Here is a 57,671-nt window from a genome sequence, read left to right on the forward strand (position 1 = left end):
GAGTTGATGAGGCCGTATGCCTCGTCGATGAACAGCACCCCGCCGAGCGCCCGGTCGACCAGCTCGTTCGTCTTGATCGCGGTGGCGCCGAGGAACTCCCCCACCAGGTCGGCCCGCTGGGCCTCCACCACGTACGGGGTCTCCAGCAGGCCGAAGGCGTAGAAGATCTTCGCGACGGTCCGGGCGACGCTGGTCTTGCCGGTGCCCGGCGGACCGGCGAACACGAAGTGGCGCATCGGCGGCTCGGTCGCGTATCCGGCCTCCCTGCGCAGCCGGGCCGCCTCGATCGAGGCGGCGACGGAGCGCACCTGCTCCTTCACCGGGGCCAGGCCGATCATGGCGTCCAGCTCGCCGAGCGCCTGCTCCACCGAGATCGGCGGCGGCGCGGTACGGCCGGCGGACGCGGCGGCCGGCGGGCCCCCCTCCCGGCCGCGGAGCCGTTCGGCCCGCTCGGCCCGTCCCGGCCGCGCGCGCCCTCGGCGGCGTCCAGCGCGGCCTTGGCCCGGCGCGCCTGGACGAAGCGGTACACCAGCACCGCGGCGGCCGCGCCGTAGGCGGTCCATACGGCGGCGCCCGGCACGGCCGTCCCCGCGGCGACGGCCACCACCCCGGCCGCGGCCAGGGCCATGAGCGTGGTCAGCCACGGGGGGACCCAGCGGACGACGTGCGCCAGGCCGGCCACGGGCAGGGCCAGCAGCATCATCGCGACCGGGGCCGCGGAGGCGCCGAAGACGGCCTGGAAGATCGGCAGCGTCAGCATCCAGGCGGCCACGACCGCCACGGTGGCGGCGGCGCGGGGGTAGCGCAGGGCCAGCGACACGAAGCCGAGCAGGGCGATCGTCGCGGGCAGCGCGAAGAGGAGTGACCAGCCCATGCCGAGCGCCAGCCCGGCCGCGGCGACCAGGACCGCGACGTGGATCAGCCGCCGCAGCGGAGGGCGGAGGCGGAAGTATCGCATCCGCACCTGCTCGAACGCGTCACGTGCCGCCGCGCGCCCCGCCGGCCGGGCCATGTCGGGTTCCCGCATCACGCCTCCCCGGTTTGCCACCCGGTTATACCGCACCGGACAGGCGTTCGCGCGCGCCTGAGCGTCGCGCCACGCCGCCGCTCGGTCACGACCGGGCGAAGCGGTGGGACCGGATGAACCCCACGATCCGGGCGGCGGCCTCCTGCCCGCCACGCGACACGGCAAACCGGCAGGGGAATGTCACCGCCCGGCAAGCCCGCGCGGACCCGCCCGGCGCTCTCGTACCGAGCCCGTACCGAGCCCGCGCTGAGCCCGTATCGAGCCTGTGCCGAGCCCGCGCTGAGCCCGTACGGCGCGGCCCCGGCGCCCGGGGTCCGGCGTTCAGCCGGCGCGGGCGCGGCCCTGGTGGCGTCCGGGGAACTCGCCGACCGTGACGTGCTCGGGGGTGACGCGCAGTACGCCGGCCTCGGGGTCGCCCACCGCGATGCCGCGCACCTCGACCCAGAACCCGCGTTCCGCGGGGTCGGCGGCGAACACCGCCACCCGGGGATCCCGCTCGGCCACCTCCCACGCGTCGTCGGCGGCGATCAGGCGCAGCTCGCCGCCCGGCCCGATCGCGCCGACCGCGCCGACCGCGAGCGCGCGCGGCCCGCCGGGAGCGGCGCAGGAGAGCACCACCTCCCGGGCGTGGGTGAAGGCCCGGCGCACGTCGCCGCTGAGGCCGACCGGGGGCCCGGCGTCACCCGGCAGGCGGTCGCCGCGACCGTCGTGCATGATCAGGGACGCCCGCCAGGGACCCGGCGACCCCTGCCACCACGCCTGCGCCGACCGGGCGGCGAACACCGCCGCGAACGCCGCCAGCGCCCCCGCGCCGCACCACCAGGCCAGGTCGTCCGCCCGGCCACGCCCGTACACGGCCAGGAGCGCCGACCCGCCGAGCGCCGCGGACGCGGCGGCCAGCGTGACCGCCGCCGCCACCAGCCACCGGTCGCCGCCGTGCGCCCGGCCGGAAAGGCGCCGACCGCGCGGGCCGCGCGAATCGTGCAGACCGCGCGGACCGTGCGGACTTCCCGGGCTTCTCTGACTTCGCTGACTTCGCTGACTTCGCTGACTTCGCGGGCTTCGCGGGCTTCGCGATCGCCGGGTCCCGCCGTACGCCCAGGCCGGCGCGAGCAGGACCACCGGCGCGACCGCCGCCCAGCGCGGCTCCCCGGTGATCCGGGCGGCCACCGCGACGGCGGCGAGCACCGACCACGCGCGGCCCGCCACCAGCCACAGGGTCACGTCGGCGGCACGCCGGGCCGTACGATCCCCGCCGGCGGCGGCGAACTGGGCCAGGGCGGTGACCGGCCGTCCCCGCCACGCCTCGGCCAGGACGCGCAGCACGAACACGGCGACGCCGTTGAGCAGGACCGTCCCGGCCAGGACGGCCCACGTGCCGTCGAGGTCCCCCGCCGCGGACCGGGAGACGGCTCGCGGCAGGGTGGCGACCGCCGCGACGTAGGCGGCGAGCGCGACCGGGGTCACCGACACGGACGCCGCGAGCCACACGTCCCGGGCGAGCATGCCGGGGACGTAGGGCCAGAGCCTGACGCGGCGGGCCTGCCGGAGAGTGATCGCCACGACGGCCGCGAGCACGGCCCCGCCGCCGATCTCCGCCCAGGTGGTCAGGCCGGTCCCGAAGGCCGTGACGGCCGCCGCGACGAGCGCCGCGGCCAGCAGCAGGCGGGTCTGCCTGGCCCACGACTCCAGGGCCCGTCTCGCCCGCCCGGTCTCGCGCGGATCCACCGGCCACGCCGGGTCGTGGTGGTCCCGGGGACTCTCCCAGCGCAGCAGCGCGAGTCCCAGGCCGACCCTCGCCCCGGCGTGCCCGTCCAGCAGACGCAGCGCCTCCCGATAGGCGCCCTCGGCGGCGCGGTGCTCGCCGCGCAGCAGCGCGAGGTCGCCGGCGAGGACGTGGGGGTCGGGCTCCTGCGGCGCGTAGCGCACGGCCCGCGCCGCCTGCGCCCGCGACTCCCGCCAGCGGCCGGGCACGTGCCGCAGGGCCGCGCCCAGCCGCAACCGCGCCGCCCAGGACCCCGGGGCCAGCCGTACGGCCTCCTCCGCGGCAGCGACGGCCTCGGCGGAGCGGCCGAGCCGTTCGAACGCGAGGCTGGCCAGGCGGTAGCCCCACCCGGCCGCGTGCTCGGCGCCCGGGTCGTGGTCCACCGCCCGGCGGGCGGCCTCCAGCGCGTCCTCGGGCCGGTCCTCGGCCAGCCGGCGCGCGGCCAGGACGCACCACTCGCGCGGGTCGCCGGGGTCCGTCGACAGGGGGGTTCCGTTCTCCACGGATCTCGTTCTCACCGGCCGCGGCCCCCGGGAGTCCGGGGGGCGTCACGTGTCTCGCCGGGCTCGCCGCAGGTCCCGCGCTCATCGGCCACGATGGCCATGATCTGCGCGGAGACGGCGTTTGCCTAGACGGCGGCCACATGCCTGTATCTCTCTAGAGAGGTCGCGCGCGCCGGCCCGCCCCGCGCCGGCCGGCGGCGCCGCCGTGAGCATGCCGTCGTGGACCGATACCCCGATGCCGACTCAATCAGTGCCCGACTTCGCCTAAGCTGCGTCGCATGTTCGTCCAGGCCGGCAAGACCCCCCGCCGCCGATGAGCGCCATGAGGGTCGCGGTGGCGCCCTCGCGGCGCGAGGGGGATCGGCGGGGCGAGACGAGCCGCTGGTCGGTCCTCGCCCTCCTCTGTTTCAGTCTGCTGCTGATCGCGGTGGACGCCACCGTCCTGCACATCGCGGTCCCGGCGCTGACCGCCGCGCTGGAGCCCAGCTCGGTGGAACTGCTGTGGATCATCGACGCCTACTCGCTGGTGGTCGCGCCGCTGCTGCTGACCTTCGGCACGCTCGGCGACCGCCACGGGCGCAAGCGCCTGGTGCTCGCCGGTTACCTGGTCTTCGGCGTCGCCTCGGCCGCGGCCGCCTTCGCGCCGACCCCGCTCGCCCTCATCTCCGCGCGGGTGCTCCTGGGCGTCGGCGGCGCCATGATCATGCCTGCCACGCTGTCCATCATCCGGCAGGTCTTCACCGACCGCAGGGAGCGCGCGCTCGCGCTGGGCGTGTGGAGCGCGGTCGCGGCGGCCGGGGCCGCGGTGGGGCCGGTCATCGGCGGCCTGCTCGTCGAGCACTTCTGGTGGGGCGCCGTCTTCCTGATCAACGTGCCGATCCTGCTGGTGCTGCTGCCCGCCGCCGCCAGGCTGCTGCCCGAGTGCCGCCCGCGCGACCCGAAGCCGTGGGACGCGCCCAGCGCGCTGCTGTCGGTGCTGGGCATCCTCGCGCTGGCCTTCGGGCTGAAGGAGGCGGGCTCCGGCCACCCGGCCGGGATCGCGGCGTTCGTCTGCGGGGCCGGGCTGCTGGTCTGGTTCGTGCGCCGGCAGCGGAGGCTGCCCTTCCCCCTGCTCGACCTCGAACTGTTCCGGCGGCGGGCCTTCTCCGTCGGCGTGACCGCGGTGCTGCTGACCGTCTTCGCCCTGGTGGGCCTGGAGCTGATGCTCGCCCAGTACCTCCAGCTCGTGCTCGGCGACAGCCCGCTCGGAGCCGCGGTCCGCATGCTGCCGCTGATGGTCGCCGCCATCTCCGGCGGGCTGGCCGGCGCGCGGCTGCTGCGCTGGTTCGGGCTGCGCGCCACGATGAGCGGCGGGCTCGCGCTGACCACCCTGTCGCTGATACCCCCGCTCACCTGGGGTACCGAGGGCCACCCGCTGGTCCTCGCGCTCTGCTTCGTCGGGATCGGCTTCGGCATCCAGGTCACCCTGCTGGCCGCCTCCGACACGATCATGTCGTCCGCCCCCGAGGAGCGCGCCGGCGGGGCCGCGGCGATCGAGGAGACGGCCTACGAACTGGGCGCCGGCCTGGGCGTGGCGATCCTCGGCACGGTCACCACCCTCGTCTACGCGCCCTCGCTGGCCCAGATCTCGGGCGTCTCGCCCGCCCTGATGGACGAGGCCCGCCAGTCGCTCGCCGCCGCCGCGCACGTGGCGCGGGAGGTCGGCGGCGACACCGGTACGGCGCTGCTGGACGCCGCCCGCGTCGCCTTCGTCTCCGGCCTGCACACCACGATCCTGGTGAGCCTGCTCCTGCTGGCCGGCACCGCCGCGGCCGTGGCGCTGCTGGTGCCGCGCGACCGGCGGGACGACGCGGACTGAACCGGCCCGGGGCCGGGACCGGGGCCGGGACCGGGGCCGGGACCGGGGCCGGGACCGGGGCCGGGACCGGGGCCGGGACCGGGGCCGGGACCGGGACCGGGACCGGGACCGGGACCGCCGGACCGGTCAAGGCGCTCGAGCCGGGCCCCGGGGGACGGGAGGCGCTTTCCCGGCCGCGCGCCGGGCGTTTGAGAAACCCGCTCGCGGTCAGCTATGGGCAGGAACGCGGAATCTCCCCAGAATGAGGAACCGTGCGACAAACCCTCCGCGATCTCGCCGCCCTGGCCGCCAGGCTGGGAGTGGGCGGGATCTTCTTCGCGAACGGCTGGCACAAGCTGGAGGCGGGCCTGACCGCCACCAATGACCAGTTCACGTCCCTGGGAGCGCCCGCGCCCGGGATCTGGGCCGCCGCGACGATGCTGATCGAGCTCGTCGGCGGGGTGCTCCTGGTGGCCGGGCTGGCGGTGCCCGCCTGCGGGCTGGTGCTGTTCGCCGAGGCCGCCGCGGTGTTCGCCGTGACCACCGGCGAGCACGGCCTGCCGCTGACCGGCGGGGACGTCAGCCTGGTGGTCGCGCTCGGCGCCGCCTCCGTCCTCCTCGCGGTCGTCGGCGCGGGCCGCCTGTCGGTCGACCACCTGCTGGTGATGAGGCGGCGGGAGGCCGAGGCCGCCCAGGACTTCGCCGCCGAGGCGGAGGCCGACGACGTCATCGCGGCGCTGCGCGAGCCGGAGTCCGCCCGGGACACCGGGGCCTCCGGAACCGCCGGGGCCGCCGGCCCCGCGGGTTCCGCGGGTTCCGCGGGTTCCGCGGGTTCCGCAGGGGCTGGAGGCGCCGGCCGGGTGGCGCCCGGCGGGGACACCGCGGAGTTCCCCGCCCGGCCGCGGGCGCACCCGTACGGCGGTCCGCGGGACACCGGGGAGGCGGGAGGGATCGCCGACGGGGACGCCCCCGGACCGCGGAGCGCCCCGGGCGACACCGCGGATCCGCGTGACGTCCCGGACGGCGGGCCCGCGGGCCCGGCCGGGAGCCACGACGACGTCCTGGTGGCCCGGCGGGACGAGCCCCGGAGAGACTGAGCCGCCCTTCCGCCGCGACCGCGGGAAGGGCGCGGCGATCGACGCCCCGCGGGACACCTGGGCGGCGTGGGAGGACGCGGCGGACGAGGCGTTCCGGACGGGGGTTCCGGACAGGTGCTCGGACGGGATGATTCGGGCGGCATGGGAGGATGCGGCGGATGGCGTCGCGCGGAGACCTCGGGCGGCGTTCGCCGTACCCGGGGGTTCGCCGCACGGCGGCGCCCGCCGTACCAGGACGCGAGGAGAGCCGATGATCCGCCGCTGGAACCCCGACGTCGTGGCCGCCCCGACCGGCCGCTACAGCCACCTGGCCACGGTGCCCGAGGGCCACGAGCTGGTGATGATCTCCGGGCAGCTCGGCGTGCTGCCGGACGGCACCCTCGTGGGCCCGGACGCGGAGTCCCAGGCGCGGCAGGTCTACGCCAACATCGAGCTGCTGCTCGAATCGATCGGCGCGACGCCGGCGCACCTGGTGAAGGTGTTCACGATGGTCGCGGGGACCGAGCACCTGCCGGGCTGCCGGGCGGCGATGGGCGAGGCGTTCGGCAGGTGGTTCCCGGACGGCGACTGGCCCGCCCAGTCGCTGGCGGTGGTCGCGGCCCTGGCCGCCCCCGAGCTGGCCGTCGAGGTGGAGGCCGTGGCCGCCGTCCCGCGCGCCGCCGGACGCGGCTAGCGGAGACCCGCGCCGGGCCGGGGACGGGGGTCGCCGGGACGCTCGCGGGTGAGGGCCTCGGCCCGGTCCTGTGCGGCGAGGACGTCGTCGCCGTGCTCGAACGCCCACTCCCCGAACGCCCCGATCAGCGGCACCAGGCTGCGCCCCAGGTCGGTCAGGCCGTACTCGACCCGCGGGGGCGCCTCCGGGTAGGCCCGCCGTTCGACGAGGCCGTTGTGCTCCAGCCTGCGGAGCGTCTCGGTGAGCACCTTCGGGCTGATCCCGCCGATCTCCTCGCGCAGCTCCCCCGGCCTGCGCGGGCCGGAGCGCAGTGCCCACAGCACGACGGCGTTCCAGGTGTTGCCGATCAGGTCGAAGGCGAGCCGTGCGCGGCAGTCGGCGAGGAACACGTCCACGTCCCCGATTATGGCGTCCCGTCGCACACCGAACGGTGCCTTACGGCTTCCCTATGGTCGTTCCCACCGGCCCGCGGCGCGGAGCCGGACCGGACGGCACGCGGACCGGATCACGCCCGGTCTCCGGGCCCCGGCCATGACGACAGGGGAGGACGAATGCGCATCGGCATCCTGGGGGCGGGCAACATGGCCGACGCCCTCGGCACGCACTGGGCCCGCGCGGGTCACGAGCTCATGGTGAGCGGCCGGGACGCGGCGAAGGCCGCGGCCCTGGCGGAGCGTCTCGGACCGGCTGCCCGCGCGGGCACCTGGGCCGAGGCCGCCGGGTTCGGGGAGACGGTGCTGCTGGCCGTACGCGCGGAGGCGGTGCCCGACGTCCTCGCGGCGGCCGGCGCGGCGGACGGGGCGCTGCGCGGGCGCGTGCTGATCGACTGCACCAACTCCGTGGTTCCCGGGGAGTTCTTCCTCACCACGGAAGGCGGCCCCTCGATGGCGCGGCGCGTCGCGGAGATCGCCGTCGGCGCCCGTGTCGTCAAGGCGTTCAACCTGTGCCACGAGGACGTCTGGCGGATGACGCCGCCCGTCTTCGACGGCGAACGGCTGGCCGTCCCGCTGTGCGGGGACGACCCGGGAGCGCTCGCGACAGTGCGTTCCCTGGTCGAGGACCTGGGCTGCGCGGCCGTCGAGGGCGGCGGGCTGGACCGCGCCGGGCTGCTGGAGGCGACGATGGCGTTCATGGTCGGCCTGTGGTTCCGCGGCGCGGACGCCCGGGCGGTCCTGCCGCCGGCGCGGTACGCGTTCGGCGACCCCGCCGCGACCGCCCGCTGATCAGGACCGGTGCGGGACGAGGCAGGGCGGCGCGGGCGGAACCGTTCGGAACGCGCCGAAACGTTCCGTTCCTACGGTCGGACCATGAACAGCGCGACCCATGACGAGCCGCTCGTCCGCCCGCACCACCCCCACGTGGTGATCACTCCGAACATCCTGTACTTCGGCACCCCCGTGGTCCTGCTCTCCACCGAGAACGAGGACGGGACGTTCAACCTCACGCCGATGTCCTCGGCGTGGGCACTGGGCTCGACGGTGGTGCTGGGCCTGGGCGCCGATGGACAGGGCGCGTGCAACCTCGCCGTCCGCCCCGACGTCGTGATCAGCCTCCCCTCACCGGAGCAGTGGCGGGCCGTGGAACGTCTGGCGCCGCTGACCGGGCGCGACCCGATCCCCGCCCGGAAGCGAGACGCGTTCCGGTTCGAGCCGGACAAGTTCGGCGCCGCGGGGCTGTGCCCCGAACCCTCCGAGCTGGTCCGCCCGCCGCGCGTGGCCGGCTGCCCGCTCCAGCTGGAGGCCCGGGCGACGAGCGTACGGCCGGACACCGCCGGGCGGTTCCTCATCATCGAGACCGAGGTGCTCCGGGTGCACGCCGCCCCGCACATCGTGATCCCCGGGACCCAGCACGTCGATCCCACCGCCTGGAGCCCGTTGATCTACAACTTCCGGCACTACCACGGCCTCGGGCCCGAACTGGGCCACAGCTTCCGCTCCGAGACGCCGCGCCCACGCCCGGGGGAGCCGGCTCCGGGCGCCGGGGAGGACTCCCGTCCGCGCCCGGCGCCGTAGCCGACCGGCGGTCTACCGGCCGCGCTGCTGGGCCGGGACCCCGACCCGGTCCACGATCGCCTCCGCGCCCTCCTGCCGGGCGCAGTTCGCGCAGCAGTACCAGCGCCCGTCGGCCTCCACCCCGTGCCCGACGATCCGCACGCCGCAGTGCTCGCAGACCGGAGCCATGCTGCTGATCGCGCACTCGAAGCTGTCGAAGACGTGCACGGCCCCCTGGGCGTGCACCTCGAAGCACATGTCGTAGTCGTTGTCGCAGACCTCACACCGAGCCATGTCTCCCCCCGAAAACCGGCGTCATCGCCGTGGGTCTACCCGCCCGGGGGCGGCCTCAGACGAAGCCGGTCGAACATTGACCCGCCCCCGCGGGGCTCCGTCCCGTGCCCGGGCGGGATCGGGGTCAGGCGGAGGCCGGCATTCCGGGGGCGGCCGCGGGCCGCGTGCGGAAGACGATGACCGGGCCGGCGGGCTCGGGATGGCAGACGGAGCAGCCCGGGTCGCTGCAGGCCACGGGGCACGTGCCCCGGCCGCACCAGTGCTCGGAAACGGTCTCGCAGGCCGCGGCGTGGACGGGAGTGGGCTCGATGACGTTCACTTCACCCCCGCCCCTTTCACGTCTCCGTCATGGTAAGTCAACACACGCCGCGTAAGAGGGCGCAATCACCATCTTCCCCGGGCCTTCCGGCCCTCCCGGGGGCTCCGGCGGCGGCGCCGCCCGGTGGATGTCACACACTCGGAGGGTGTCCCGTCCTCCATGTGTGAAGACCGATGAAGATCTCGCCGCCGAGTTCGCCGCCATCCGGCCCCGCCTGGTGGGCGTGGCCTACGGCCTGCTCGGCAGCATCGACGAGGCCGAGGACGTGGTTCAGGACGCCTGGTTCCGGCTGGGCCGCGTCGGTCGCGCGGAGATCCGGGACGTCACGGGCTGGCTGGTGGTCACGGTCTCCCGGCTCGCGCTGGACGTGCTGCGCTCGGCGCGGGTGCGCCGGGAGGAGTACGTCGGGCCGTGGCTGCCCGAGCCGGTGGTGGACGGGGGCGACCCTGCCGACCGGGTGACGCTGGACGAGTCGATGAGCATGGCGATGCTCGTCGTGCTGGAGTCGCTCAGCCCGGCCGAGCGCACCGCGTTCGTGCTGCACGACGTGTTCGGGCTGCCGTTCGACGAGGTGGGCCGGGCCGTGGGCCGCTCACCGGCCGCCTGCCGCCAGCTCGCCGCCCGGGCCCGCCGGCACGTCGCGGCGCGGGCGCCCCGGTTCGAGGTGGACGCCGCCGAGCACCGCAGGGTGGTCGAGGCGTTCGCCCGGGCCGGCGCCGGAGACGACATCGGCGCGCTGATGGAGCTGCTCGACCCCGACGTGGTGCTGCGCAGCGACGGGGGCGGCCTGGTCACCGCGGCCAGGCGGCCCGTCCGCGGCGCCGACCGGGTGGCCCGTTTCCTGCTCGGGGTCACCAGGCGGTACGGGTCCTCCCACGGGTTCGCGCCGGTCATGGTCAACGGCTGGCCGGGGCTGCTGCGGTCCCGGCGGGACGCGACGCCCGCCGTCTACGCGCTGAACACGGCCGGCGGCCGGATCACCGAGATCTACATCGTGATGAACCCGGAGAAACTAAGGAGCATTCCATGAAGGAACGGATGAACGTCGCCGAGCTGGCCCCCGAGGGTTACGAGGCCATGCGGGGCCTGGAGAAGTACCTCCACCGCAGCGGCCTGTCGAAGACCACGCTGGAGCTGGTGAAGCTGCGGGCCAGCCAGATCAACGGCTGCGGCTTCTGCGTGGACATGCACAGCCACGAGGCCAAGAAGGCCGGCGAGAGCGACGAGCGGCTGTTCTCGGTGGTCGCCTGGCGGGAGGCGCCGTACTACACCGACGCCGAGCGGGCGGCGCTGGCCCTGACCGAGGAGGCCACCCGGCTCAGCGACCGACCGGAGGCGGTGCCGGACCACGTGTGGGAGGAGGCGGCCCGGCACTTCGAGCCGCCGCTCCTGGCCTCGCTCGTGGTGGCGATCGCGACGATCAACGCCTGGAACCGGATCTGCGTCACCACACGTAAGATCGCGGGTTCTCTCCGCCACCAAACCGGTTGATCCGGAGGGGATGACGGGGCTAGGTTGGCTCGCACGGGCTTTCCGTGCGAGCCAGCCTTTTACGCGGGCCCGCGAAGGGGAATGCCGGGTGATATCGGACACACCGGGCGCGAGGAAAAAGGAGGCGGACCATGCGTCGCAGCAAGACCATCAGGCCGCGCGACCGGCGCCGCCGCACCATCGGCACCGAACCGGACCTGCGGACCCCGTCGGGCCGGATGCTCCCTTATTGAACGTCCCTTTACAGTGGTTTTACGCGATTCTCTGTAGACAACTCGCGTAACGGAATCATCACGCCGGGGGGCTCAATGAGGAGACTTGCGGTCGTGCCACCTCAGGTCGCACGGCTCAAGATCAGAGATATCCGTTCCGCGAAGCACCGCAGGACCGCCGGGGACGGCAAGGTCGTGGACCTTCGCGCCTACGCCGGACGGAACGTCGTGCTCTTCCCGCGCACGAGCGGCCCCACACCGGCGGCCTGACCGCCCGGGAGAAGGCAGGGGTGCTCCCCCGCCGGGACTCCAGTGAAAGACCCGCCTGGTGCGGGTCTTTCTGTTCTCCCGGGGCCGCTCTTCCCGGAATCGTCGCGGATCTCCCCGGCGACCCGCCGCAGTCCACAGAACGGAATACTATGTTCCGTAACTATAGTGGAGACATGGAGACGACACCGGCCCCGATGAGCGGACGCAAGGCCCAGGCTGCCCGGAACGACCAGGTGATCCTCGAAGCGGCGCGGGCGGTCTTCGTCGCCGACCCCGACGCTCCGATCTCGGCGGTGGCCGAGCGGGCGGGGGTGGGCATCAGCGCGCTCTACCGCCGCTACGCCGGCAAGGAGGACCTTCTGCGTAAGCTCTGCTCCGACGGCCTGCGGACCTACATCGCCGAGGCCGAGGCGGCCCTGTCCGGCCAGGACGACCCGTGGGAGGCGCTCGCCGGTTTCATGCGGCGCGTCGTGGACGCCGACGTCCACTCCCTGACGATCAACCTCGCCGGGACCTTCACCCCGACCGAGGATCTCGGGCGCGAGGCCGCCCGCGCCGGCGGGCTCGCCGAGCAGGTCTTCGACCGCGCCGTCCGGGCGGGTGCCGTACGGCCGGGCCTGAACACCTCCGACATGTCGCTGATCTTCGACCAGCTCGCCGCCCTCCACCTCGGCGACGAGGAGCGCACCGCGCAGATACGGCGCCGCCACCTCGCCCTGATGCTGGACGCCCTGCGCCTGACCTCGGCTCCTCCCCCGCCCGGCCCGCCGCCGACCGCCGAGGAGGTCACCCGCCGCTGGACGGCCCGCTGACCCGGGCCGCACCGGTCCGGTCGGCGTCGATCAGGTGACGCGGGCGGGTGCCGAGCGACTCCGGCCCGGGACGGGGAAATCCACTCGCCTGATGTAACAGCACTGTTGTATTTTCGGGATCCTTCGCCCAGCCGCGCCGTCACACCGTACGGCGCATCACCGAAGGGAATCCGACATGACCCGGCCCCCCGCTCCGATCGAGCCCTACGACCACGGCATGCTCGACGTCGGCGACGGCAACCTCGTCCACTGGGAGGTGTACGGCAACCCCGAGGGGAAGCCCGCCCTCGTCGTGCACGGCGGCCCCGGGGCGGGGTCCTCGGCCCGCCACCCCCGCTCCTTCGACCCCGAGCGTTACCGGGTCGTCCTGTTCGACCAGCGCGGCTGCGGGCGCAGCACCCCGCACGCGAGCGACCCCGCCGCCGACATGAGCGTCAACACCACCGAGCACCTGCTGGCCGACATGGAACGGCTGCGCGAGCACCTGGGCATCGACCGCTGGCTGCTGTTCGGCGGCTCGTGGGGATCCACGCTCATCCTCGCCTACGCCGAGCGCCACCCCGAGCGGGTGTCGGAGATCGTCATCCCCGCCGTCACCATGACCCGGCCTTCGGAGACCGACTGGCTGTACCGGGGCGTCGGCCGGTTCTTCCCCGAGGCGTGGGACCGGTTCCGGGCCGGCGTCCCCGAGGCCGACCGCGACGGCGACCTGCTCGCCGCCTACGCCCGGCTCATGGAGCACCCCGACGCCGAGGTGCGGGCCAGGGCGGCGACCGACTGGCTTGCCTGGGAGGACGCGGTGATCTCCATGGAGCCGAACGGCAAGAAGGGCGCCTACAGCGACCGGCCGTCCGACGAGATGCTGGCGTTCGTCCGGATCTGCGCCCACTACTTCTCCCACGACGCCTGGCTGGAGGATGGTGTGCTGCTGCGGGAGGCGCACCGGCTGGCCGGCATCCCGGGCGTGCTGATCCACGGCCGCCACGACCTGGGCAGCCCGGTCTCCACCGCCTGGGAGCTCGCCCAGGCCTGGCCGGACGCGAAGCTGGTCATCGTCGAGGACTCCGGCCACACCGGCAGCGACACCATGCGCGACGAGATCCGCGCCGCGCTCGACCGCTTCGCCGTACGGTGATCCTCCGGCGCGCGCCGGGGAGCCGGTCATCCCGGTCTCCGGCGCGCGCCGCCCCCGTCGGCCTCCCCGCTCCCGGGTGTTTCCGCGCCCGTCGGCCACCCGTCCCCGCTGGATCGGTCCAGGTCGGCGTGAGCTGCGGGAGCGGTCCGGCCGGTCTCGGCCGACGGGCGAACCGGCCGGAATCCGTCATGAAATAAAGCCGGACATCCCGAACAAATCCTGATCTTCCCGCGTCGAACGACGGGGAAGATCGCTCCCTGGCTCGTCCGGACGACGAGCGTCGCAAGACGATGGGATGAGTAAGTGCTCAAGCCGACAAGCAGGATCATCATCGCCGCAGCCCTCTCCGCGGGCGCGGTCATGGCGAACCCGGCGTACGCCGTGGCGGCCTCCTACACCCCGGAGGGCGTCTGCGGCGCCGGGTTCGGCAGGGTGAACGACGGCAGCCGGGTGGTCAAGACCTCCACCGGCAAGGTCTACGGCCGCGTCTACCTGCTCTACAACCGCTCGACCGGTTTCAACTGCGTGACCACCATCAAGTCGAGCTTCATCGGCAGCGCCACCTACACCATGGCCCGGCTGGAGGTGCAGACCAAGCGCATCAAGCGCGAGCCGATGCGGACCGTGGAAAAGCACGCCGAGGGAAAGTACAAGTACTACGCCGGCCCGGTGAAGCTGTACGCCAAGGGCCACTGCGTGAAGTACTGGGGCATCATCAAGTCCAGCGGCCGCGCCCCCCAGATCCCGACCGGCGGCCAGGCGTCCCAGATCGCGACCGGCGGCCGGGCGTCCTGGGACAACTGCGGCTGACGGCCGCTGAGGAGCTCGCCGCGCCCCGGAAGGCCGCGCTCCCCCGGTCAGGCGAACGGGCGCCGGCCGACCGCCGGCGCCCGTCACGCCGCTCACACGCGGGGGCGGTGCGCCCGGCCGTCCGCCGGGCGCACCGCCCCCGCCTCCGCCTCCGCGAAGAGGCGCCGTGATCAGCTGCAGCCGCTGGTGGAGCCGCAGCCCTCGCAGACGTAGCAGCTGCCGGCCGGGCGCATCTTGGTGCCGCAGGTCAGGCAGAGCGGCGCGTCGGCGGTCCGGCCCTGGTGGGACTCCAGGGAGCCGCCGCGCTCCGGCCCGGTCTCGGCCGCCGGGGCTTCCGCGGCGCCGGCCTCCTCACCGGACCTGGCCTGCTCGATCGGAGCCGAGGTGGCCAGCTCGGCGATGACCTCGGCGGTGTGCAGCGCGGCCGGGTCCTCGCCGCGCTGCTGGGCGGCCCGCTCGGAGGCGGAGAAGATGCCCAGGGCGGCCCGCTCGTCATAGGGCAGGTAGTCCAGCGCCAGGCGGCGGAAGATGTAGTCCATCACCGAGGCGGCCATGCGGATGTCCGGGTCGTCGGTCATGCCCGCCGGGTCGAAGCGCATGTTGACGAACTTGCTGACGTAGGTCTCCAGCGGCACGCCGTACTGCAGGCCGATGGAGATGGCGACCGAGAAGGCGTCCATGACGCCCGCGAGGGTCGAGCCCTGCTTGGACATCTTCAGGAAGACCTCGCCGAGACCGTCGTCGGGGTAGGACGAGGCGGTCATGTAGCCCTTGGCGCCGCCCACGGTGAAGCGGGTGGTGGTGCTGGGGCGCTGGTTCGGCATCCGGCGGCGGGTCGGGCGGCCGACCTCCACGATCTGGACCTGCGGCTGCGCGGCCTGCTCGGCGGGCTGCTCGGCCGTCTTGTCCTCGGGCTTCTTGCCCGCGGCCGACAGCGGCTGGCCGACCTTGCAGTTGTCGCGGTAGACCGCCAGGGCCTTGAGGCCGAGTTTCCAGCCGGCCATGTAGACCTGCTCGATGTCCTCGATCGTGGCCGACTCGGGCAGGTTGACCGTCTTGGAGATGGCGCCGGACAGGAACGGCTGTACGGCGGCCATCATACGGACGTGGCCCATGGGGGCGATCGCCCGCTCGCCCATGGCGCAGTCGAACACCTCGTAGTGCTCGGGGCGCAGGCCCGGGGCGTCCACGACGTGGCCGTTGGCGGCGATGTACTCGACGATCGCCTCGACCTGCTCCTCCTGGTAGCCCAGACGGCGCAGGGCCCGCGGGATCGTCTGGTTGACGATCTGCATGGAACCGCCGCCGACGAGCTTCTTGAACTTCACCAGGGCGAGGTCGGGCTCGATGCCGGTGGTGTCGCAGTCCATCATCAGGCCGATGGTGCCGGTGGGCGCCAGCAGCGACGCCTGGGCGTTGCGGTAGCCGTTCTTCTCGCCGAGCTTCAGGCACTCGGCCCACTGGCGGGTCGCCTCGGCGTGGAGGGCCTTGTCCATGGCCTCCAGCGTGCGCAGGTCGTCGTTGGCCGCGGCGTGCTTGCGCATGACGCGCTTGTGGGCCTCGGTGTTGCGGGCGTAGCCGTCGTACGGTCCCACGACCCCGGCCAGCTCGGCGCTGCGGCGGTAGGAGACGCCGGTCATCAGCGAGGTGATGGCGCCGGCGATGGCCCGGCCGCCCTCGGAGTCGTAGGCGTGGCCGGTGGCCATGAGCAGCGCGCCGAGGTTGGCGTAGCCGATGCCGAGCTGGCGGTAGGCGCGGGTGGTCTCGGCGATCTTCTCGGTCGGGAAGTCGGCGAAGGTGATGGAGACGTCCATCGCGGTGATGACCAGCTCGGTCACCTTCACGAAGGCCGCGACGTCGAAGCTGTCGTCTTCCTTCAGGAACTTCAGCAGGTTGATGCTGGCGAGGTTGCAGGAGGAGTTGTCCAGGTGGAGGTACTCCGAGCACGGGTTGCTGGCGGTGATGCGGCCCGTCTCGGGGCTGGTGTGCCAGTCGTTGATCGTGTCGTCGTACTGGACGCCCGGGTCGGCGCACTCCCAGGCGGCCTTGGCCATCTTGCGGAACAGGTCGCGGGCGTCGACCGTCTCGATGACCTCGCCGGTGAGACGGGCGCGCAGGCCGAACCGGCCGCCGTCCTCCACCGCGCGCATGAACTCGTCGGAGACGCGCACCGAGTTGTTGGCGTTCTGGTACTGGACGGAGACGATGTCCTTGCCGCCCAGGTCCATGTCGAACCCGGCGTCGCGCAGCGCGCGGACCTTGTCCTCCTCGCGCGCCTTGGTCTCGATGAACTCCTCGACGTCGGGGTGGTCGACGTCCAGGACGACCATCTTGGCCGCGCGGCGGGTCGCGCCGCCGGACTTGATGGTGCCCGCGGAGGCGTCCGCGCCGCGCATGAAGGAGACCGGGCCGCTGGCCGTACCGCCGCTGGAGAGCAGCTCCTTGGAGGAGCGGATCCGGGAGAGGTTCACGCCGGAGCCCGAACCGCCCTTGAAGATCACACCCTCTTCCTTGTACCAGTCGAGGATCGACTCCATGGTGTCGTCGACGGCGAGGATGAAGCAGGCGCTCACCTGCTGCGGCGAGGCGGTGCCGACGTTGAACCACACCGGCGAGTTGAAGCTGAAGACCTGGTTGACCAGGGCGTGCTTGAGCTCGTGGTCGAAGATCTCGGCGTCCTCGTCGGTGGCGAAGTAGCCGTTCTCCACCGCGGTCCTGGTGTAGACGCCCACCACGCGGTCGACCAGCTGCTTGAGGCTCCACTCGCGCTGCGGGGTGCCCACCGCGCCGCGGAAGTACTTGGTGGTCACGATGTTGGCGGCGTTGACCGACCAGGACTCGGGGAACTCCACGCCCCGCTGCTCGAAGTTGATCGAGCCGTCCCGCCAGTTGGTCATGACGACGTCACGGCGCTCCCAGGACACCTCGTCGTAGGGATGCACCCCGGGGGTGGTGAAGATGCGCTTCATCTTCATCCCCTTGCGCAGCCGCTTGCCCCCGCCCGCGGTCGTACCGCTGACCGTCTCCGTCATGACTTCCCCCTTCCGGGGCCCCGCTTCGCGGAACCCACGAGTCGGACCACATCAACGCGCCGCTCTGGCCCCCGGCGCCCGGGGTTTGAATTCAGTCCTGCTTGGCGGAGCGTTCCGCGCGCAGCTGCTCGATCTCGGCCTCGAAGTCGGCCAGGGTCTCGAAGCCGCGGTAGACGGAGGCGAACCGGAGATACGCCACCTCGTCCAGCTCGCGCAGCGGGCCCAGGATCGCCAGCCCCACCTCGTGCGCCGCGATCTCGGCCGATCCCGTCGCCCGGATGCTCTCCTCCACCCGCTGGCCCAGCTGGGCGAGGGAGTCCTCGCTCACCGGACGCCCCTGGCAGGCCCGCCGCACTCCGGCGATCACCTTGTCCCGGAAGAACGGCTCGGTCACCCCGCTGCGCTTGCTGACCATGAGCAGGACGGTCTCCTGCGTGGTGAACCTGCGGCCGCATTCGGGGCACGTGCGCCTGCGGCGGATGGCACCGCCGTCGTCGGTGGACCGGCTGTCGATGACCCGCGTGTCAGGGTGACGACAGAACGGACAGTGCACGCGGGTCGCCTCCTTGGCCTGCCGTGACCCCGCACCCTGTGTTTCGCCTCGTGCGTCCCGCAAATCCCATGGCAGGGGCGCTCGCGCACATCTTCCAAAGGTCGAAATGCGGTAACGAAAACACAATCTATGGTGAGCTTCGCCGGTGGAGCCACTAGATGTTGTGGTCCAACGGTAGGAGGGTCGGACCATGAACGCAAGTCAGCCGGACCCCGCGCGCCGAAGTCGCTGATCAGCGCGCCGCCTCGGCGTGTCTCCCCCTCCTGCCCCGCCGGTCACGGTGGTAACACCCCCCATTGCCCCTTTTCGTCCTCACGACCCACGACCCACGACGCCGTCGCGCCCTGGCGCCCCGGCGGCCGGCGGGGCGCCGGGGCGCGCCGTCACCCTCCGGGGCGCGTCGCCGCGGCGATCGCGATGATCACGGCGCCGCCCGCCAGGGCGCGGCGTCGCCGGGGGCCGGGGCGCGCGAGGAGTCGGCGCACCCCGGATAGCCGACCCCGAGGGTCGCGTCGACACGGGGAGCGAGCCACAGCGCCCCCAGGGTGACGAGCGTGAGGACCGCCAGCACGACGGCCCTGCCCCGCCTGGTGAGCCGGACCGGCGCACCAGGGTATCGGACGTTCCCCGGCGGCCCGGGCCTGCGGCCGGGCCGCCGCCGGGACCGTCGCGCCGCCATCTCCGCCGCGGTCGTCTTCATATTGACCCCACCCCCTCCGACCTGGTCGAACACACGTCGAGGAAAGATCGGTGAATCGAACACGATGTCGATCGAACTCCCGTACGATGTTGTACACCACGCCGTCGGTCATTTCGAGGAAGACTCGAACAGTTGTTTGAACATGATCTTCGACGGCGGTACGGTCGCTGTGTGCGACACGGGCAATACAGACCGGGAGGCAAGGAGATCGCATGAGCGAGCACGACGAGAACGGTTCGGCCGTCAACGACCTGGCGGTGCGCAGACGTGACTCCCTCGGCCTCACCCCCAGGCAGCGGAAGATCCTGGAGGTCATCCGCGACTCGGTGCAGCAGCGCGGTTATCCGCCGTCCATGCGGGAGATCGGCGAGGCGGTGCAGCTCACCAGCACCTCCAGCGTGTCGCACCAGCTGACGGCGTTGCAGCGCAAGGGCTACCTGCGCCGCGACCCGCACCGTCCCCGCGCGCTCGAGGTGCGCCTCCCCGGCGAGCCGGTGCTGTGGGTGGACCCGGACGCCGCCCAGGAGACCGTCAGCCGCCCCACCGCGGCCTATGTCCCGCTCGTCGGCCGGATCGCCGCCGGCGGCCCGATCCTCGCCGAGGAGAGCGTCGAGGACGTCTTCGCCCTGCCCAAGCAGCTCGTCGGCGAGGGCACGCTCTTCCTGCTCCAGGTGACCGGTGACTCGATGATCGAGGCCGCCATCGCCGACGGCGACTGGGTCGTCGTCCGCCAGCAGCCGGTGGCCGACAACGGCGACGTGGTCGCCGCGATGATCGACGGCGAGGCCACGGTGAAGACCTTCAAGCGCAAGGGCGGCCACGTCTGGCTGGTCCCGCACAACCCGAACTACGACCCGATCCCCGGCGACGAGGCGACCGTCCTGGGCAAGGTCGTCGCGGTGCTGCGCAAGCTCTGACCCTTCCCCGGAAGAGCGGGCCCCGGTCTCCACCGGGGCCCGCTCCTTTTCACGTGCCGGTCGTCTTCACACGCGTCCGGCCGCCCGGGGACCGCTTCACACGCCGGTCGCCTTCGTGCTCGATGCGAGCCCGGGCCGGCCGGGGACCGTCCGGCCCGCAGGCCGCCGGTCCCCGGAATGGAGGCATCCGCCGTACGGACGCCCCGGAGCCTCAGGGGACGATGTTGACCAGCTTCGGCGCGCGGACGATGACCTTGCGCGGGTCGCCGTCCAGGAAGGCTCGGACCTTGTCCGAGGCCAGCGCCAGCGCCTCCAGCTCGGCCTCGGAGATCTCCGGGGAGACCTCCAGCCGGTCGCGGACCTTGCCCGCGACCTGCACCACGCAGGTGACCGACTCCTGGACCAGCAGTGCCGGGTCGACCACCGGCCAGCCCGCCCTGGCCACCGACGCGGAGCGGCCCAGCCGCTCCCAACCCTCCTCGGCGGTGTACGGCGCGACCAGCGACAGCATGACCGCCAGCGCCTCGGCCGCCTCGCGGACCGCCGGGTCGGCGGCGCCGGGACCGGCGTCGATGGCGCGGCGGGCCGCGCTCGTCAGCTCCATCAGGCGGGCCACCGCGACGTTGAAGCGGTGGGACTCGGCCAGCTTGGTCACCTCGTCGACGGTCCGGTGGGTGAACCGGCGCAGCTCCAGGTCACCGGTGGAGACGTCGGCGCCGGGGGCAGAGGCCGCGCCGGCCTCGGCCATGACGCGGAACGCCCGGGCCAGGAACTTCTGCGACGCGGCCGGGGAGACGTCGGCCCAGTCGATGTCGTCCTCCGGCGGACCGGCGAACACCACGGTCAGCCGGACGGCGTCCACGCCGTAGGCGTCGATCTGCTGGCCCAGGTCGACGCCGTTGCCCAGCGACTTCGACATCGCCTTGCCCTGGTTGATGACCTGACCCTGGTTCAGCAGCCGCCGGAAGGGCTCGGTGAAGTCGACCATGCCCATGTCGTGCAGGACCTTGGTGAAGAACCGCGCGTACAGCAGGTGCAGCACCGCGTGCTCGACGCCGCCGACGTACTGGTCGACCGGCCCCCACAGACGCAGCTTCTCCACGTCGAACGGGCCCTCCTCGTAGGAGGGGTCCACGTAGCGCAGGAAGTACCAGGAGGAGTCGACGAAGGTGTCCATCGTGTCGGTGTCCCGCCGCGCGGAGCCGCCGCACTTGGGACAGGCGACCGTGACCCAGTCGTCGGCCGAGGCCAGCGGGGAGACGCCCTTGGGCGCCAGGGCCTCGCCGCGCATGTCGGGCAGGGTGACCGGCAGCTGGTCGTCCGGGACCGGCACCTCGCCGCAGTCCGGGCAGTGGATGATCGGGATCGGGCAGCCCCAGAAGCGCTGGCGTGACAGCAGCCAGTCGCGCAGCCGGAAGTTGACCGCGGCCCGGCCGGTGCCGCGCCCGGCCAGCACCTCGATGATCTTCTTGATCGCCTCGGCCTTGCTCAGCCCGTCCAGCGGGCCGGAGTTGACCAGGGTGCCCTCCCCCGCGGTGGCGACGCCGGTCTCACCCGGGTCGGCCAGGCCGGTGTGCACGACGACCTGGACCGGCAGGTCGAAGGCCCGGGCGAAGTCCAGGTCACGCTGGTCGTGCGCGGGAACGGCCATGATGGCGCCGTGGCCGTAGTCGGACAGCACGTAGTCGGCCGCCCAGACCGGCATGCGCTCGCCGGTGACCGGGTTGATCGCGTGGCGGCCCAGGAAGACGCCGGTCTTCTCCTTCTCGGTGGACAGCCGGTCGATGTCCGACAGCTTGGCCACCTCGGCGCGGTACGCCTCGAACGCCTCCCGCTGCTCCTCGGAGACGATCTCCTCGGCCAGCGGGGCGTCCGGGGCGACCACGAAGAAGGTCGCGCCGTACAGGGTGTCGGGGCGGGTGGTGTAGACGGTGACCGGCTCGTCGCGGCCCTCGATCGCGAAGTCGACGTCGGCGCCCTCGGACCGGCCGATCCAGTTGCGCTGCATGGTCAGCACGCGCTCGGGCCACTCGCCCTCCAGCTGGGTCATGTCGTCCAGCAGCCGGTCGGCGTAGTCGGTGATCTTGAAGTACCACTGGGTCAGCTCACGGCGGACCACCTCGGCGCCGCACCGCTCGCACCGGCCGTCCTTGACCTGCTCGTTGGCCAGCACGGTCTGGTCGGCGGGGCACCAGTTGACCAGGCCGCCCTTGCGGTAGGCCAGGCCGCGCTCGAAGAAGCGGGTGAACAGCCACTGGGTCCAGCGGTAGTACTCGGGGTCGCTGGTGTGCAGGCGGCGAGACCAGTCGAAGGAGATCCCGTAGCGCTTGAAGGAGTTCGCCTGGGTGTCGATGTTGGCGTAGGTCCACTCGGCCGGGTGGGCGTTCCGCTTGATCGCGGCGTTCTCGGCGGGCAGGCCGAAGGAGTCCCAGCCGATGGGGTGCATCACGTTGTGGCCGCGCTGCAGCCAGTAGCGCGCCACCACGTCACCGATGGCGAACGCCTCGGCGTGGCCCATGTGCAGGTCGCCCGAGGGGTAGGGGAACATGTCGAGCACGTAACGCCGCTCGCGGGTGTCGGCCGGGTCGTCGTCGGCGCGGAAGGGCTGCAGTTCCTCCCACCGCCGCTGCCACTTGGCCTGCAGTGCCTGCGGGTCGTAGTGCTGCTCGTCGCTCTGGATGTCGGCTCGCTCGCTCACGTCAATCTTCCCTCGGTATACGTATGCGTAGGTGATCTGACCCATCCGGCCCAATAGAAAAACCCTTCGCGCTCACGCGAAGGGCAGCCGCACCGGCAGGGCGTCTAGCCCCGGGAAGGCCGGTGCGGCCCGGTAAGCAGCAGGGCCGCGGCACGCATACGTCAAGACTATCGCAGTTCGCAAGCCGTGTTCATGGCCCGGAGAACCTTCGTCCACGGCGAAACGCCGGCATCCGGGATCGTGGTCCGGCACAATGGACCGGACCGCTGGATACGGGCGGGCCGAGATCCGATGGCGATGCGTCCGTTACGGCCTCACCTGCCTCGCCCGTTTACTCTTCTCACCGTGGCACACTCAGTCGAGCCGGGGCAGGGCCCGGACCCCTCCGAGGCCGGCCTGCCGTTGCAGGACCCGCCGACCGATCCCACCGGCCTTCAGTTCCGGGGAGGATTCTCCCGTTTCCCTGGGAACCATCCCGCCCCGCATGAGACCATGCCCAATACCCACAATTCGGGCGCCCGCGCAGGAGGTACGGAAGCAATGGCTTCGGAGCAGTCCAGCCAGTCGAGCCTGCCCCCGGCATGGCCGCAGCCGGCCGACCCTCCCAGCTGGGCGGACGACCCCCTCGGCACCGGACCGCGGCTGCCCCGCCCGCAGGACGTCTCCCAGGCCGGCGGCTCCGGGCAGACCTCGCCCGGCAACGGCTGGCAGGCCGCGATGGCGCAGGGCGACGACGTCTTCCGCCAGCAGCCCCCGGCCCGCAGTCCTCCGGCCGGCAGGCCCCGGACGCGCGGCAGCCCGGCGGCCAGGACGGCGGCTCGCAGCCCGGCGGCGACTCCTGGCGGACCGGCGTGCCCGGCAGCGGCTCCTGGCAGCAGGCATTCGGCGCACAACCCCCGGCCGACCCGCAGGCTCCCGGCTCCCCCTCGGGCGGCGAGCCGTGGCGGACCGGCCCCCCGTCCCGGGACGGCTCCGGCGAGAGCGGCGGCTGGGACGCCGCATCCCAGCCCTCCGGCACCGGCTGGCACACCGAGCCGGGCGCGACCGCGGCGATGCCCGCCTACTCCCCCTCGGCGACCAACCCTCCGGGCGCGAACCCCGACCCCTTCGGCCGGCGGGACCCTCTCACCGACGCCGACCCGTTCAACCGCGACCCGCGGTCCAACCCTGATCCTTTCAACGATCCTTTCAACCGCGACCCGCGGTCCAACCCCGACCCGTTCGGCACCCGCGACCCCTTCCGCCCGTCCCCGGACGGCGGCCCGGCGGGAAACGGACCCCAGGCGGCGGGCGCCCCGCCGGAGGCCCCGGCGTACCCCGCGCCCGGCCAGAACGGCCCCGGCCAGGGAATGCCCCCGCAGGGAATGCCGGGTCAGGGAATGCCCGGTCAGGGCGGGCCCGGCCACCCCTTCCCCGGCGGCGGCAACGGCGGACCTCAGCACGACCCCCGGCAGGGCCCAGGCCAGCCGGGCGGCCACCTCAGCCGCGACCCCTCCGACCCCAACCGGCCGTTCGTCACGGCGGGCCAGATCAGCGGCCCGAAGACCCCGCCGCCGGAGCGCCAGCAGGAGCTGTGGGACACCGTCTTCGGTGACAACTACCAGGCCATGGGCGACGATGACGACCTTGAGGACCGCGGCAGGCCGATCTGGATCTACGCGCTCGCCGGCTCCGCCGTGATCGCGCTGGTCGGCGTCGTGCTCTGGGCGTTCCTGGCCGGGCCGCTCGCCTCCGGCAAGGAGGACGAGACCGCCGCCCCGCAGACCAAGCCCTCGTCCGCCGCGAAGGACCCCGCCAAGAGCGGTTCGGTGCCTCGCCTGCCGCGCTTCCCCGGCAAGGCGTCCCCGGTCTCCGGCGCCCTGGTCGACCAGGGCGCCGCGATCAGCGTGCCCAGGCTCGGCGGCCCCTGGCGGCTGGACCAGCGGCCGGCCGTACAGACCTCCTACGGCTTCGACACCCGCCAGTACGTCCCCGCCGGCTCCGACGCGGCGGGCAAGCCGCAGTTCGCCCAGGTGATGTCCGGGCCGCTCTCGGCCCGGATGAAGAGCAAGTACGTCGAGGGCAGGCTCGCCCCGGTGATCAACGCGGTGGCCTCGGCAGCCCGCGGCAAGTTCTTCCCCCAGGGCAACACCGCCCGCAAGACCGCCCAGCAGACGCTGAAGGTCGGCGGGCACCCGGCGCAGCTCGCCGCCTACGAGATCACCGCCGGGGAGACGAAGACCACCGTGGTGGTGGCGGTCGTGAACACCGGGGCCCAGCTGCCCTCGGTCGTCTACATGTCGGTGCCGGACAGCAAGAAGGAACTGCTGCCCGACATCAACACCGTGTTCAAGTCGATCAAGCCCGCGGCCTCGTGACCTGAAGACCCCGGCCCCCGGGGTCTTCAGGGTCAGAACTCGCAGGTCATGTGCTTGATGCCGTTGATGAAGCTGGAGTAGAGGCGCTCGGGCCTGCCGCCCTCGATGTTCGGCACCCGGCGCAGCAGCTCGCGGAACATCACGGTGATCTCGCGGCGGGCCAGGTGGGCGCCGAGGCAGAAGTGCGGGCCCGGCCCGCCGAAGCCCACGTGCGGGTTGGGACTGCGGGTGATGTCGAAGCGGAGCGGGTCGGCGAAGACGCTCTCGTCGCGGTTGGCCGCCCAGTAGTAAAGGACCACCTTCTCCCCCTCGCGGTAGAGGTGGCCGTTCATCTCGTGGTCCCGCGTCACCTTCCGGCGCATGAAGTTCACCGGCGAGGCCAGGCGGACGATCTCCTCCATCGCGCCGGGCAGGCGGCCGTCGAGGTCCGCGAGGAGCAGGGCGCGCTGGTCGGGGTTGCGGGTGAGCAGGCGCAGGCCGTGCGAGATGGCGTTGCGGGTGGTCTCGTTGCCGGCCACGACCAGCAGGATGAAGAACGAACCGAGCTCCTGCGCGGTGAGCTTCTCGCCGTCGATGTTGGCGTTGACCAGCGACGAGGTGAGGTCTCCGGTGGGCTGTTCGACCCGCGAGGCGGCGAGGTCCTGGACGAGCTGCTGCAGTTCCATCCCGGCGGTGAGCAGCTTCTCGGCGACCGATGTCGCGTCGCCGCCGCCGTACTCGGGGTCGAAGCCTCCGAGGATCACGTTCGAGCGGTCGAAGACGAAGCCGTACCGGTCCTCCGGGATGCCCATCATGTCGCAGATGATCTTCAGTGGGAGCTTGGCCGCGACCTCGGTGACGAAGTCGCAGCCCGGACCGGTGGCGATCAGGTCGTCCACGATCCGCTCGGCGGCCGCCTCGACGTCGACCTCGAACTGTTTGATCATCTTGGGGGTGAACGCCCGGGAGACGATCCGGCGGAGCCGGGCGTGCCGCGGGTCGTCCATGTTGATCATGGACCCGAAGTACTCGGTGAACTCCGGCGGCATGTCCGGGATGTTGGTGGCCCCGCCGTCCCCCGAGCAGAAGACCTCGGGCGTACGGCTGGCCTCCAGGATGTCGGCGTGCTTGACCAGCGCGTAGTAGCCGAGACCGCGCGGCGCGAAGGAGACCTCCGGCTCCTGGTAGAACGCCGGATGAGGAAGCTCGCGCAGCAACCGGAAGGCGTGCTCCCGCTCCGCCATGGGCCTGGCCCAGAAATCGTAGTCGGAAAGATCGAAGTCGCTCGCGGAGACGATCGGCTTCCGCTCGGCTGGCGTCACGCTCATAGTGCCCATCATTTTCGCAGGTCTTGATCGGGTCAATGGAGTGTCGTCAGAAGTCGCAGGTGAAGCGCTCGACGCCGTTGACGAGGCCGGCGCGGAGGCGGTTCGGGGGGCGCGGGACGGCCCGCCGTTTCAGCGAAGCGGACCGGCGGCGGCCGGGCGCGCGGCGACGCGAACATCCCTCGCCGCCGACGACCCGGGGAAAGCGATGTCCAACGGACCGGCATCTTCCGGTGAAACCGCCACACCAGCCTCCACTAGAACAGAGTTCGGTTTTTCGATCCTGCCACACGATCTTCCGGTCGGCCAGACCGGGACGGCCGAAACCCCGAGGCAACGGGTCCCGCCCCGGCGTGACGGACGGTGGCCCGCGGGGTTCGTACGGCTTTACAGAAGCCGCCCTCATGACAGCCTTCCGCCCGCCGACGTGGGGCATATGCACGCCGGGTCGATGGCTTGGGGGGTCGCTGGTACGTGCTGCGGTGGGTGTTTCGGGCCGCTCAGGCTGGGGGTTTTCCCACTTGAGGGCGTTTCCCTGTGTTTGAGCGGGTCGGTGGTTGCCGGGTTGGTGGGTGTTTCGGGCCGCTCAGGCTGGGGCTTTTCCCTGTTGGGGGGTGTCTTCCTGTGTTTGGGCGGGTCGGTGGTTGCCGGGTTGGTGGGTGGTGCGCGCTGCGGTGGGTGGGTGTTCCGGCCGGCGTTGTGGTTGCTGTCTGGTGGTTTCCGGCCTTCGGCCTGGCCTCGGGCGCGGTGGTTTCTGGCGTTTTGAAGCCGGCCGGAACACCCACCCACCTCCGCGCCATGACTGACCGATTCGTACGGCCTGCTCGCCGTAGCTTCTTCCTTTCCGCCCGGCCCATGGTTCCCGCCGCCGCTGAAGCGACCCTTGCTCCCGGTCGGGGGCGAGTCGCCGCAGCCTTGCGGCCACACTGACAAGGGAGAGCGCAGGGCCGGGCGCCGTAATCGGTCACGTCGAGCTCAGCCTGCCCCCGCTCCCTGACGTGACCTTGTGTTCCGCCACGGCGCCTCCCCCTGTCCGACTCGCGTGGCAGGCTCGCGATACGTCCGGGAATTCCCGCCGAGTGCCCGGGGCCGGTGAGCGCCGACGTCCCTCGGCCAGTTCGAGGCGGGTGCCGGTGAACGTGGCCCGCAGACGCCGATCGTGCGTGACCACGACCAGCGCGCCCTGGTAGGACGCCAGAGCCTCCTCCAGTTGCTCCACGAGCATCGGTGACAGGTGGTTGGTCGGCTCATCGAGCAGGATCAGGTCCACGGGCTCGCTCACCAGCCGTGCCAGCTCGACCCGGCGCCGCTGCCCGTGAGACAGCTCCCCGAGGCGCAGCCCCAGGTCGGACGGCCGGAACAGGCCCAAGGCGAGCAACGCATCCGCGTGCTCATCCGGGCTTCCGGGACGCCCGTGCGCGTAGGCCTGCAGCACGGTCCGGTTCGCCACGCCGGTCGGCCCGTCCTGCCGGAAGAACCCGACCCGGCCGGCCCGTCGTACCTCGCCCGCATCCGGTCGCAGCTCTCCGGCGAGCACCCGCATCAGAGTGGTCTTGCCCGCTCCGTTCGGGCCGGTGACGAGCAGCCGCTCACCGGCGTGGATGGTGAGGGATTCCAAGCAGAGCCGTCCCGCCACCACCACGCCGTCGAGCGTGGCCACTTCGTCCCCGGCGGCGCCCGCGGTGGCGGGGATGGTGGTGAAGCGCAGCGGCTCGGGCGGCGGCACCGCCGGGTGCTCGGTGAGCCACCGCAACCGCTGCTGGGACTGCCGGATGCGGCCGGCGGCCCCGTGGGTGCGTGAACGCGCCCGCCAGGTACCGGTGCCCATCCCCGCCTTGGCCGCCTTACGCGGGATCGCGGCCAGCCGGCCCGCATTGGCCGCCACCAGCGTGGCATGCCGGTCCAGCTCCGTCTTCCATTCCTCGTGGGCCCGTGCCTGAGCGGCGCGTTCGGCGGTCTTGGCGGCGAGGTATCCGGCATACCCGTCGCCGTAGCGGCGCACCTGCCCGTCGGCCACCTCGAGGATGGCGGTGGTCACCCGATCCAGGAACATCCGGTCGTGCGTGATCGCCACGACCGTGCCCCGGTGGGCGAGCAGGCGCTGTTCGAGCCAGGCCGTGGCCTGATCGTCCAGGTCATTGGTCGGCTCGTCGAGCAACAGCAGTTCGGGAGCGGACGCCAGCGTGGCGGCCAGGGCGAGCCTGGAGCGTTCGCCGCCGGAGAGCGTGCCCAGTGGGCGGCTCCGGTCGAGCCCGGGCAGCCCGAGCCCGTGCAGTGCGACCTCTACGCGGACGTCGGCCTCGTAACCGCCCCGCGCCTCGAACTCGGCCACAAGTTCCGCATAGGCACGCATCGCCGCGGGCTCCTCCTTGCCCGCCACGCCGAGCGAGCGTTCGGCCGCCCGCATCCGGGCTTCGAGCCCACGCAGCTCGGCGAGCGCCAGGTCAACGGCATCGGCGACGGTGGCGTGCGACGGTAGCGCGAGCGACTGCGGCAGGTATCCGACACCGCCGGGTGCGACGACCACGAGCTCGCCGTTGTCCGGCCGTTCGGCATCCGCCATGAGCTTGAGCAGTGTGGACTTGCCCGATCCGTTGTCGCCGATCACTCCGAGCCGCTCGCCGGGCTTGACGGTGAGCGACACCCGGTCCAGAACGACGCGGGTGCCGTAGCGCTTGGTGATCTGATTGAGTGCCAGTTGGGCGGGGGTGCGCAGAGTGCCCCACCTCCTCTTGTCAGCGCGGACGAAACATGACTGCGTACCTGGTCGGCCTTCGCGAGCCTCGTACGGTTCGACTCGGGAACCCGGGGCCGAGGTACTCCGGCCCGGCACTCCTTCACGAGGAGGGAGCCGGCGTTCTCGGCCCGCATATCGACCAGCCGGATTCGACGCTCCGGTGATGAACCGTTCGCCGGTGGTCATCAGCGATCTCCCCACTTTTAAGACGAGACGGTTCGTCTCGATACAGAGGAGTATGGAGGCACATCGCTTCTTAGTCAAGACGAACCGGTCCGTCTCGATTGATGCCACGGTTCCGGACGTGTCCGACACCGGTGAACCGAACCCCGTACAGCGCGGCGAGCGATCCCGGCGGGCCGCGCTGACGCCTCCGCAGGGGATAGCACGCTACGGGCCTCGTCAACAGCGGATCGGCAGGAGCGAGCTTCCGGCCACGAGAATCCTCCCCCGCGAGCACCCCGGTCAGCCGACGCGGCTCGTTACGGGAAGGGAGCGGATGCCCTGCGAGGTGAAGCCGTTACGAGGAGAGGGTCTCCGGCCGCCTACGTGCCGACCGCCCTGAGTCCGCTTCCCTCAGTGGCAGGCCGCAAGGAGAGGAGCCGGGTCCGGGAGGTCAGGACCACCAGGTGGCCTGGGTGATCACGTCGAAGCCCAGGGAGTCGTAGAGCGGCTTGCCGGCGGTGGCCGCGGTCAGGGTGACGGGGAGGCCGGACAGCCGTTCCAGTACGGCGTGCATGAGCGCCCGCCCGACCCCGCGGGACCGGTGCTCGGGCAGGGTGGTCACCCAGTAGACGCCGCCGACCGCGCCGTCGAGGATCACCATGCAGGCGCCGGCGGGCACGCCGTCCCTGGTGATGAGAAAGAACTCGACGTCCCGCCGTTCCAGCATGGTCCGGGGGAAGACCTCGCCCGGATGCCATGGCAGGAAGCCGCTCAGCGGAAATCCGTGGGCCACGACCCGCTCCACGGTCTCCAGCAGATCCGGCGAATCCGCTCGGACGACCTCCATGGCGGATGACGAGGGGGACGTACCGCCGGCACTCCCCGGCGGAGCGGTGTCGCGGATCATGACGGGCAACCGGCGGGGGGTCAGGCCCAGGTCTCCCATGTCGACCGCGCCGAACTGGTCCTCGACGACCACCTTGCCGTCACGTCGGCTTCGGACCAGCTCCGTCAGCGCGGCGAGGTCGCCCTCATCCGGGTCCGGGCCGAGCAGCAGGATCCGCGTCCCGCCGCGTTCACTTCCCCTCACCCCGACGAAGCCGGGCCGCTGAACCAACTCGTTCCCACGGGCCTGCGCGAGCGCCGTCCAGAGGGCGGCGGCGTTCCGGTTGGCCAGGAGGAGGGGGCTCATACGTCCATCGGGAGCGACATCTGTCAGCGCACTGCTCATGCCCGCAACCCTAAGGGCCCACCGAATCCAGGCTCAGATCCAATACCGAACAAGCCGAAGGGAAGGGGCGGGGACCGTGGGCGGCCCGAAAGCGAGCGGCTACGGCGCCCGGCCCTGCGCTCTCCCCTGTCAGTGTGGCCGCAAGGCTACGGCGGCCCGCCCCCGACCGGGAGCAAGGGTCGCTTCAGCGGCGGCGGGAACCATGGGCCGACGGAAAGGAAGAAGCTACGGCGAGCAGGCCGTACGAATCGGTCAGTCATGGCGCGGAGGTGGGTGGGTGTTCCGGCCGGCTTCAAAACGCCAGAAACCACCGCGCCCGAGGCCAGGCCGAAGGCCGGAAACCACTAGACAGCAACCACAACGCCGGCCGGAACACCCACCCACCGCAGCGCGCACCACCCACCAACCCGGCAACCACCGACCCGCCCAAACACAGGGAAACGCCCTCAAGTGGGAAAAGCCCCAGCCCCATCGGTTCCTGTCAGGGCGGACTCAGGCGGTGGCGATCAGGTCGGCGGCCCGTTCGGCGATCATGACGGTGGGGGCATGGGTGTGGCCCCGGTTGATGGTCGGCATGACCGAGGCGTCGGCGACCCGGAGGCCCGCCACGCCGCGGACCCGCAGCGACGGGTCCACCACCGACTCGTCGTCGGCCCCCATCCGGCAGGTGCCCACCGGATGGTAGAGGGTCTCGCCGCGTTCGCGGATCCAGCGAGCGAGTTCCTCGTCTGTCTCGGCGCCCCAGTAGGGGTCCATCGGCGGTCCGGCGTACGGCTTGAGCGCCACGGTGGCGAACAGCGCCTTGGCGGCGCGCAGCCCGGCCACCAGCCGCCTGACGTCGGCCGGAGCCGACAGGTAGGCGGGGTCGATCACCACGTCGCGGCCGTCGAGGCGGATCCGCCCCCGGCTCTCCGGCCGCAGCAGGATCGCGCCGATGGTCAGGCCGTGGCCCTTGGGACGGGTCAGGCCGTGGTCGACGAAGGGGACGGGGGCGAAGACCAGCTCGATGTCCGGGGCGGGCTCGTCGGGTGAGGTCCGGATGAAGGCGACGGCCTCGCCGACGTTGGAGGTGAGCATGCCGCGTCGGGCGAGCAGGAAGCGCAGCAGGTTGCCGGTGGTCTCGGCACCGGTCAGGGTGATCGGCTCGGGGCAGTGCAGGATGATCGCCGACGCCAGGTGGTCATGGAGGTTGCGGCCGACCTGGGGCAGGTCGTGGACCGGCTCGATCCCCTGGGCGGACAGCTCGTCGGCGGCGCCCACGCCGGAGAGCATGAGCAGGTGGGGCGAGCCGATCACCCCGGCCGACAGGATCACCTCCCGGCGGGCCCGCGCCACCGCGCCGTCGCCGTACTCGACGCCGACGGCGCGGCCGTCCTCGATGAGGATGCGGCGGGCGGGGGCGGCGGTCAGGATCGTGAGGTTGGGGCGTTTCGCGGCGGGTCCGAGGTAGGCGTCGGCGGCGCTGCAGCGCCGGCCGCGGTCCTGCGTGACGGGGGTGGGGCAGCAGCCCTCGTTGGAGGGGCCGTTCAGCTCGGGGAGGCGCGCGATCCCCGTCTCCTCGCAGGCGCGCAGGAACGCGGCGGTGGCCGGATTGGGGCTGCGTAACTCGGAGACGACGATCGGGCCGTCGGTGCCGTACACGCCGCCGTGGTTGGAGCCGACGCGGCGTTCGGCCCGCCGGAAGTACGGCAGGACCTCGTCGTAGGTCCAGCCGGGCACGTCCCAGCCGTCGTAGTCGGCGCGGTGGCCGCGCACCCACATCTGCGCGTTCATCGAGGAGGAGCCGCCGAGCATCCGCCCGCGCGGCCAGTACAGCCGCCTGCCGGACATGCCCGGCTGGTCGACGGTGGAGAAGTCCCAGTCGCGGGAGGTCTTGAAGAGCTTGGGGAAGGCGACCGGAACCCGGACCTCGAAGGCGTCGTCCCGGCCGCCGGCCTCCAGGAGCGCCACGGTCACCGCCGGGTCGGCGGAGAGGCGGCCGGCCAGCACGCAGCCGGCGGATCCGGCCCCCACGATCACGTAGTCGTACATCATGCGCCAGCACCCTTCGGCATACGGACGGTGTCGGCTCGCTTCCCCCGTGTGAGCGGGCTCACATCTGCATACTCCTTCGTCGATTTCCCGTCAATTTGTGACCTCGCTTACCTACCGGCAGGTATCCCGAACTGCGAGTATGGGCGCGTCAGAAGCCTGTCCGGAGGAGGAAGCCCATGCTCAATCTGTCGATCGTGTTGGAGGACAGCGCCCGGCAGCAGCCCGATCGCACCGCTCTGGTCTTCGGCGATCTGCGGCTTCCATACTCCCTGGTCGACACCATCGCCAACCAGGTCGCCAACCTGCTGGTCTCCCGCGGGATCGGCCGGGGCGACAAGGTCGCGCTGGCCTGCCCGAACCTGCCCTACTTCCCGTTCGTGTACTACGGCATCCTCAAGGCCGGCGCGGTGGTCGTGCCGCTCAACGTGCTCCTGCAGTCGCGGGAGATCACCTACCACCTGGAGGACTCCGAGGCCAAGGCGCTGTTCTGCTTCGAGGGCACCCCGGAGCTGCCGCTGGGCGCGCGCGGCCGGGAGGGGTTCGAGGGGGCGGCGGGGGCCGAGCACTTCTTCGTGCTGCCGGCCGCCGCGTTCGCCACCGAGTCCGAGTACGGCGAGACCCTGTGGGCGGCGCTGGACGGTGTGTCGGGCGAGTTCGAGACCGTGCAGACCGCGCCGGACGACACCGCGGTGATCCTCTACACCAGCGGCACCACCGGCCAGCCGAAGGGCGCCGAGCTGAGCCACCAGAACATGGTGCTCAACGCCATGGTGTCGGACGAGATGTTCCCCCGGGGCGACGAGGGCGACGCGTTCCTGGCGGCGCTGCCGCTGTTCCACTCCTTCGGCCAGACCGTCGTGATGAACCTCGGGTTCCGGCGCCGCGGCACCGTCGTGCTCATGCCGCGCTTCGACCCGGGTGAGGCGCTGGCGCTGATGCGCGCGGAGAAGATCACCCTGTTCGCGGGCGTGCCGACCATGTACTGGGGCATGCTGACGAAGATCCACGCCGACGGCGACGAGGTGCCGACCGCGCTCCGGGCGGCGGTCGCGGGCGGCGCGTCCTCCCCGGCGGAGGTGCTCAGGGACTTCGAGGCCACTTTCGGCATCGGCATCCTGGAGGGCTACGGCCTGTCGGAGACCTCTCCGGTGGCCTGCTTCAACCAGCCGGGCCGGCCGACCAAGCCCGGCACGATCGGCACGCCGATCTGGGGCGTGGACATGAAGCTGGTCGACGCCGACTGGAAGACGATCGAGGGCGAGGGCCCCGGGGAGATCGTGATCCGCGGCCACAACGTGATGAAGGGCTACTACAACCGGCCCGAGGCGACCGCCGAGGCGATGCGGGACGGCTGGTTCCGCACCGGCGACATCGCCGTCCGCGACTCCGACGGCTACTACTCGATCATCGACCGCGCCAAGGACATGATCATCCGGGGTGGTTTCAACGTCTACCCGCGTGAGCTGGAGGAGGTGCTGATGACGCACCCGGCGGTCTCCCTCGCCGCGGTGGTCGGGGTGCCGCACGAGTCGCACGGCGAGGAGATCAAGGCGTACATCATCCGCACGCCCGGCGCGGCCGTCACCGAGCCGGAGCTGTCGGAGTGGTGCAAGGAGAACATGGCGGCCTACAAGTATCCGCGGATCATCGAGTTCCGCGACTCCCTGCCGATGACCGCCACCGGGAAGATCCTCAAGCGTGAGCTCCGGTAGCCCGGCCGCCGTCCCACAGAAACCGAAACCGCCAGCCATATCCGACTGTGAAAGCATTTCTCGGAAATGTGGGTTATGCTGAAAACAGAACGCCATCGGGGGGCGTGACGGTTTTTATCGTGGGCCCCGACGCAGTCGGCCGGAGAACTCCGGAGGCGGGCAGACATGGCGAGCAGCGAGTTGACGGCCTCCTGCGAGCGGCTGATCGGCGAGTGCCTCGACCGTGAGAACGGGCCGGGAATCGGTGAGCTGCCCGTCATCGTGCTTCTCGGCCCGCGTGGGAGCGGGCGGACAACCGTCCTGAAGGAGGTCGCGGAAAACGCCGCGGCCTCCTTTTCATTGCCTTTCCTTCATTTCGACTGCGCCCGGCAACCCGGCATGCGGCCATGGGAAATGGCGGCGCAGATCGCCAAGTGCGTCATGGGTGATCGGTGGCCGCAGTTCTCCCCCGTCAAACTGCCGCGGGTGGTGCTGGGAAACCTGGTGCTCTCCCTGGATCCCGAACTGGAGCCGGAGGAGGCGGAGCGCAAGCTCTACGACCTCATCCGCGGCCGGCGCGGGATCCCGGACAACGCCAGGACCCTTCAGGAGATCTTCGACCTGCTCGGCGGTGTCCTGCCGGTGCCGCCGGTCGGCTCGGTGGTCGCCGGGCTGATCGACCGGGTGGCGCGGGGGCGGCGGCTGGTGGAGCTCCTGGAGCGCAGGGCCATGGACTGGTACCGCGACCGCCTCGGCTCCGGTGGCGCGCTGGGCCTGCTTCGGGCGGGCGAGACCGAGGACGGGTTCCCGCTGGCCGCGCAGATCGTCTGCGAGGCGCTTCTGGAGGATCTGCGGGAGGGCTGGTCGCGCGGATGGCGGCCGCGTAACTGCCTGCTACTGCTGGACGACGTCGACACCCCCTGCGGACGGGACTTCCTGCGGGCGCTGACGGCCGCCAGGGCTCGCCGGGCCGACCTGCCGGAGCCGCGGGGACACGACCCGCTCCTGGTGGTCGCCGCCTCGCGGACGTGGCCCGCCCTCGGTCCGCACTGGAACCTGCCGGGGACACCCGAGTACCTGACGGCCGGCGGCACCCGGTATCCCCCGCAGGCCCGGCGGGCGAGCCACGGTGACTGGCTCGCCGGCCGCGCGCCGAGCAGGCGGGACCGCTGGTGGTATCCCGTGCTGCTGCCCGATCTCAGCCGCGCCGAGGTTGCGCGGATGCGGGAGACGACCCGGCAGCGGCCCGGCCCGAGCCACGCCGGGTTCGTGTACGCGCTGACCGGCGGGTATCCGCCGGCGGTCGAGCACCTGCTGGCGGCCATGGCCGACCGGGAGCGTGGCTGGGACGCCCGGCAGGAGGAGGACGGCTGGACGGAGCAGGCGCTGCGCACCCTGCCGTCCCTCGACTGGAGGAGTCATTCCAGGCACCCCTTCCGGGACTTCTCCCACGATCTGGACGACCTGGCCGCGAGTTCCGCCGCGGCCAACCTGGCGGACGCCGAGGACGCCGGTCTCCTGTCCCGCCCGTGGCGTTCGGTGCTGGAGGAGCTCGACGAGCGCATGTGGCTGCGCACCGACCCGGCGCAGGACATGGCCCCGGTGTTCCACCCCTGGCTCCGGCGGCTGCTGCTGCTGGAGCTCTCCCGCCACCGGCGCCGCGGGAGGCCGCTGTGGGACATCGCCCACGAGAGCCTGGAGAACCTGTACGGCTCCCCCCGCGAGGGGCCGCGTGACGGGCTGGCCATGGTCATGTACCACCGGCTCGCCCGCGTCGGCACGGAACCCGCCGGCCTGGAGCGCCTGCGGGAGGTGGCGGAGCTCCTCGACGGCCGGTTCAACCGGATCGACATGGCCGAATGGGTCAGGCAGTACAACTGGATCACCTCGGCGCCGAACCGGCTCCCCGCCGGCGTACCGCTGGACGACCTGTACGGCGAGCTGAACCGGGAGCCGGGGGAACCGGCCGGCGGCACGGGCGGAGAGGAGGCGGCCGGGACGGACGCCGGTCCCCGGCGGGACCGGCCGGCCGGAACGGACCGGGCCACCGTCGTGCGCGGTCTGGTGATCGACCGCTGGTTCCTGTCCGATCCCGCGACGGATCCGCTGCGCGGCAGGCGCCAGAGCGTCAAGGAGGGACTGAAGCTGCTCGCCCGGTACGCCGTCACGGGCCGGGCGGTCCTGGTGAACGAGGCCCGCCGCTATGACCGGGAGGACGACGATGAGTGAACCACGGCGCTCCGGCCGGGGCTTCAGCGGCAGGGCGCCCCTGTGGAAGGCACACCCCTTCTGGTTCTGGCTGCTGTGCGTGCTGCTGGTCTGCGCCCTCGTCGCCGTCCTGGTGGTCGTCCTGCGACCGCGCCCCACGGTCACCGACGGATCGGGGAGGTATCCGGAGAACCTCTCCTCCGTCGCGGAGCTGATCCGCCGGGAGAACGAGTGGGTGCGCGCGCAGGCCGCGCCGTACGTGAGCATCGCGGTGATGCTGCCGCTGGACCCGGCCGCGGGCCCGGCGAGCACGCAGAGCGCCGAGAGCGTCCGGCACGCCGTGCAGGGGGCCTACCTCGCCCAGTACTGGAGCAACCACAACGAGGGGAACGCGAGCGCGCCGAACGTACAGCTGCTGCTCGCCGACACCTCCGGCGACGCGGACGGCTGGCGGGCGGCGGTGCGCGAGCTGAAGGAGAGCGCGGCGGGCCCGGACCACCTGGTGGCGGTGACCGGTCTGGGCTCCAGCCTGGGCGGGACGAAGCGGGCGATCGACGAGCTGTCCGCCGCCGAGATCGCCCTGGTGGGCGCCGTCATCACCTCCGACGAGCTGTCCGGCAAGGCCACCCTGGTGCGGGTGGCGCCCTCCAACAACGCCGAGGCCCGGGCGCTCGCGCACTTCCTCGGCAGGCGCGGTTCCTTCAGCGCGGTCATGGTGCAGGACGAGGACGAGGACGACTCCTACACCAGGACCCTGGCGAGGTCCTTCGCCGCGGCCTTCGGGGACGTCCTTCCCGCCGGGAAGGGGGCCCCTCGCCTGCTGGACGTCCCGCTCACCTACAACTCCGCGCTCGACGGGGCGGACACGGTGCTGGCGCAGATGACCGAGCGGATCTGCAACAGCGGCGCCGGCGTGGTCTTCTTCGCCGGGCGCTGGGGGAACCTGCCCGCCTTCCTGCGGGCGCTGACGCGCAGGACGTGCGTCGACCGGAAGCTCACCGTCGTGACCGGTGACGACGCGAGCAATCTCAACCGGTCCGGGCAGCAGATCTGGGACGACACCGGAGCCGGCCTGGAGGTCTACTACACGGCACTGGCCCATCCCGCTTCCTGGAGCGCCGTCCCGGACGCCGTCCACCAGGTCGTCGCCAACCGTTTCAGGCAGGGGGCCGACAGCTTCCCCGCGCTGTTCCCCGGCGAGAGCCTCGACGACGGGCAGGCCATCATGCACCACGACGCGATGCTGACCGCCGTCACGGCGGTGGACGTCCTGGCCGCGCAGGGGATCACGCGGCCCTCGGCGAGCGCCGTCGCGAACATGCTGACGAGCTCCTCGCTGAGCGTGCCCGCCGCCAGCGGGTGGATCACCTTCGACCGGCTCGGCGAGCCCGTCGACAAGGCCATGCCCGTCGTACGGCTCCTGCCGGACGGCCGGGTCCGGTTCACCGAGCTGACCTCGGAGGCCGGCCGCCCGCCCGGGAGGCCCACCCGGTGAGGACCGGGCGGGCCGTACCGGCGGGCGGATCAGGGCCAGTCGAGGGCGGGACGCAGCGGCATGCCGGAGTTTCCCTGCGAGCCGAGCTTCACGCCGAGCACCTGGTGGAGCTGGACCTTGTTGCGCTCGAAGCCGACGATGCAGCCGGCCATGTACAGCCGCCAGACCCGGGCCGTGCCCCGGCCGACCTCGGCGACCGCCTCGTCCCAGTGCGCGTCGAGGTTGTCGCACCAGTGGCGGAGGGTCCTGGCGTAGTGCTCGCGGAGGTTCTCCTCGTGGTGGATCTCGAAGCCGATGTCCTCCATCTGGCGGATGAGGTAGCCGACCGACTCCAGCTCCCCGTCGGGGAAGACGTAGCGGTTGATGAACCCGCCCCCGTTGAACGTCTTCTCGGTGCCGGTGGGCCGGGTGATGCAGTGGTTGAGGAGCCGGCCGCCGTGGACGAGCTTGCCGTACAGGAAGCGGAAGTAGTTCGGCAGCTGGTCCTTGCCGATGTGCTCGGTGAGGCCGATGGAGCTGACCGCGTCGAAGCCGCTCTCGGTGACGTCGCGGTAGTCCATGTGGCGGACCTCGGCCAGTTCCTCCAGCCCGGCCTCGGCGATGGCCTTCTGCGCCCACTCGGCCTGCTGGCGTGAGAGGGTGACGCCCAGCGCCTTGACGCCGTACTCGCGGGCGGCGTGCATGACCATGCCGCCCCAGCCGCAGCCGACGTCCAGCAGCCGCATCCCGGGCTTGAGGCCCAGCTTGCGGGCGACGAGGTCGAACTTGGTGAACTGCGCCTCCTCCAGCGTGGCGTCCTCACGGGGGAAGGTCGCGCAGGTGTAGGCCATGGAGGGGCCCAGCACCCATTCGTAGAAGGTGTTGGAGACGTCGTAGTGGTGGTGGATCGCCTGGGCGTCGCGCTCCTTGGCGTGCCTGCTGCCCATCCTGGCCAGCATGCTGCGGCGCACCTCCTGCGGGGGCGGGGGCACGCGCATCAGCAGGGGCTTGAGGCCCAGGGCGCGGACGGCGGCGATCTTCTCGCTCGCCGGGATGTCGTCGAGCGTGATCGACCACATCCGCGACAGCAGCGAGTACATGTCCCCGTGCACGTCGATGTGGCCCGACACGTAGGCCCGCGCGAGGCCGAGTTCACCCGGGGCCTGCGCCAGGTAGGCGACGGCGATGGGGGACCTGATGTCGATGGCGATGTCGGCGCTGGCGGGGCCGGCCTTGCTGCCGTCGTAGGCGGTGAGGCGGACGTTCGCCTCGGGCCCGACTACCTTTTCGAAGATCTCTGCGAGTTTCACAGAATCAACTCCTAACGCCCCCGTACACACTTGTCGTAGAGGTCGAGCAACCGGCCACCGGCATCGTATGCCCGCTTTACCGGCCAGTAGATAGGACCGTTATAAAACTTCCAGAACTCGTCCCGGTCGTAGAACGAAGTGGAGTACAGGGACTTGTGGCCGTCGAGCCGGTGGACCGTGTTCTCGATCATGCGGTTGTAGTAGCCGTCGAACTGGCCGCGGGGCAGCGGGACCGTGCCCCAGAACCCGAAGTTGACGTAGAGGCGGCCGGGCTCCAGCGGGTAGAGGGGCCACTCGTCGGACGACTTCAGCGGGCACATCCACACCGGGGTCATGCCGACCTTGTCGTGGAAGAACTCCAGGAACTCCGCGCCGCGCTCGACGGGCACCTCGATGTCCTGGATGACCGACTCCTGCACGGGCCGGCCGCGCCAGCGGTCCACCCGGGCGGTCAGGCCGTACCTGCGGTCCAGGCCGACGAGCCTGCGGTAGACGTCGGAGCGCATCCACTTGCGGGGCATCAGCGAGCGCACCAGCGCGCCCTGCACGCCGAAGGCCCGCGAGCACCAGAACCAGTCGGTGTCCCAGCGCCACAGGTAGTCGCGGACGGTCAGCCAGTCGCGCGTCCGGGTCTGGATGGACCGGTAGTAGATGCGCATCCCGGTGTAGTCGGACAGGTAGGGGGCCTTCTCGGCGAACTGCCCGACGGTGATGTAGAGCTCGTTCGGCCCGAAGTAGGTGCCGTCCACGAAGTCGGCCCGCTCACCCTCGTACTGGCCGCTCTCGCAGATCTCCCGCATGGCGACCATGCACTTGTCGGCGTCGGCGAAGGGGATGTGGGTGAGCCGGACGTACGGCTGGACGGGCTTGAGCTTGATGCGGATCCGCAGGGCGTATCCGAGCGTGCCGTAGGAGTTGGGGAAGGCCCGGAACAGGTCGCGGTGCTCGTTGTCGTCGCGCGCCACGACGATCCGGCCGTCGCCGGTGAGGATCTCCAGCTCCTCCACCGACTCGTGCGGCAGCCCGTCGCGGAAGCTGGTGGACTCGATGCCGAGCCCGGTCACCGCGCCGCCCAGCGTGATCGTCTTCAGCTGCGGCACGACGTACGGCATGAGCCCGTGCGGGAGGGTGGCGTCCACCAGGTGCTCGTAGGTGGTCATGCCCTGCACCTCGGCCGTCATGGCCACCGGGTCGACCTCGATGACCCTGTCGAGGTCGCGGGCCGACAGTTTGGCCGCACGGGAGGAGTCGCGGAAGCGGAACAGGTTGGTCGTGGCCTTGGCCAGCCGGGGAGCCGCGTCCTCGGGAATCTCGGCGTAGGCCTGCCTGATCTGCTCGACGGCCCGGCGGTGCGCCGCCATCTCCGTCATCTGTTCCACAGGACATCCACCCCCGGAGCACTCATAGGAAGATCGCCTCTAGCACGGTATATCTCACCTGTCATCGGAGCCAGACGGGACACGTTAAACGCGCGGAAACTCTACGCCCGGCCCGTCCGGCGGCGGACAACCGCCCCCGTCCCATTGACCACATCGGTCACAGGGCGGCCGTCGAGGGCGGCGCCGAGGTTGTCCAGGACCCGCCGGACCAGCCGCCCGGTGACCTGGGCGGTCACCCCCGCCACGTGCGGGGACAGCAGCACCCGGGGGTGGCCGCGCAGCGGGTCGTCCGCGGGGAGCGGCTCGGTCTCGAACACGTCGAGCGCGGCGCCGCCCAGGTGCCCGGAGGACAGGGCGGAAAGCAGGGCCGCCCCGTCCACCACTCCCCCGCGGGCCGCGTTGACCAGCAGCGACCCGGCGGGCATCCGCAGCGGGTCGACCAGGCCCCGGGTCTCCTCCGTCAGCGCGACCACCACCACCAGCACGTCGGAGGAGGCGACCAGCTCCGGCAGCGGCCGGTGGGCGTAGGGGGCCTCACGGGGCCGCCGGGTCCAGTAGGACACCTCGCAGCCGTGCGCGGCGAACATCCGCGCGCACTCCTGGCCGATCGGGCCGAAGCCGACGATCCCGACGCGCGAGCCGTACAGTTCCCTGGGGCCGAGGTCGAGCTGCGGCCAGCCGCCGGCGCGGACCGCGGCGTCGGCCTCGGGCAGCCGCCGCGACAGCGAGAGCGCGGCGGCGAGGCACCACTCGGCCACCGCGACGGCGCTCACCCCGGCGGTGTTGGCCAGCGGCACGCCGGCCGCGGCCAGCGCGGCGAGGTCGTGGCCGTCCACTCCCACCGAGGGCTGCTGCACGAACGCCAGCCTCGGGGCGGCGCGGACGGCCTCGGCGTCGAGCGCGAGCCCGCCGCTCCAGTCGCCGACCACGATCTCGGCGCCGGCCAGCGCGGTGAGCAGGCCGGCGCGGTCGCGGCTCTCCGGGACCGACACCTCCACCCGGTCGCCGAGCGGGCCGAGCAGGCCGCGCAGCGCCTCGGCGGGCAGCGGCGGCAGCGCCAGCACCTTCCAGGGCGCCTCACCGGTCATGTCACTCGCCTCCCCGCGGGTGGAAACTCGTGAAGATCTTCTCCATGAGCCCGGGACGCCCGTTCCACTTCTCGGCGGCCGTCCAGCTCAGCACGAAGACCGTGTCGCCGACCCCGACGAACCGGCGTGTCTCGCGGTAGGTCACGCCGGGCCTGGCCCACGGCGCGCCCCCGATCTGGTCCGTCTTCCAGGTGAACTCCCAGTCGAGCCCGGAGCCGTAGGCGAGCGGGACGTTCACCGTCTTCTCGGTGAGGATCTCGCTCCACTGGGCGGTGTCGTCCCGGACGGTCTCCTGGAGCGCGCGCAGGTTCCCGGCGTTCTCGGGGAGCACCTCGACCCCGAGATGGGCCTGGCCGTCGGGGCTCAGCCACTGGGTGTAGTTCGTCTCGGCGGCCCAGTCGCCGCGCCAGCCGGCCGGGTAGCCGATCGTCCAGTTGTCCGGCGCCTTGGCCTGCCAGAGCCTGAGCTGCGGGACGGGTTTCCTGGTCCTGGTGGGGGTGGGGCTCGGCGTGGGCGAGGCGCTCAGCGTCTCCGTTTCGCCGAGCGTCCCGGTGCCGGCCGGCTCCCCGGTGTCGGCCGGCGCGGCCGTCAGCGCCACGCCGGGGTCCGGCTCGTCCCCCTGGGACATCGCCAGGGCCGCGGCGCCGCCTCCGGCGAGGAGGACCACGGCCGCCGCGATCAGCGTGATCCACCCGGTGCGCCGCCGCTCCCGGGCGGGGCCGCGCGACCCGTGGGACCCGGTGGCCCCGGTGATTCCGGTGGGCCCGGTGGCTCCGGTGGGCTCGGTGGCTCCGGAGAACGCGGAGGTCTCCGCCGTACGGTGCCGGTCGGTACGGCGGGGCCCCGTCGCGGCGCGGCGCGGTCCCGCGGGCGCGGCGCCGCTCGCCTCGGCCAGCAGCAGGTCGGCCTGGTCGGCGGTGAGCCGGTGGGCCGGGTCGCGCTGGAGCATGCCGGTGAGCACCTCGCGCATCTCCGGCGGCACCCGGCTGAAGTCGGGCTCCTCGGTGATGAGCGCCCCGAGTGTGGCGATGGCGGTGGGGCGCTCGAAGGGGCCGTGGCCCAGCAGCGCCGCGTACAGGGTCGCGCCGAGCGACCACAGGTCGGACCAGGGACCGGAGGGCCCCGCGGTGGCGCGCTCCGGCGGCAGGAAGCTGGGCGAGCCGGTCACCATGCCGGTCTGGGTCAGCGAGGTGTCGCCTTCGAGGGTGGCGATGCCGAAGTCGGTCAGCACGGCCCGGCCGTCGTCGGCCAGCAGGATGTTGCTGGGCTTGACGTCGCGGTGCAGGATGCCGGCCTCGTGGGCCGCCCGCAGCGCCGCCAGCACCTGGCGGCCGATCCCGGCGACCTGGTGGACCGACAGCGTGCCCACCTGGTCCAGGCCCCGGGCCCGGACAAGCTCCATGACGATCCAGGGGCGGCCGTCCTCCTCGGCGACGTCGTAGATCGCCACGATGCCCCGGTGGTTCAGCCGCGCCGCCGTCCTGGCCTCGCGGGAGGTGCGGGCGAGCTGGCGCTCGCGCTCGGCCGGGGGGAGGTTCGGCGGCAGCAGCACCTCCTTGACCGCGACGGGCCGGTCGAGAAGGGTGTCGTATCCCTCCCAGACCACGCCCATGCCGCCCCTGCCGAGCTCCCTCAGCAGCCGGTAGCGCCCGGCGACAACCCGTCCACCGTCCGGATACGTCATCACGTGACCCCTAGATCCCATCGGATAAGCCGCAAGTTTCCCACACCGACCGGCCGCCGGCGGTCCCGAACGGACGACGGGACGGGGGCCGCCGCCCGGGGCTCGCGGGCCGGAATCCCGGTCACCGCCCGGCTCCGCACGCGGCCCGCATCCGGCTCGCACGCGGCCCGCATCCGGCTCGCACGCGGCTCGCCCACGGCTCGCACGCGGCCCGCACGGCCCGGCGCGGACGTCTTGCCACCCGGAGCCGAATGTTGTTCTACTTGGCCCCGGAGAGGAGATCGCATGGAGCGCGTGACCAGGAGCGGCCCGCTGTCCGGAGTCCGCGTGCTGGAGCTGGCCGGCCTGGCCCCCGGCCCGTTCGCCGGGATGATGCTGGCCGACCACGGTGCCGAGGTGCTGCGGATCGACCGGGTGGCCGCGGTCGCGGCGGCCGGGGACCGGCCCCGGCGCGACGTGATGGACCGCGGCAAGCGGACGATCGGGCTGGACCTGAAGTCGCCCGAGGGGGTGGCCGCGTTCCGGGAGCTGGCCGCGCACGCCGACGTGGTCATCGAGGTCTTCCGGCCGGGCGTCGCCGAGCGCCTCGGCATCGGCCCCGAGGACCTGCAGGCCGTCAACCCCCGGCTGGTGTACGGGCGGATGACCGGCTGGGGCCAGGAGGGCCCGCTGGCCACGACCGCCGGGCACGACATCGACTACATCGCCGTCGCGGGCGTGCTGTCCCTGCTGGGCCGCGAGGGCGGCAAGCCCACCCCGCCGATCAACATCCTCGGCGACTTCGCCGGCGGCGGCCTCATGCTCGCCTACGGCGTGCTGCTCGCCCTGTTCGAGCGGGAGCGGACCGGCCGGGGCCGGGTGGTGGACGCGGCCATGGTGGACGGCGCCGCGGCCCTGTTCGCCATGTTCTACCAGGGTGTGCAGAGCGGCTTCTGGGGGCCGCGCGGCACCAACCTCCTCGACACCGGCGCGCCCATGTACGACACCTACGAGACCGCCGACGGGGGTTTCGTCGCGGTGGGCGCGCTGGAGCCGCAGTTCTGGGCGGAGATGGTGGCCCTGATGGGCCTCGCCGACCTGCCCGACCGCGACGACCGGGCGCGCTGGCCGGAGCTGCGCGAACGGCTGGCCGAGGCGTTCCGCTCCCGGACCCGCGCCGAGTGGGAGGAGGTGTTCGCCGGGTCGGACGCCTGCGTCGTGCCGGTCCTGGATCCGGCCGAGGCCGCCGAGCACCCGCACAACCGGGCCCGCGGCACGTTCGTCGAGGTCGGCGGGGTCCGCCAGCCCGCGCCCGCGCCACGGCTGGAGGGCGCGGGCGAGCCGGACCTCTCCCCCGCGACCCTCCTTTCCGACCTGTCGGACTGGGGCCTGGACCGGGGGACCGCCGAACGGCTGCGCGCCGCGGGCGTGCTCGCCTGATCCGACCCGGCCCGGTCCTTACCCGAGGGCGGCATATCCGTAGCGGATGTGCCGCCCTTTGTCATGTGAGTTGTGTGGAATGTAGTAGGTGTACTACATTCCATGGCATGAGTACTGCGGTGAGCGTTCGCGGGTTGCGGATGGCGTACGGCACGGCCGAGGTGCTGCGAGGCGTCGACCTCGACATCCGGCGCGGCGAGATCTTCACGCTGCTCGGGCCCAACGGCGCGGGCAAGACCACCACGATCGAGATCCTGGAGGGCTTCCGGAACCGGTCGGCGGGCGAGGTGAGCGTGCTGGGCGCCGACCCGGCCCGCGGCGGCGACGCCTGGCGGGCCAGGCTCGGGATCGTGCTGCAGAGCTGGCGCGACCACGGCCGCTGGGGCGTCCGGGAGCTGCTGGCCCACGTCGGGGAGTTCTACGACCACCCCCGCGACCCCGACGAACTGCTGGCCGCGCTGGGGCTCACCGAGCAGGCCGCGCAACGGGTGAGCCGCCTGTCCGGCGGCCAGCGCCGCCGCCTCGACGTGGGGCTCGGCATCGTGGGCCGGCCGGAGCTGCTGTTCCTGGACGAGCCGACGACCGGCTTCGACCCGGAGGCGCGGCGGGAGTTCCACCTGCTGGTGGAGAGACTCGCCGCCGACGGCATGACGGTGCTGCTGACCACCCACGACCTCGCCGAGGCCGAGAAGCTGGCGCACCGCACCGCCATCCTGGTCCGCGGGGAGATCGTCGCGTGCGGGAGCCCGGCCGAGCTGGCCGACGCCGTACGGGCCGAGTCGCAGGTGCGCTGGCTGGAGGACGGCCGCGAGCGGGTCCTCACCACGGCCGACCCGTCGCGGGCGGCATGGGAGCTGCACGAGCGGTTCGGTGGCCCGGTGCCGGGCCTGCAGGTCCGGCGCCCGTCACTGGAGGAGAACTACCTGAGCCTCATCGGGAGGGCGGCATGACCGGCACGACGACCACGACGGCCCTTCCGGACGGCACGACCACCGGGACGCCCCGGACGAAAGGGGACGGCGTGAACGCCAGGGGACTGCGCATCGGGCTGCGACGGGGCTGGACGGAGTACCTGCACCTGGTCAGGGACCGCAGAGAGCTGATCAACAACACGGTCGGCACGGTCGGGATCTTCGCGTTGCTGATCCTGTGGATCGGCGACGGCCCGGTGGAGGGCACCGGCGTCTCCCAGTCGACGTTCATGACCATCGGCTTCCTGGCGTTCACCGTCTTCTCCAACGGGCTCATGGCGCTGCCGATGGCGCTGACCGCCGACAGGGAGGACGGGACGCTGCTGCGGCTGCGCACCCTTCCCGGCGGCATCACCGCCTACCTCACCGGGCGAGCGGTGACCTTCCTCTGCCAGATCGTCATGCAGGGCGTGCTGATCCTGGCCACCGGCGTGGTCGTCGGCGACGCCGGGCTGCCCCGCGACTGGCTGACGCTGGCCTGGGCGCTGCTGCTCGGCACGGTCGCGGTGGTCCCGCTGGGCGTCGCCATAGGCTGCCTGCTGCCCAACCCGAAGACCGCCGCGGGGGCCGTGGGCCTGCCGATGATGATCCTGATGGTGACCTCCGGCGTCATGATTCCGGTGACCTTCATGCCCGAGCCCGTCCAGTGGATCTCGCAGGCGTTCCCCCTCTACTGGCAGGGGCTCGGCCTGCGGGCGGCGTTCATGCCCGACAGCATGCTCGCCGCCGAGATCGCCGGCAGCTGGCGGTTGCCCTGGGTGGCCGTGGCGCTCGGCGCGTGGGCGGTCGCGGGGATGCTGCTGGCCCCGGTCATGGTCCGCCGGGTGACCCGGCGGGAGTCCGGGTCACGGCTCGCCGATCGGCGACCGGCCGCGCAGGCGTCCTGAGAGCTGGGAGACTACCGTGGTGGCCACGGAAGACGTCTACAACAGGATCTCGGTGCTGCGGGCCGAGCGCGGCGTGTCGCGCAAGGACCTGGCCACCGCGCTGGGCGTCCACTACCAGACGGTCGGCTACCTCGAACGCGGTGAGTACAGCCCCAGCCTGCACCTGGCCCTGCGCATCGCCGCGTACTTCGAGGTGCCGCTGGAGGTCGTCTTCTCCCTGAAACCGTTCCCCCGACTCGGCAGTGAGGTGAAGTGATGGGCGGCCTGACCCCCGAGCAGATGGAGAAGCACTATCGCGCCTGGCCGCCCCGCTCCTGGTACGCCACCCGCCGGAGCCGCCGCGTCCTGGCCGGCGTGGGCGCCGCCTCGGCCGCGCTGGGCTGGATCAGCGCGGTCGTGTGCTGGTACCTCGCACCGAGCTCCCTGGCGATGTGGACCACCTTCGCCCTGTGGGGGGCCGCACTGGTGATCTACGCGGTGGTCTACTCGGCCCTCGTCGGAGCCACCCGCGGCGTCATCGGCCTCGCCGAGCGGCACCTCGACGAGCGGCAGGCCCTCGAACGCCTGCGGCTCCAGGCCGACTCCCGCCGGGGCACCACGATCATGCTCGGCGCGGTCCTCGCGCTCGTCCTCCTCGCCGACGGGGGCAGGCCGGTCGTCGAGGTCCCGACGACCGCGATCTTCCTGCTCGTGTACGCCATGATCGCGACGCACCTCATCCTGCCGTCCCTCCTGGCGGCCTGGCGGATGCCCGACCCGCCACGGGACGACGAGGACGAGGACGACTGAGGGACGGCCGGGGAACGGCCGAGGCGTGGGCCGGACGGTCACCGGGTCCGGCCGCCCGCCCCGTCAGCCCATCGAGGGGAAGACCGCGGCGTAGACGTCCACGCCCTCGGCGTGGTGGACCTCAAGGTCGGTGGTGAAGGCGCGGGGCGGGGTGCCGCCCGACTCGGTGTGCTTCCACAGCCGCTGCCAGGCGTCCAGCAGTGTCTCGGGCATCTGCCCGCGGGCCTCCAGCTTCAGGCACGGCACGGCGGGCACCCGTACCGCGACCATCCCCTCGGGCATGGCGGCGGCGCTGCGCACCGCCGCCCCGACGACCACCGTGTAGGCGCCGTGGTGACCGCTCTCGTAGTCGGTGTACACCGCGTAGACGTTCTCGTCCACCCGGCCCGGGACGTGGGCGAACGCTCCGGGGACCCCGACCCGCGCCCACAGCGCGGCCAGCCTTCCCCGGCCCTCCCCCTCCTCGGCGTTCGACGTCCGTACGGCACGGCCGACGACCAGCAACTCGGGCCGATCAACGACGATCACAACGCCTCCCATGGCCATCCCGCTTGATTCGCGCAAACGGGATCCTAGCTGCAGCCCGGAGCGGCGGTCTCCGTTCCCGATCGCCGGAACGGGGAAGTCTCCTGCCGCATTATCACCGGATAAGGTGGGGGAACGTGAAGTTTCTCAATGGGATGACCCCGGCCTACGACCTCACGTACAGCGACGTCTTCATGGTCCCGTCGCGCTCCTCGATCGGCTCACGCCTCTCCGTCGACCTCGCCGCCCACGACGGCACCGGCACCACGATCCCGATCGTCGTGGCCAACATGACGGCGGTCGCCGGGCGCCGCATGGCCGAGACCGTCGCCCGCCGCGGCGGCATCGCCGTGATCCCGCAGGACATCCCCATCGAGGTGGTGGCCGACGTCGTCGACTGGGTCAAGCGGCGTGACCTGGTCCACGACACCCCGCTCACCCTCACCTCACACGACACCGTCGGCGAGGCGCTCAACCTGCTCCCCAAGCGGGCGCACGGCGCGATCATCGTCGTCGACTGGGACAACCGCCCGATAGGCGTGGTCACCGAGGGCGACTGCGGCGGCGTGGACATGTACACGCAGCTGTCGCAGGTCATGTCCTCCGACCACCTGCTCACCCTGCCCGCCGGCCTGGACCCGCGCGAGGCGTTCGACCGGCTCCACGAGGGCCGCCACCGGCTCGCCCCGATCGTCGACGGCGACGGCCGGCTGGTCGGCATCCTCACCCGCACCGGCGCGCTGCGGGCCACGCTCTACAAGCCCGCCGTGGACGCCTCGGGCAGGTTGCGCGTCGCCGCGGCCGTCGGCGTCAACGGCGACGTGGCCGCCAAGGCCGGGGAGCTGCTGGAGGCCGGGGTGGACTGCCTGGTGGTGGACACCGCCCACGGACACCAGGAGAAGATGATCAGCGCGCTGAAGGCGGTTCGGGCGCTCGACCCGGGCGTGCCGGTCGCCGCGGGCAACGTCGTCACCGCCGCCGGGGTGCGCGACCTCGTCGAGGCCGGGGCGGACATCCTCAAGGTCGGCGTCGGACCGGGCGCCATGTGCACCACCCGGATGATGACCGGTGTGGGCCGCCCGCAGTTCTCCGCCGTGCTGGAGTGCGCGGCCGAGGCGCGCCGCCTGGGCCGTCACGTCTGGGCCGACGGCGGCGTCCGCCACCCGCGCGACGTGGCCCTCGCCCTGGCCGCCGGGGCGTCCAACGTGATGATCGGCTCCTGGTTCGCCGGCACGTACGAGTCGCCCGGCGACACCCGCACGGCCGCCGACGGCCGCAGGTACAAGGAGAACTTCGGCATGGCCTCGGCCCGCGCGGTGAAGCTGCGCACCGCCGAGGACTCCCCCTTCGAGCGGGCCCGCAAGGCGCTGTTCGAGGAGGGCATCTCCACCTCCAGGATGTACCTCGACCCGGTCCGGCCCAGCGTCGAGGACCAGATCGACGCCATCGTGGCGGGCCTGCGCTCGGCGTGCACCTACGCCGGGGCGGCCGACCTGGAGGAGTTCCACGAGCGCGCGGTCGTGGGCGTGCAGAGCTCCTCGGGCTACACCGAGGGCATGCCGCTGCACCAGAGCTGGTAATCCGCGCTTCTCCGCCCGTGTCCTGTCCGCGCCCGCCGTACGGTCACACACCTGTACGGCGGGCGCGCGCATTGTCGCCGCGCGCCGGGGTAGTCGCCTGTCCGATCACCCACTGACACAGCGGGAAGGCGAGCGGACATGACACATGTACCCACCGCCACGACGACGCCCGCGGAGCGGCTCGTCGTCGTGGACCGGAGAGTGCTGGTCGGCTACGACAACTACGCGGCGGCCCAGCGGACCGTGGACATGCTCTCCGACGCGGGATTCCCCGTCGAGCACGTGGCGATCGTCGGCAGCGACCTGCGGCTGGAGGAGACCGTCACCGGCCGGATGACCAACGGCAGGGCCGCGCTGCGGGGCGCCGGCAACGGCCTGGCGTTCGGCGCCGTGGTGGGGGCCTTCCTCGGGCTCTTCACCTCCACCACGATGTCGTTCGTCGTGCTCGTGCTCTGGGCCGCGCTCTGGGGCGCGGTGGTAGGGGCCGCGTTCGGGTTCGTCAACCACTTCTTCACCGGCGGCAAGCGGGACTTCGTCTCGCGCAGCGCGATCGTCGCCGGCCGCTACGACGTGCTGGTCGCGGCCTCGCACCTGGGCGACGCCCGCGCCGTGATCGAGGCCGCCAGCGGCCCCGCCGACACCGTCGTCGTCGAGGTGCCGCCGTCGGCGGGCATCTACGACCCGGACGCCGTACGGCCCACCGCCCCGAGCGTCCGGTATCCCGGCGCCGCGGCCGGACGGCCGGCGGACGAGCACCCGGTGACCGGGCAGGCGGCGGACGAGCAGGCGGCGGACGAGCGCCCCATGGCCGGACGGCCGGTGGACGGGCAGGCGGCGGACGGGCACCTCGTGACCGAGCGGCCGGTGGACGGGCACCCCGTGACCGGCCGGCCGGGGGACGAGCGGCCGGGGGACGGGCGTCCTTCGGTTCCCGCGCAGGCTCCCCGGCCCGACCGCGACACGGCCGACCCGAGCCGCTCCTAGGTTCTGTTCCGCGGATCCCCGCCTCGGATCCTCGCCGCGGGGGATCCGCGGCAGGTCCTGGCGGAGCCGATGAACACGGAGGGCGCGGGGGCCACGGCGAGCACCGTGGCCCCCGCGCCCTCCGTCGTTCCGGCTCGCGGCGACGACCCGCCGCCCGATCTCCCCGTCGGCCAGGCGGCCGACGGTGATCCCCACGGGGTCGTCCCCCACGTGGATCACTGGTGGTCTCGCCGGGGCGGACTTCGGCCACCGGCACGGTGCCCTCGCCGAACGCGGTGACGTAGGCGGCCTCCGGGGCCCTGGCGAAGTGGCGAGCCGGCCTCGACGTCCCGGACCGGGGAGTGGATACTGACGGTCCCGCCCGCCGGCGGCCCCGCCGTCGCGCTCGCCGTACCCGGTGGAGGCCGCGCGCCGGGGCGGCGGCTCCGCCGCCCGGGGACCCGCACGCGGTGACGGCGGGCGCCGAGCCGGGCCACGCTCGCCGACGGGACGGCGGCGGAGCCCGGTCACGCGTCCTCCCCCGGGCGATCCGTCCGGAGTTGTGAGAGCGCTCTCTGGAAGATTTGTCGGCTCTTTCTACTCGAAGCGATATCCGTGACAGTACGGTTACCGTCGGGTTTTTCTTGACACGCCTTCTCTGGAACGAGATTCTCGGGAGAGCGCTCTCACGCGCGTGACCGACAGAACGGAGCCCCAGAGATGACCACGTCCGCCACAGGGTCCAGCGACACCGGCCCGCTGACCTTCCCCGAGGGGTTCCTGTGGGGGGCGGCGACCGCCGCCTACCAGATCGAGGGCGCGGCCGCGGACGACGGCAGAGGCCCCTCCATCTGGGACACCTTCTCCCGGACCCCCGGCAAGGTCCGCGCCGGACACACCGGCGACGTGGCCTGCGACCACTACCACCGCCGCAGCGACGACGTCCGGCTGATGCGCGACCTGGGCCTGGCCGCCTACCGCTTCTCCGTCTCCTGGCCCCGCATCCAGCCCGACGGGTCCGGCCCGGTCAACCCGCGCGGCCTCGACTTCTACGACCGCCTGGTGGACGAGCTGCACGAGGCCGGCGTCACCCCGATCGTGACGCTCTACCACTGGGACCTGCCGCAGAGCCTGGAGGACCGGGGCGGCTGGATCGCCAGGGACACCGCCGAGCGCTTCGCCGACTACGCCGCGATCATGCACGCCCGGCTGGGTGACCGGGTGGAGACCTGGACCACCCTGAACGAGCCCTGGTGCTCGGCGTTCCTCGGCTACGGCTCCGGCATCCACGCCCCCGGCCGCGCCGAGCCCGAACTGGCCTTCACCGCCGTCCACCACCTGCTGCTCGGCCACGGGCTCGCCGTCGGCGCGCTGCGGGCCGGCGGGGCCGCGAAGGTCGGCATCACGCTGAACCTCGCGCCGGTGATCGGCGACGACCCCGTCGCGGTCTCCCTGGTGGACGGCCTGCAGAACCGGATCTTCCTCGACCCGGTGCTGCGCGGCGAGTACCCCGCCGACGTGGTCGAGCGGGCCCGCCGCTTCACCGACTGGTCGTTCGTCGAGGACGGCGACCTGGAGACCATCAGCCGGCCGATCGACCTGCTGGGCGTGAACTACTACACCCCGCAGACCGTCGCGGCCCGCCCCGGCGAGCCCGCCAGCCCGGTCTTCCCCGGCAGCGAGGGGATCGTCTTCGGCGGCGCCGACGCCCCGAAGACGGCGATGGGCTGGGCCATCCAGCCGTTCGGCCTGACCGACCTCCTCGTACGGCTGTCGCGCGACTACCCGGGCACCCCGCTGGTCATCACCGAGAACGGCGCGGCCTTCGACGACGAGGTGAAGGACGGCGCGGTCCACGACCCCGACCGGGTCTCCTACCTCGACGCGCACCTGCGCGCCGCGCACGCCGCCATCGAGCAGGGGGCCGACCTGCGCGGGTATATGGTGTGGTCGCTGATGGACAACTTCGAATGGGCCGAGGGCTACGGCAAGCGGTTCGGCGTCGTGCACGTCGACTACACCACCCAGCGCCGCACCCCCAAGGACAGCGCCCTGTGGTATCGCGACGTCATCCGGCGGAACGGCCTGTGAGGGCACGGCCGACGCTGGAGAAGGTGGCCGCCCGGGCCGGAGTGTCCCGGGCGACCGCCTCCCGCGTCATCAACGGCTCCACCCGGGTGGCCCCGCAGATCCGTGAGGCGGTCATCCGCGCCGTGGACGAGCTGGGCTACGTCCCCAACCAGGCGGCGCGAAGCCTGGTCACCCAGCGCGCCGACTCGATAGCCCTGGTCTTCCCCGAGCCCTCCACCAGGGTCTTCTCCGACGACCCGACCTTCGGCGGGATCATCCGGGGCGTCAGCATGGAGTTCGAGGAGGCCGACAAGCAGCTCGTGCTGATGCTCGCCGGCACCGAGGGCAGCTACCGCCGGGTCGAGCGCTACGCCACCAACGGGCACGTGGACGGCGTGATCGTGGCGTCGATGCACGGCTCCGACCCGCTTCCGGCGATCCTCGCCCGCCGGGGCGTCCCGGTGGTCTGCAGTGGACGTCCCACCATGGCCGGCGAGCTGCCGTACGTGGACATGGACAACGTCGGCGGCGCCGAGCGCGCGGTGCGGCACCTGCTGGAGCGGGGCCGCCGCCGGATCGCCGCCATCGCGGGCCCCCAGGACATGGTCGCCGGTATCGACCGCCTCACCGGCTACCGGAACGCCCTGCGCGACTCCGACCGCCGCTCCATCGTCGCGGTCGGCGACTTCACCCGCGAGTCGGGAACGGCGGCCATGCGTCACCTGCTGGCCGACGACCCGGAGCTGGACGCGGTGTTCGCCGCCAACGACCTGATGGCGCTGGGAGCGCTGCGGGCGCTGCGGGACGCCGGCCGCTCCGTCCCCGGCGACGTCGCGGTCGTCGGCTTCGACGACATCCCGGCCGCCTCCTACGCCGAGCCGCCGCTGACCACGGTCCGGCAGCCGACCGAGGAGATGGGGCGGCGGCTCGCCCGGATGGTCCTGGGCCTGGAGGAGCGAGGGCCCGTGGTGCTGCCCACCGAGCTCGTCGTGCGGGAGTCCACGAGGGCCGCCTGACCGCCTCCGCACGGGCCTCCCGGCACCTCTGCGCAGGCCGCCTGGCCGCTGCTATGTGGACTGCCTGACCACGAGATCGGCCGGCATGATCACCGGCTCGGCCGGTCCTCCCTCCATGAGCGCGAGCAGCAGCCGCACCATGGTGGCGGCCTGCTCGGCGTGCGAGGCGCGGACCGTCGTGAGCGGCGGATCGGTGTAGCGGGCCGCCTCTATGTCGTCGTAGCCGACGACCGCGACGTCGCCGGGGACGGAGCGGCCGGCCTGACGCAGCGCGTACAGGGCCCCGATCGCCATCAGGTCGTTGGCCGTGAACACCGCGTCCAGCTCCGGATCGTCCTCCAGGAGCTGCCGCATCGCCGTCGCGCCCGACTCGCGGGTGAAGTCGCCGACCGCGACGATGGAGCGGCGGTCGGCCTCCCGCAGGGCGTCTCGGTATCCGGCGAGGCGGTCCTGGCCGGCGACCATGTCCAGCGGCCCGGCGATGGTCGCGATCCGGCGGCGGCCCCGCTCCAGCAGGTGCCGTACCGCGCGCTCGGCGCCCGCCGCGTTCTCGCCGTCCGCGTAGGGGATCTCGACCGGCACCGCGGGCCTGCCGTACGACACGACCGGGACGCGCAACCGGGTGAGCGCGCCGGGCAGCGGGTCGGCGCTGTGGCTCGACACGAGCATGACGCCGTCCACGTGGCCGCCGCCGATGTAGTTCTCCACCCGGGCGTGGCTCTCCGGCGACCCGGCCAGCAGCAGCACCGTCTGCCTGCCCGCGGCCTCCAACTCCAGGCTGGCCGCGCGGATGACCGTGGAGAACATCGGGTCGTCGGAGAACACCCGGTTCGGCGACTCCGACACCACCAGCGCGATCGAGTTGGTCCGCTGGGTGACCAGGTTCCGCGCCGCGCCGTTGGGGACGTAACCCAGCTCGCGCACCGCCCGCATCACCGTCTCGCGGATGTCCGGGGTGACGGTGGCCTGGCCGTTCACCACCCGGGAGACGGTCGCCCGGGAGACTCCGGCGCGGGCTGCGACCGCCTCCAAAGTGGGTCGTCTCATCTGCCACTCCCCCAGCAGTCCTTTTTCCGTCGGGCGGACCCGGGCGCCGCGGCGCGCCGCCCGGCGCGGCTCACCCCTTCACCGCCCCCTGCATGATGCCTCCGATGATCTGCTTGCCGAGCAGCGCGAACACCAGGAGCAGCGGCAGGGTCCCCAGCGCGGTCCCCGACAGCCCGAGCACGAAGTCGTTGACGTACCCGCTGGCGAGCGTGGACAGGGCCACCTGCACCGTCGGGTTCTCCGGGGTCAGGACGACCAGCGGCCAGAAGTAGTCGTTCCAGGCGGTCATGAACGTGAGCATGCCGAGCACCGCCGCCGCCGGCCGGGCCGCCGGGACCACGACGTGGCGGAACAGCCCCCAGGTGGTGCAGCCGTCGATCCTGCCCGCCTCCAGCAGCTCCGTCGGCAGCGCGCGCTGCAGGAACTGGGTCATGAAGAACACACCGAACGCGTTGACCAGCGCCGGGACCACCAGCGCGTACATGGTGCCGGTCCACTCGACCTTCACCATGAGCATGTACAGCGGGATGATGCCGAGCTGGGCCGGGACCATCATGGTCGCCACGGTGATCAGCAGCATGGCGTTCCTGCCCCGGAACCGCAGCTTGGCGAAGGCGAAACCGGCCAGCGTCGAGAAGAACATCACGGTGAGGGCGATCGAACCGGAGACCACGAACGAGTTGAGCAGCGCCAGCCCGAACGGGACGGTGTCGAAGACCCGCTGCACGTTCGCGAGGAAGTTGCCGCCGGGCAGCAGCGGGGGCGGCACCTGGGCGAGCGCGGCGTTGTCGCGGGAGGCGACGACCACGCTGTAGTACAGGGGGAACGCGGAGAAGAACGCCACCGCGGTCAGCGTCAGATAGCGCAGCCTCACCGGCCGCTCACCCCCTTCCGCCCGTCGCGCCGGTCGTCCCGGCCGCCCGGGCCGTTCCGGTCGTCCCCGGATCCTCTGTGCGCCGGCCAGGTCATGTCAGGTCTCCCCGCGAACGGCTGATGAACAGGTAGTTGACGGCCGCGGCGACCACCACGAAGGCGAACATGACCCACGAGGCGGCCGAGGCGTAGCCGAAGTCGAAGTTGACGAAGCCGCGCTCGTACACGTAGAGCGCGAGCGTCTGGAACTGCCGGTCCGGCCCGCCGGTGACGATGTTGCCGCCGTTGGTGCCCGCGCCGAACAGCAGCGGCTCGGCGATGATCTGCATCGCCCCGATCGTGGAGACGATCACCACGAAGATGATCGTCGGCCGGATCATCGGGATGGTGATCCTCCGGAGCTGGGTGTACGGCGACGCCCCGTCGAGGGTCGCCGCCTCGTAGAGCTCCCGTGGCACGGCCTGCATGGCGGCGAGGAAGATCAGGGCGTTGTACCCCGTCCACCGCCACATGATCATGACGGAGAGGGCGACGTGCGAGGAGAGGGTGCCCTCGCTCCAGGCGACGCCGTCGCCACCGAACCAGGAGAGCATCCAGTTGATCAGGCCGAAGTCGCGGCCGAACAGCTGGCTGAAGATCACCACGACCGCGACCACGCTGGTCACGTTGGGCAGCAGCAGGGTGATCCGGAAGAAGGTCTGCGCCCGCAGCGGGCGGTTGAGCAGGCTCGCCAGCCAGATCGCCATGACCAGCTGCGGGACGGTGGACAGCACCCCGATGGACAGGGTGTTGAAGGTGGCGTTCCAGAAGTAGCCGTCGCCGAGCAGCGTGGCGAAGTTGTCCAGGCCGATGAACCTGTGGACGTCCGAGAGCAGGGTCCACTCGTGCAGGCTCACCCAGGCGGTGTAGACGAGGGGGAAGACGCCGAACGCGCAGAACAGGACGAGGAACGGGGCGACGTAGGCGTACGGCGAGACTTTCATGTCGAACCGGTGGCTCAGGAAGCGCCGGGGCGGGCGGTGGGACGCCCGCCCCGTGATCGTGGCCGCCGGCCGGTCCGGGGCACGAGTGGCCATGGCTGGGCCTTTCGGGAGGTCGGGGGGTCGTTTTCGAGGGGCCCGGAGGGGTCGCTTTCGGGGGTCGGCGGGTCAGGGGACCGGGACGCCGGCGCGGGACCGAGCGCGCTACGCGGGGTCGGGGCCGGGGCGTCGGCTCGGGCCGGGGGCGCCGGCCCGGTCGTCCCGGGCCGGCCGCGCCGTCACTTGACGGTTTCGGCGTCCTTGAGGGCCTGGTTCCAGGCCTCCTCGGGCTGCTGCTTGCCCTGCTCGACACGTCCGATGCCGTCACCGAAGGCCGCGCGGACCAGGGCCTCCTTCGGCCCGAGGTGCTGGGGCTTGAGCGCCTTGGCGGCCTCGGAGTAGATCTTGCCGACCGGGGCGTCGTTGAAGAACGGCTTGGTGAAGCCCTGGATCGACGGGTCGTCGTAGAGAGCGGGGATGGAGGGGAAGCTGCCCGTCTCCTTGAAGACCTTGACCTGGTTCTCCTTGGAGGTGAGGAAGTCGATCAGCTCGGCCGCCTCCTTGGGGTGCTTGCTCTGCTTGGGCACCATGAGGTGCGAGCCGCCGCTGTTGCCGGCGCCGCCGGGCACCGTGGCGATGTCCCACTTGCCCGCGGCGTCCTTGGCCTGGTCCTGGATGTAGGCGGTCATCCAGGCGGGGCAGATGATCGTGGCGAAGGAGCCCTTGGCGAAGCCGGTGTTCCACGGCGGGGAGAAGGCGGCGAGCTTGGCCGACAATCCGTTCTGGACGACCTTGACGGAGGTGTCCCACGCCTTCCGCACGTCCGGGTTGCCGCCCGCGATGAGGTTGTCCTGCTGGTCGTAGAAGCCGGTCGGGGCCTGGTTGACCATGGCCCGGAACAGCTCTCCCGGGCTGTCGACGAACTTGGCGCCCGGCACCTCGGCCTCGGTGAACTTCTTGCCGGTCTCGATGTAGGCGTCCCACGTCGGCCAGAGCTCGGAGACCTTCTCGCGCTCGGCGGGCAGGCCGGCCTTCTCGAACAGGTCCCTGCGGTAGCACATGGCCAGGCCGCCGACGTCGGTGCCGAGGCCGAGCAGCGTGGAGCCGTCCTTCGACAGGCCCTGCTGCCACTTCCAGTCGAGGTAGTCGCTCTTCCGCCGGTCCAGCCCGAACTCCTTGAGGTCGCGGAACTTGGCGGGCTGGGCGGTGAAGGTGCTGATGAAGCCCACCTCGACGGCCTCGACGTCGGCGGCGCCCGCGTTGGTGGCCAACTGCTTGACCAGGTTGTTGTGGTGGTCGTCGAACTTCGTCACCCGCTCGACGATCTCCACGTCGGGGTGGGTCCTCCTGTACTCCTCGTACAGCGGCTTGAAGCCGAAGTCGCCGAAGAGGGCGACCGTCAGCTTGATCTTCTCCCCCGGCTTGGCGGCGTCCGCGCCGTCGGTGGCGGCACCGCCGCCACAGGCGGCGAGGCTCAGGGCGAGTGCGGACGCGGTGACCACCGGGGCGAGCAATCGGCGTGGGGTGCTCATGGAACCCTCCCTGGGTCCTCAAGATGATCATGAAGAGAGCGCTCTCAGGGAGAGAGGTTGATGGCACATGGGAGGCGTGTCAACATCCCCGGGGATAACGATCGCCGTTACCGAGCCGTGCGAGTGAGGGCGGCGTCTCCGGTGCCTCGACCTCTTCCGGTTCAAATCAGACCAGCTCAATG

General features: G+C 72.3%; 46 protein-coding genes and 2 pseudogenes (1 of these 48 running past the window's edge). 25 read left to right on the forward strand and 23 right to left on the reverse strand.

The genetic code is table 11. The features are described 5' to 3' along the window. The 3 genes from ACQP10_RS28250 to ACQP10_RS28260 all read right to left on the reverse strand — a co-directional run. On the reverse strand, nt 1–368 hold the start of the coding sequence (locus ACQP10_RS28250) for an AAA family ATPase (protein WP_433540042.1). It extends 1,336 nt beyond the left edge of the window; 368 of the gene's 1,704 nt are visible here — the first part of the coding sequence; its start codon is at nt 366–368; its stop codon lies off the left edge, out of view. Further along, nucleotides 335–1,027 (reverse strand): hypothetical protein, encoded by a 693-nt coding sequence (locus ACQP10_RS28255; protein ID WP_433540043.1) that lies wholly within the window; start codon nt 1,025–1,027, stop codon nt 335–337. The genes ACQP10_RS28250 and ACQP10_RS28255 overlap by 34 nt, the downstream gene beginning before the upstream one ends. Nucleotides 1,028–1,348: 321 nt before the next feature. Next, complete coding sequence (locus tag ACQP10_RS28260) at nt 1,349–3,295, reverse strand: hypothetical protein (protein ID WP_433540044.1); 1,947 nt, start codon at nt 3,293–3,295, stop codon at nt 1,349–1,351. A 322-nt stretch (nt 3,296–3,617) separates the two neighbouring features. On the opposite strand from ACQP10_RS28260, the gene ACQP10_RS28265 reads away from it, so the two are divergent. The 3 genes from ACQP10_RS28265 (at nt 3,618) to ACQP10_RS28275 (ending at nt 6,902) form a co-directional block, all read left to right on the forward strand. Further along, entirely contained in the window at nt 3,618–5,153 is a 1,536-nt protein-coding gene (locus ACQP10_RS28265) for an MFS transporter (protein ID WP_346023163.1), read from the forward strand. A gap of 251 nt (nt 5,154–5,404) precedes the next feature. Beyond that, entirely contained in the window at nt 5,405–6,229 is an 825-nt protein-coding gene (locus ACQP10_RS28270) for a DoxX family membrane protein (RefSeq protein ID WP_433540045.1), read from the forward strand. 250 nt (nt 6,230–6,479) lie between these two features. Further along, complete coding sequence (locus tag ACQP10_RS28275; RefSeq protein ID WP_399499472.1) at nt 6,480–6,902, forward strand: RidA family protein; 423 nt, start codon at nt 6,480–6,482, stop codon at nt 6,900–6,902. Here ACQP10_RS28275 and ACQP10_RS28280 read toward each other — a convergent pair. Then, the gene (locus tag ACQP10_RS28280; RefSeq protein WP_346023165.1) at nt 6,899–7,297 is read right to left on the reverse strand and encodes a winged helix-turn-helix transcriptional regulator; all 399 of its coding nucleotides are present in this window, start codon (nt 7,295–7,297) and stop codon (nt 6,899–6,901) included. The genes ACQP10_RS28275 and ACQP10_RS28280 overlap by 4 nt on opposite strands. 150 nt (nt 7,298–7,447) lie before the next feature. On the opposite strand from ACQP10_RS28280, the pseudogene ACQP10_RS28285 reads away from it, so the two are divergent. Together ACQP10_RS28285 and ACQP10_RS28290 are read left to right on the forward strand one after the other, a co-directional pair. Next, nucleotides 7,448–8,125 (forward strand): annotated as a pseudogene (locus ACQP10_RS28285) (NADPH-dependent F420 reductase); the annotation flags it as partial. A gap of 84 nt (nt 8,126–8,209) precedes the next feature. Beyond that, nucleotides 8,210–8,914, forward strand: a complete 705-nt coding sequence (locus ACQP10_RS28290) for a flavin reductase family protein (RefSeq protein ID WP_399499473.1) — start codon at nt 8,210–8,212, stop codon at nt 8,912–8,914. Nucleotides 8,915–8,926: 12 nt separating this feature from the next. Here the strand turns inward: ACQP10_RS28290 and ACQP10_RS28295 are convergent, their stop codons facing one another. Together ACQP10_RS28295 and ACQP10_RS28300 are read right to left on the reverse strand one after the other, a co-directional pair. After that, nucleotides 8,927–9,187: a hypothetical protein gene (locus tag ACQP10_RS28295; RefSeq protein ID WP_179826642.1), complete on the reverse strand. Its 261-nt coding sequence runs from the start codon at nt 9,185–9,187 to the stop codon at nt 8,927–8,929. Between the two features lie 124 nt (nt 9,188–9,311). After that, nucleotides 9,312–9,506, reverse strand: a complete 195-nt coding sequence (locus tag ACQP10_RS28300; RefSeq protein ID WP_179826640.1) for a hypothetical protein — start codon at nt 9,504–9,506, stop codon at nt 9,312–9,314. 163 nt (nt 9,507–9,669) lie between these two features. On the opposite strand from ACQP10_RS28300, the gene sigJ reads away from it, so the two are divergent. The 6 genes from sigJ to ACQP10_RS28330 all read left to right on the forward strand — a co-directional run bounded on the left by sigJ (nt 9,670) and on the right by ACQP10_RS28330 (nt 14,236). Next, a complete protein-coding gene (gene sigJ / locus ACQP10_RS28305; RefSeq protein WP_346023167.1) occupies nt 9,670–10,536 on the forward strand; it encodes an RNA polymerase sigma factor SigJ in 867 nt (288 codons plus the stop codon). Beyond that, on the forward strand, nt 10,533–10,997 hold the full coding sequence (locus ACQP10_RS28310) for a carboxymuconolactone decarboxylase family protein (RefSeq protein ID WP_179826637.1): 465 nt from the start codon (nt 10,533–10,535) through the stop codon (nt 10,995–10,997). Before sigJ ends, ACQP10_RS28310 begins: the two co-directional genes overlap by 4 nt. A 326-nt stretch (nt 10,998–11,323) precedes the next feature. Next, the gene (locus ACQP10_RS28315; RefSeq protein ID WP_179826551.1) at nt 11,324–11,479 is read left to right on the forward strand and encodes a hypothetical protein; all 156 of its coding nucleotides are present in this window, start codon (nt 11,324–11,326) and stop codon (nt 11,477–11,479) included. 173 nt (nt 11,480–11,652) lie between these two features. After that, nucleotides 11,653–12,291: a TetR/AcrR family transcriptional regulator gene (locus tag ACQP10_RS28320; RefSeq protein ID WP_246424732.1), complete on the forward strand. Its 639-nt coding sequence runs from the start codon at nt 11,653–11,655 to the stop codon at nt 12,289–12,291. Between the two features lie 175 nt (nt 12,292–12,466). Beyond that, nucleotides 12,467–13,426, forward strand: coding sequence for a prolyl aminopeptidase (gene pip, locus ACQP10_RS28325; protein ID WP_179826636.1), 960 nt, complete (start codon nt 12,467–12,469; stop codon nt 13,424–13,426). Nucleotides 13,427–13,729: 303 nt separating this feature from the next. After that, nucleotides 13,730–14,236, forward strand: a complete 507-nt coding sequence (locus ACQP10_RS28330) for a hypothetical protein (RefSeq protein ID WP_179826635.1) — start codon at nt 13,730–13,732, stop codon at nt 14,234–14,236. Nucleotides 14,237–14,406: 170 nt separating this feature from the next. Here the strand turns inward: ACQP10_RS28330 and ACQP10_RS28335 are convergent, their stop codons facing one another. The 3 genes from ACQP10_RS28335 to ACQP10_RS28345 form a co-directional block, all read right to left on the reverse strand. Next, complete coding sequence (locus ACQP10_RS28335; RefSeq protein WP_179826634.1) at nt 14,407–17,268, reverse strand: vitamin B12-dependent ribonucleotide reductase; 2,862 nt, start codon at nt 17,266–17,268, stop codon at nt 14,407–14,409. A 91-nt stretch (nt 17,269–17,359) separates the two neighbouring features. Continuing rightward, nucleotides 17,360–17,821 (reverse strand): transcriptional regulator NrdR, encoded by a 462-nt coding sequence (nrdR, locus tag ACQP10_RS28340; RefSeq protein WP_179826633.1) that lies wholly within the window; start codon nt 17,819–17,821, stop codon nt 17,360–17,362. 421 nt (nt 17,822–18,242) lie between these two features. Continuing rightward, nucleotides 18,243–18,521: a hypothetical protein gene (locus ACQP10_RS28345; protein WP_390002181.1), complete on the reverse strand. Its 279-nt coding sequence runs from the start codon at nt 18,519–18,521 to the stop codon at nt 18,243–18,245. A 212-nt stretch (nt 18,522–18,733) separates the two neighbouring features. On the opposite strand from ACQP10_RS28345, the gene lexA reads away from it, so the two are divergent. Next, entirely contained in the window at nt 18,734–19,438 is a 705-nt protein-coding gene (gene lexA / locus ACQP10_RS28350) for a transcriptional repressor LexA (protein ID WP_218912654.1), read from the forward strand. Nucleotides 19,439–19,649: 211 nt separating this feature from the next. On the opposite strand, the gene leuS is transcribed toward lexA, so the two are convergent. Then, nucleotides 19,650–22,136: a leucine--tRNA ligase gene (gene leuS / locus ACQP10_RS28355; RefSeq protein WP_312873559.1), complete on the reverse strand. Its 2,487-nt coding sequence runs from the start codon at nt 22,134–22,136 to the stop codon at nt 19,650–19,652. Nucleotides 22,137–22,987: 851 nt separating this feature from the next. On the opposite strand from leuS, the gene ACQP10_RS28360 reads away from it, so the two are divergent. Further along, nucleotides 22,988–24,493 (forward strand): hypothetical protein, encoded by a 1,506-nt coding sequence (locus ACQP10_RS28360; RefSeq protein WP_433540046.1) that lies wholly within the window; start codon nt 22,988–22,990, stop codon nt 24,491–24,493. A 32-nt stretch (nt 24,494–24,525) separates the two neighbouring features. On the opposite strand, the gene ACQP10_RS28365 is transcribed toward ACQP10_RS28360, so the two are convergent. The 4 genes and pseudogenes from ACQP10_RS28365 to ACQP10_RS28380 all read right to left on the reverse strand — a co-directional run bounded on the left by ACQP10_RS28365 (nt 24,526) and on the right by ACQP10_RS28380 (nt 31,964). Then, nucleotides 24,526–25,800, reverse strand: coding sequence for a cytochrome P450 (locus tag ACQP10_RS28365; RefSeq protein ID WP_433540047.1), 1,275 nt, complete (start codon nt 25,798–25,800; stop codon nt 24,526–24,528). A gap of 1,078 nt (nt 25,801–26,878) precedes the next feature. Then, nucleotides 26,879–28,513, reverse strand: a pseudogene (locus ACQP10_RS28370) (TlrC/CarA/OleB/SrmB family ABC-F type ribosomal protection protein); the annotation flags it as partial. Nucleotides 28,514–29,150: 637 nt separating this feature from the next. Further along, nucleotides 29,151–29,891 carry a GNAT family N-acetyltransferase gene (locus tag ACQP10_RS28375; RefSeq protein WP_179826623.1) on the reverse strand — a complete coding sequence of 247 codons (741 nt, stop codon included), beginning with the start codon at nt 29,889–29,891 and terminating at the stop codon, nt 29,151–29,153. 531 nt (nt 29,892–30,422) lie between these two features. Then, nucleotides 30,423–31,964, reverse strand: a complete 1,542-nt coding sequence (locus ACQP10_RS28380) for a GMC family oxidoreductase (RefSeq protein ID WP_179826621.1) — start codon at nt 31,962–31,964, stop codon at nt 30,423–30,425. Between the two features lie 176 nt (nt 31,965–32,140). Between ACQP10_RS28380 and ACQP10_RS28385 the strand changes: the two genes are divergently transcribed. From ACQP10_RS28385 to ACQP10_RS28395, 3 genes are all read left to right on the forward strand, one after another. Beyond that, on the forward strand, nt 32,141–33,676 hold the full coding sequence (locus ACQP10_RS28385; RefSeq protein WP_179826619.1) for a long-chain-fatty-acid--CoA ligase: 1,536 nt from the start codon (nt 32,141–32,143) through the stop codon (nt 33,674–33,676). A gap of 165 nt (nt 33,677–33,841) precedes the next feature. Beyond that, nucleotides 33,842–35,884, forward strand: coding sequence for a hypothetical protein (locus ACQP10_RS28390; RefSeq protein WP_433540048.1), 2,043 nt, complete (start codon nt 33,842–33,844; stop codon nt 35,882–35,884). Beyond that, complete coding sequence (locus tag ACQP10_RS28395; protein ID WP_346023173.1) at nt 35,877–37,358, forward strand: ABC transporter substrate-binding protein; 1,482 nt, start codon at nt 35,877–35,879, stop codon at nt 37,356–37,358. The genes ACQP10_RS28390 and ACQP10_RS28395 overlap by 8 nt, the downstream gene beginning before the upstream one ends. Before the next feature lie 29 nt (nt 37,359–37,387). On the opposite strand, the gene ACQP10_RS28400 is transcribed toward ACQP10_RS28395, so the two are convergent. The 4 genes from ACQP10_RS28400 to ACQP10_RS28415 all read right to left on the reverse strand — a co-directional run bounded on the left by ACQP10_RS28400 (nt 37,388) and on the right by ACQP10_RS28415 (nt 42,798). Then, complete coding sequence (locus ACQP10_RS28400) at nt 37,388–38,647, reverse strand: cyclopropane-fatty-acyl-phospholipid synthase family protein (RefSeq protein WP_346023174.1); 1,260 nt, start codon at nt 38,645–38,647, stop codon at nt 37,388–37,390. An 11-nt stretch (nt 38,648–38,658) separates the two neighbouring features. Beyond that, nucleotides 38,659–40,017: an FAD-binding oxidoreductase gene (locus ACQP10_RS28405; RefSeq protein ID WP_346023247.1), complete on the reverse strand. Its 1,359-nt coding sequence runs from the start codon at nt 40,015–40,017 to the stop codon at nt 38,659–38,661. Nucleotides 40,018–40,127: 110 nt separating this feature from the next. Then, nucleotides 40,128–41,114, reverse strand: coding sequence for an NAD(P)-dependent oxidoreductase (locus tag ACQP10_RS28410; RefSeq protein ID WP_179826612.1), 987 nt, complete (start codon nt 41,112–41,114; stop codon nt 40,128–40,130). A 1-nt stretch (nt 41,115) separates the two neighbouring features. Beyond that, a complete protein-coding gene (locus tag ACQP10_RS28415) occupies nt 41,116–42,798 on the reverse strand; it encodes a serine/threonine-protein kinase (protein ID WP_346023175.1) in 1,683 nt (560 codons plus the stop codon). A gap of 285 nt (nt 42,799–43,083) precedes the next feature. On the opposite strand from ACQP10_RS28415, the gene ACQP10_RS28420 reads away from it, so the two are divergent. The 5 genes from ACQP10_RS28420 (at nt 43,084) to ACQP10_RS28440 (ending at nt 46,864) form a co-directional block, all read left to right on the forward strand. After that, nucleotides 43,084–44,217, forward strand: a complete 1,134-nt coding sequence (locus ACQP10_RS28420) for a CaiB/BaiF CoA transferase family protein (RefSeq protein ID WP_346023176.1) — start codon at nt 43,084–43,086, stop codon at nt 44,215–44,217. A gap of 107 nt (nt 44,218–44,324) precedes the next feature. Then, entirely contained in the window at nt 44,325–45,167 is an 843-nt protein-coding gene (locus ACQP10_RS28425) for an ABC transporter ATP-binding protein (protein WP_346023177.1), read from the forward strand. Further along, nucleotides 45,164–46,075, forward strand: coding sequence for an ABC transporter permease (locus tag ACQP10_RS28430; protein ID WP_390004619.1), 912 nt, complete (start codon nt 45,164–45,166; stop codon nt 46,073–46,075). The genes ACQP10_RS28425 and ACQP10_RS28430 overlap by 4 nt, the downstream gene beginning before the upstream one ends. A 16-nt stretch (nt 46,076–46,091) precedes the next feature. Then, nucleotides 46,092–46,331, forward strand: a complete 240-nt coding sequence (locus ACQP10_RS28435; RefSeq protein ID WP_346023179.1) for a helix-turn-helix transcriptional regulator — start codon at nt 46,092–46,094, stop codon at nt 46,329–46,331. After that, nucleotides 46,331–46,864: a hypothetical protein gene (locus ACQP10_RS28440; protein WP_433540049.1), complete on the forward strand. Its 534-nt coding sequence runs from the start codon at nt 46,331–46,333 to the stop codon at nt 46,862–46,864. The genes ACQP10_RS28435 and ACQP10_RS28440 overlap by 1 nt, the downstream gene beginning before the upstream one ends. Nucleotides 46,865–46,927: 63 nt before the next feature. Here ACQP10_RS28440 and ACQP10_RS28445 read toward each other — a convergent pair whose 3' ends face one another. Next, on the reverse strand, nt 46,928–47,392 hold the full coding sequence (locus ACQP10_RS28445; RefSeq protein WP_346023181.1) for a GyrI-like domain-containing protein: 465 nt from the start codon (nt 47,390–47,392) through the stop codon (nt 46,928–46,930). Nucleotides 47,393–47,526: 134 nt separating this feature from the next. Between ACQP10_RS28445 and ACQP10_RS28450 the strand changes: the two genes are divergently transcribed. The 4 genes from ACQP10_RS28450 to ACQP10_RS28465 all read left to right on the forward strand — a co-directional run bounded on the left by ACQP10_RS28450 (nt 47,527) and on the right by ACQP10_RS28465 (nt 53,018). Continuing rightward, on the forward strand, nt 47,527–48,969 hold the full coding sequence (locus tag ACQP10_RS28450) for a GuaB1 family IMP dehydrogenase-related protein (protein ID WP_346023182.1): 1,443 nt from the start codon (nt 47,527–47,529) through the stop codon (nt 48,967–48,969). A gap of 138 nt (nt 48,970–49,107) precedes the next feature. Continuing rightward, on the forward strand, nt 49,108–49,953 hold the full coding sequence (locus ACQP10_RS28455) for a general stress protein (protein WP_433540050.1): 846 nt from the start codon (nt 49,108–49,110) through the stop codon (nt 49,951–49,953). 699 nt (nt 49,954–50,652) lie between these two features. Beyond that, nucleotides 50,653–52,023 carry a GH1 family beta-glucosidase gene (locus ACQP10_RS28460; protein WP_433540051.1) on the forward strand — a complete coding sequence of 457 codons (1,371 nt, stop codon included), beginning with the start codon at nt 50,653–50,655 and terminating at the stop codon, nt 52,021–52,023. Then, nucleotides 52,020–53,018, forward strand: a complete 999-nt coding sequence (locus ACQP10_RS28465; protein ID WP_346023185.1) for a LacI family DNA-binding transcriptional regulator — start codon at nt 52,020–52,022, stop codon at nt 53,016–53,018. The genes ACQP10_RS28460 and ACQP10_RS28465 overlap by 4 nt, the downstream gene beginning before the upstream one ends. 51 nt (nt 53,019–53,069) lie before the next feature. Here ACQP10_RS28465 and ACQP10_RS28470 read toward each other — a convergent pair whose 3' ends face one another. The 4 genes from ACQP10_RS28470 to ACQP10_RS28485 all read right to left on the reverse strand — a co-directional run bounded on the left by ACQP10_RS28470 (nt 53,070) and on the right by ACQP10_RS28485 (nt 57,489). Next, complete coding sequence (locus ACQP10_RS28470) at nt 53,070–54,065, reverse strand: LacI family DNA-binding transcriptional regulator (protein WP_346023186.1); 996 nt, start codon at nt 54,063–54,065, stop codon at nt 53,070–53,072. Nucleotides 54,066–54,135: 70 nt separating this feature from the next. After that, on the reverse strand, nt 54,136–54,939 hold the full coding sequence (locus ACQP10_RS28475) for a carbohydrate ABC transporter permease (RefSeq protein WP_179826588.1): 804 nt from the start codon (nt 54,937–54,939) through the stop codon (nt 54,136–54,138). Between the two features lie 91 nt (nt 54,940–55,030). Next, nucleotides 55,031–56,014, reverse strand: coding sequence for a carbohydrate ABC transporter permease (locus tag ACQP10_RS28480; protein WP_390004630.1), 984 nt, complete (start codon nt 56,012–56,014; stop codon nt 55,031–55,033). Nucleotides 56,015–56,196: 182 nt separating this feature from the next. Then, on the reverse strand, nt 56,197–57,489 hold the full coding sequence (locus ACQP10_RS28485; protein ID WP_346023188.1) for an ABC transporter substrate-binding protein: 1,293 nt from the start codon (nt 57,487–57,489) through the stop codon (nt 56,197–56,199). Nucleotides 57,490–57,671: the final 182 nt, after the last annotated feature.

This window comes from Streptosporangium sandarakinum, from assembly GCF_050942225.1.
Classification (GTDB): domain Bacteria; phylum Actinomycetota; class Actinomycetes; order Streptosporangiales; family Streptosporangiaceae; genus Streptosporangium; species Streptosporangium nondiastaticum.

Excerpts from the sequence above, each read along its gene's own strand:
- ACQP10_RS28255 (WP_433540043.1), bottom strand. The coding sequence starts at position 1,027 with ATGCGGGAACCCGACATGGCCCGGCCGGCGGGGCGCGCGGCGGCACGT.
- ACQP10_RS28265 (WP_346023163.1), top strand. The coding sequence starts at position 3,618 with ATGAGGGTCGCGGTGGCGCCCTCGCGGCGCGAGGGGGATCGGCGGGGC.
- ACQP10_RS28275 (WP_399499472.1), top strand. The coding sequence starts at position 6,480 with ATGATCCGCCGCTGGAACCCCGACGTCGTGGCCGCCCCGACCGGCCGC.
- ACQP10_RS28290 (WP_399499473.1), top strand. The coding sequence starts at position 8,210 with ATGAACAGCGCGACCCATGACGAGCCGCTCGTCCGCCCGCACCACCCC.
- ACQP10_RS28295 (WP_179826642.1), bottom strand. The coding sequence starts at position 9,187 with ATGGCTCGGTGTGAGGTCTGCGACAACGACTACGACATGTGCTTCGAG.
- ACQP10_RS28310 (WP_179826637.1), top strand. The coding sequence starts at position 10,533 with ATGAAGGAACGGATGAACGTCGCCGAGCTGGCCCCCGAGGGTTACGAG.
- ACQP10_RS28320 (WP_246424732.1), top strand. The coding sequence starts at position 11,653 with ATGGAGACGACACCGGCCCCGATGAGCGGACGCAAGGCCCAGGCTGCC.
- pip (WP_179826636.1), top strand. The coding sequence starts at position 12,467 with ATGACCCGGCCCCCCGCTCCGATCGAGCCCTACGACCACGGCATGCTC.
- ACQP10_RS28335 (WP_179826634.1), bottom strand. The coding sequence starts at position 17,268 with ATGACGGAGACGGTCAGCGGTACGACCGCGGGCGGGGGCAAGCGGCTG.
- ACQP10_RS28345 (WP_390002181.1), bottom strand. The coding sequence starts at position 18,521 with ATGAAGACGACCGCGGCGGAGATGGCGGCGCGACGGTCCCGGCGGCGG.
- lexA (WP_218912654.1), top strand. The coding sequence starts at position 18,734 with ATGAGCGAGCACGACGAGAACGGTTCGGCCGTCAACGACCTGGCGGTG.
- ACQP10_RS28365 (WP_433540047.1), bottom strand. The coding sequence starts at position 25,800 with ATGAGCGTGACGCCAGCCGAGCGGAAGCCGATCGTCTCCGCGAGCGAC.
- ACQP10_RS28375 (WP_179826623.1), bottom strand. The coding sequence starts at position 29,891 with ATGAGCCCCCTCCTCCTGGCCAACCGGAACGCCGCCGCCCTCTGGACG.
- ACQP10_RS28380 (WP_179826621.1), bottom strand. The coding sequence starts at position 31,964 with ATGATGTACGACTACGTGATCGTGGGGGCCGGATCCGCCGGCTGCGTG.
- ACQP10_RS28385 (WP_179826619.1), top strand. The coding sequence starts at position 32,141 with ATGCTCAATCTGTCGATCGTGTTGGAGGACAGCGCCCGGCAGCAGCCC.
- ACQP10_RS28390 (WP_433540048.1), top strand. The coding sequence starts at position 33,842 with ATGGCGAGCAGCGAGTTGACGGCCTCCTGCGAGCGGCTGATCGGCGAG.
- ACQP10_RS28395 (WP_346023173.1), top strand. The coding sequence starts at position 35,877 with ATGAGTGAACCACGGCGCTCCGGCCGGGGCTTCAGCGGCAGGGCGCCC.
- ACQP10_RS28405 (WP_346023247.1), bottom strand. The coding sequence starts at position 40,017 with ATGACGGAGATGGCGGCGCACCGCCGGGCCGTCGAGCAGATCAGGCAG.
- ACQP10_RS28410 (WP_179826612.1), bottom strand. The coding sequence starts at position 41,114 with ATGACCGGTGAGGCGCCCTGGAAGGTGCTGGCGCTGCCGCCGCTGCCC.
- ACQP10_RS28415 (WP_346023175.1), bottom strand. The coding sequence starts at position 42,798 with ATGACGTATCCGGACGGTGGACGGGTTGTCGCCGGGCGCTACCGGCTG.
- ACQP10_RS28420 (WP_346023176.1), top strand. The coding sequence starts at position 43,084 with ATGGAGCGCGTGACCAGGAGCGGCCCGCTGTCCGGAGTCCGCGTGCTG.
- ACQP10_RS28425 (WP_346023177.1), top strand. The coding sequence starts at position 44,325 with ATGAGTACTGCGGTGAGCGTTCGCGGGTTGCGGATGGCGTACGGCACG.
- ACQP10_RS28430 (WP_390004619.1), top strand. The coding sequence starts at position 45,164 with ATGACCGGCACGACGACCACGACGGCCCTTCCGGACGGCACGACCACC.
- ACQP10_RS28440 (WP_433540049.1), top strand. The coding sequence starts at position 46,331 with ATGGGCGGCCTGACCCCCGAGCAGATGGAGAAGCACTATCGCGCCTGG.
- ACQP10_RS28455 (WP_433540050.1), top strand. The coding sequence starts at position 49,108 with ATGACACATGTACCCACCGCCACGACGACGCCCGCGGAGCGGCTCGTC.
- ACQP10_RS28460 (WP_433540051.1), top strand. The coding sequence starts at position 50,653 with ATGACCACGTCCGCCACAGGGTCCAGCGACACCGGCCCGCTGACCTTC.
- ACQP10_RS28470 (WP_346023186.1), bottom strand. The coding sequence starts at position 54,065 with ATGAGACGACCCACTTTGGAGGCGGTCGCAGCCCGCGCCGGAGTCTCC.
- ACQP10_RS28480 (WP_390004630.1), bottom strand. The coding sequence starts at position 56,014 with ATGGCCACTCGTGCCCCGGACCGGCCGGCGGCCACGATCACGGGGCGG.
- ACQP10_RS28485 (WP_346023188.1), bottom strand. The coding sequence starts at position 57,489 with ATGAGCACCCCACGCCGATTGCTCGCCCCGGTGGTCACCGCGTCCGCA.